The sequence below is a fragment of the Pseudomonas sp. NFX224 genome (genome assembly GCF_048565165.1).
Lineage (GTDB): Bacteria > Pseudomonadota > Gammaproteobacteria > Pseudomonadales > Pseudomonadaceae > Aquipseudomonas.
Map to the genome: position 1 here is coordinate 3,605,580 of NZ_CP183416.1, position 56,509 is coordinate 3,662,088.

Sequence of the window (56,509 nt, forward strand, 5' to 3'; positions counted from 1 at the left end):
ACAGAACGCTAGGCACGACGCGAAACAGTCGCTTCAAGTGTTCTTCGCTGGTGGCGGTGCCCAGGGTCGCGACGGCATTGCGCAAGCCTTGCTGGGCGAGGGCGATGACGTCCATGTAGCCTTCGACGACGATGATTTCGTCGAGGTTGCGGTTGTTCTTGCGCGCTTCATACAGGCCGTAAAGTTCCTGGCCTTTATGGAATGCCGGGGTTTCCGGGGAGTTCAGGTATTTCGGCTTGTCATCACCCAGTACCCGGCCGCCGAACGCAATGATGCGCCCACGGCTGTCACGGATCGGGAACATCACCCGGTCGCGGAAGCGATCGTAGCGTTTGCCGGTTTCGGCGTTTTCGATCAGCAGGCCGGCATCGATCATGGCTTTTTGTTGCAGGGTATCGCTGCTCAAGTGCTTGAATAGGTTATCCCAGCCGGGTGGTGCAAAGCCGAGGCCGAAGTCCCGGGCGATTTCCCCGGTCAGGCCGCGACCTTTCAGGTAATCCACGGCGGCTTTGCGCGATGGATGGCTCTTCAGGGCCTGGCGATAAAAGTCGGCGGCGGCGGTGAGTAGCGGGTACAGCGGTGAATCGGTCGGCTGTCGCGGCTTGTGCGAACGACCGCCTTCTTCCCGTGGGACTTCCATGCCGGCCGCTTTGGCCAGGTCTTCGACAGCCTGGACGAAATCCAGGTTGTCGTGGTCCATGATGAAGCCCAGGGCATTGCCGCCAGCGCCGCAGCCGAAGCAGTAGTAGAACTGTTTGTCGGGACTGACGCTGAAGGACGGGGTTTTCTCTTTGTGAAACGGGCAGCAGGCGGTGTAGTTCTTGCCGGCTTTTTTCATTTGCAGGCGCGAGCTGACCACATCGACGATGTCGGTGCGGTTCAGAAGGTCGTCAATGAAGCTCTGGGGAATTAGCCCGGCCATGGCGTTCTCGTCATCTGCGCTGAAAAGGTCCGAAACGAAGGGCGGCCGGACGCGGGTCATCATTTGAGGCGCGCAAGCTGTGCGGCTCGACCAGTGTCGTCTGCGTAATCGCTATCGGGAAGTGTATCTGCCGAAAATCCACTGACGTTAATTCCAATCAGTATTCGACTATTTGAAAGTGTTGCGCTGAATCCGGCTGCGGCCCGTCAAGGGTCTCGGATAGCTCATCATGTGGCATGCAAGAGATGCCTTGGGCTGATCGTCGTGAGAGGAATCAGTGGGTGTGCTCGTCAGTAGCCTTGAAAGGCTCGTCAGAAAAGACGTGCACCGCTGGCAAAAGAGCCAGGTCTGACGCGATAAAGCAGATTTGTCTCGGTCGCGTCTGCGGCTTCGACGGTGAAGCATCAAGCGTTTTACGCAAATGCCATTAGCCCGGCTGAGGGCCGGGCTTGGCAGAAGCTTGCTACGATCGTCTGTGTATTAGTACAGACGAACGGCGCGGCGCTGTTCGCGCTGAACTTTCTTGGCGTGACGCTTAACAGCGGCTGCTGCTTTGCGCTTACGCTCAGAAGTTGGCTTCTCGTAAAATTCGCGGCTACGAACTTCAGCCAGTACACCGGCTTTTTCGCAGGAGCGCTTGAAACGACGCAGAGCTACGTCGAAGGGTTCGTTCTCTTTTACTTTGACGGCTGGCATCCAGAGCTACCTTCATTCATTACCGGGGTCAACATCCTCGCGGCAAAAGAGCACTTGAAGACGTCGGTTTTTAAGGGTTGCGGATGTTAACCCCTCATCGCACGGAATGCAAAGCCTCTGATCGAAAACCGCTGGTCGGGGCATCACGCGACGACTATTATGCGCGCCTTCGAATTCAGCCTAAACAAGGCGCAAACCCATGCTAGTACTGGGATTAGAAACCTCCTGCGACGAAACTGGTGTCGCATTATATGACAGTGAACGCGGCCTGCTCGCCGACGCGCTGTTCAGTCAGATCGACCTGCACCGTGCCTATGGCGGCGTGGTGCCGGAGCTGGCCTCGCGCGATCACGTCAAACGCATGCTGCCCTTGATTCGTCAGGTGTTGGCCGAAGCCGACTGCGTGCCGACCGAGATCGACGCGATCGCCTACACCGCGGGTCCCGGACTCGTCGGGGCATTGTTGGTGGGGGCTTCCTGTGCTCAGGCGCTGGCCTTTGCCTGGGGCATTCCGGCGCTGGGCGTGCATCACATGGAAGGTCACTTGCTGGCGCCGATGCTGGAGTCGCAACCGCCGGAATTTCCGTTCGTCGCTTTGTTGGTGTCGGGTGGACATACGCAGCTGGTTCAGGTCGATGGAATCGGTCAGTACGCGCTGCTGGGCGAGACACTCGACGACGCTGCGGGCGAAGCGTTCGACAAGACCGCGAAGATGATGGGGCTGCAATATCCGGGTGGCCCGGAAATCGCGCGTATGGCCGAGCAGGGCGTTGCGGGACGTTTCACCTTTCCGCGCCCAATGTGCGACCGCCCTGGCTTGGATTTCAGCTTCAGCGGCCTAAAAACCTTCGCGCTGAACACCTGGCAGCAGTGCGTGAGCGCCGGGGACGACGGTGAGCAAGCCCGTTGCGACATCGCGCTGGCGTTCCAGCAGGCCGTGGTGGAGACTTTGACCATCAAGTGCAAGCGAGCTCTCAAGGCGGCTGGCATGAAGCGTCTGGTGATCGCAGGGGGCGTGAGTGCCAACAAGGCGCTGCGTTCGTCGCTGGAAAAAATGCTCGGCGATATGAAGGGTGATGTTTTTTATGCCCGTCCGCAGTTTTGCACCGATAACGGCGCGATGATTGCGTTTGCCGGCTGCCAGCGTTTGCAGGCCGGTCAGCAGGAAAGCCTGGCGATCACTGTGCAGGCGCGCTGGCCGATGGAGCAGTTGTCGGCGTTGTGATCAGCCGGGCTCATCTCCGGTATCTAAAAATGCCGTTCGCGCCCGGCAAATAGGTCGCGTAGATTGCCGCGATGGCGCCAGACGATCAGCCCGGTGAGTGTGGTCATGGGCAGCAGCGCTGCCGGTTCTTGCCAGGCCAGCAGCGGCAGGGTCAGCGGTGTGGCGATCAGGGCGGCCAGTGAACTGGTACGGGTCAGGTAGAACGTCAGCAGCCAGGCACAAACTGCCAGCAGGGCTGCCGGCGGATACAGGCCCAGCAACATCCCGGCAGCGGTGGCGACACCCTTGCCACCGCGAAAGCGGAAGTACAGCGGGAACAGGTGACCGATGACGGCGCAGACGCCGATCCAGGCCTGATCTTGTAGCGAAAGGCCCGCAACAGCGGCGATCAGCACGGGCAATAAGCCTTTGCAGAGATCGCCGAGCAACGTCAGGATGGCGAGTTTTTTGCCGGCCAGGCGCAACATGTTGGTGGCACCGGCATTGCCCGAGCCACTCATTCGCGGATCGGGATTGCCGGTCAGGCGGCTGAGCAAAATGGCGAAGGACAGAGAGCCGAGCAGGTAGGCGAGGATCGCCAATAACCAAAACATGCTAACTATTCCGGGCGAGGACGCCCTGATTCTAACGGCGCAATGCGCCCTTGTCGTGTAGCGGAGAGAAGTGCTTGGACAGAGTGTTTATCGAGGGCCTGGAAGTCGACACCGTGATCGGTGCCTACGACTGGGAGCGAGGCATCCGACAGTGCTTGCGTCTTGATCTGAGTTTCGCCTGGGACAATCGTCCGGCAGCCGCCGGTGACGACCTGACCCTGGCCCTCGATTACGCGAGTGTTTCGTCGCGCATCCAGGCCTTTGCCGAGCAGGCGCAGTTCCAGCTGGTCGAAACCTTCGCCGAGCGTCTGGTTGAAGTGCTGATGAGCGAATTCAAGATCACCTGGATGCGCCTCAAGCTGACCAAGCCCGGTGCGGTTCCTGCCGCTAGCGGTGGCGTGGGTGTGGAGATCGAGCGCGGATGTCGCTGACTTACGTGTATCTCGGGCTCGGTAGCAATATCGAGCGCGAAACCCATTTGCAGGCCGGCCTGGATGCCTTGGCGGGTTTCCTGGTGGATATCCGTTGCTCGCCGGTCTTCGAAAGCCAACCGGTGGGGATCAAGAGCGGGCCGTTCTTCAATTTCGTGGTATCGGCCTATACGGATCTGCCGCTGGTGGAGCTGGATCGCCGGTTCAAATTCATCGAGGCCGACAATGGTCGCTACGCACCGGACCGCAAGGGTTTGCCGCTGGACATCGACGTGTTGTTGTTTGGTGATCTGGTGGGCAACTTCGATGGTTTGATCCTGCCGCGGGCGGAAATTCTGAAAAATGCCTTTGTGCTGTGGCCGTTGTCGCTGATTGCGCCGGATCGGGTGCATCCCGGTGTAGGTAAAAGTTTCGCCACGTTGTGGGCAGAATCCAAGATTGATCAGGTACTGGCGCCGGTGGCATTCGAATGGCGCGGTGAGCAGCTGACGCCCCCGAATATGTTGTGACTGTCATGACGCCATCGCGGGCAAGCCCTAATGACGATCAGTTAAGCCGAGACACTGAACCTGTGGCGAGGGAGCAAGTTCCCTCGCCGCAGGTTAATCCTCGGCATTAGGGCTTGCCCGTGATGCTTTTCAGTCAGGCGCCGCCTCTTTGTAAGCCTTCAACGCTTTAAGCCGTTCACGCTTGATCGCCTCACCCAACTCCGGTCCCTTGAATCCCTTCTCCAGCAATGGCTGAATCGCGACGCTGCGGGCCGCAGTTGCCGCGCCGCGCAAATAATCCGCCTGTGGATAATTTCGCTCCTCCAAACCTTTGCGCCCGCGCCCGTCCATTTCGCACGCCGCGATGAATTCTTCGAATCGTTGCGGCCGACGGTAAACGTCGAAGCTTTGCAGCAACTCCAGCAAGGTCGACGGCTTCAGTTCCCGCGCACGATGGCCGTGTGTGTGATATTCGCCCACCAACAATGCCAGCTCCTGACAGTCCCTCGGGGCCTTGAAGCGTGCGTTGACCGCCTTGATCAGCTTGAGTCCCTTGAACTCGTGGGCAATGTGTCGAGGCCACTCTTCTTTCGGTGTCAGCCCCTTGCCCAGGTCGTGCAGCAGACAGGCCCAGCGCACGGTCAGCGGTTGTTTGTGCAGGGCAGCTTGTTCCAGCACGCTCAGGGTGTGTACGCCAGTATCGATTTCCGGATGGTGGGCCTCCGGTTGTGGCACGCCGAACAGTGCATCGATCTCTGGCATCAGCACCTTGAGTGCGCCGCAAGCGCGCAGCACTTCAATGAATACCTGAGGCTGGTTTTCCATCAGGGCGCGGGAGATCTCTTTCCAGCTCCGCTCCGCCGTCAACGCTTCCAGTTCGCCGGACTCACTGAGTTGACGCATCAGTTCCAGCGTTTCGGGGGCAACGGTGAAACCGAGCGCTGCATACCGAGCGGCAAAGCGCGCAACGCGCAGGACTCTGAGGGGATCTTCGGCAAACGCGGGGGATACGTGGCGGAGAATGCGGGCTTCAAGGTCGCGCTGGCCGTGGTAGGGGTCGGTCAGGTTCTTTTGATCATCCTCGGCCATGGCATTGATCGTCAGGTCGCGGCGGATCAGGTCTTCTTCGAGGGTCACTTCAGGGCTGGCGTGGAACGTAAATCCGCCATACCCGCGCCCGCTTTTGCGTTCGGTTCGGGCGAGGGCATATTCCTCACCGGTTTTTGGATGAAGGAAAACCGGGAAATCCGCGCCTACCGGGCGATATCCCTTGGCAAGCATCTCTTCGGTAGTGGCGCCGACCACGACGCGATCGACGTCGGTGACCGGGATGCCCAGCAGGCGATCACGCACCGCACCGCCAACTTTATAAATCCGCATAAAAAACCTCCGTTAGCTCGACAGGATAACCGTTGCGTCGGGCTTTCGGAGGCGCAAACAGAATCAAAGATGGATGACGGCCAGGTCCAGCCGGCCGTAATCGCCTTCGCTGTGTTCGTTTCTGGGCGGAACATGGTGGGTTTTCATCACTTGATCCCCTTGCAGGGTTTCCAGATGAATGTCGAAGCCCCAGAGACGATGCAGATGCTTGAGCACTTCCTCGGTGGACTCTCCCAGTGGTTTGCGGTCATGTTGCTGGTGGCGCAGGGTCAGCGAACGGTCGCCGCGGCGGTCGATGCTGTAGATCTGCACGTTGGGTTCGCGGTTGCCCAGGTTGTACTGGGCGGCCAGGGTTTCACGGATGATCCGGTAGCCGCCCTCATCGTGAATCGCCGGGACCAGCAGGTCGTCCTTTTGATCGTCATCGAGAATGCTGAACAGCTTGAGGTCGCGGATCACCTTCGGTGACAGGTACTGCAGGATGAAGCTCTCATCCTTGAAGCTACTCATGGCGAACTTGATGGCTGCCAGCCAGTCGGTACCGGCAATGTCAGGGAACCAGCGGCGATCTTCTTCCGTAGGCTCTTCGCACATTCGGCGGATGTCGCGGTACATGGCAAAACCCAGTGCATACGGGTTGATGCCGCTGTAGTAGGGGCTGTCGAAACCGGGCTGGAATACCACGCTGGTGTGGGACGTCAGGAACTCCATCATGAAGCCGTCGGTGACCAGGCCTTCGTCGTACAGGTCGTTCATCAGGGTGTAGTGCCAGAACGTGGCCCAGCCCTCGTTCATCACTTGAGTCTGTCGTTGAGGGTAGAAATACTGGGCGATTTTGCGCACGATCCGCACGATTTCCCGCTGCCAAGGCTCCAGCAGTGGCGCGTGTTTTTCGATGAAATACAGAATGTTTTCCTGCGGCTCGGCAGGGAAGCGTGCGTTGTCCTTGTCGCTGTATTTGTCCGCGCCTTTTGGAATTGTGCGCCACAGGTCGTTGATCTGTTTCTGCAGGTGCTCTTCCCGGTCCTTTTGCCGGCGACGTTCTTCTTCGGCGGAAATCGGATAAGGGCGTTTGTAGCGGTCGACGCCGTAATTCATCAGGGCATGGCAGGAGTCGAGAAGATCCTCGACCGCGTCGATGCCGTGGCGCTCTTCGCACTGCATGATGTACTGCTTGGCGAACACCAGGTAATCGATGATTGAACTGGCGTCAGTCCACGTACGGAACAGGTAATTACCTTTGAAAAAGCTGTTATGGCCATAGCAGGCATGCGCCACGACCAGCGCCTGCATGCAGATGGTGTTCTCTTCCATCAGGTAGGCGATGCACGGGTCGGAGTTGATCACGATCTCGTAGGCCAGCCCCATCTGGCCGCGGGTGTAGGATTTTTCAGTGCTGAGGAAGTGTTTTCCGTAGGACCAGTGGTGGTATCCCAGCGGCATGCCGACGGAAGCGTAGGCGTCCATCATCTGTTCGGCGGTGATCACTTCGATCTGGTTAGGGTAGGTATCGAGCGCGTAGCCCGCCGCAATACGGCTGATTTCGCGGTCGTAGGCCTGGATCAGCTCGAACGTCCATTCGGAGCCGGTGGATATGGGTTGGCGCTTCTGCTCTTTGGCGGTCATGTCACTAACCTGCGCTGGAAGAGTTCACGGAAGACCGGATAGATATCACCGGCCGAGACCAGTTGTTGCTGGGCAAAAGTGTCAGAAAAGGCTTCGGCGATGCGTTCGTACTCGAACCACAGGGCCTGATGTTCGCGTGGGGTTATCTCAACGTAAGTGTAGTACTGCACGAACGGCATGATCTGGTTGATCAGGATGTCGCGGCAGATGGGCGAGTCGTCGTTCCAGTTGTCGCCGTCGGAGGCCTGGGCGGCGTAGATGTTCCATTCGTTGGCCGGGTAGCGCTCGGCCATGATCTCCTGCATCAGCTTCAGGGCGCTGGAGACGATGGTGCCGCCGGTTTCACGGGAGTAGAAAAACTCCTCCTCATCCACTTCACGGGCACTGGTGTGGTGACGGATGAACACAACGTCAATCTTGTCGTAGTTACGCTTGAGAAACAGGTACAGCAGGATAAAGAAGCGCTTGGCGACATCCTTGGTCGCCTGGGTCATGGAGCCGGACACGTCCATCAGGCAGAACATCACCGCTTTTGAACTGGGGTTGGGTTGCTTGATCAACAGGTTGTACTTGAGGTCAAAGGTGTCGAGAAACGGTACGCGATGAATACGCGCGCTGAGTTTTTCGATTTCTGCTTCGAGGGCCTGGATATCGCCGAAGTTATCTGGTTCTTCCTGCCTCAATCGCAGAAGTTCTTCCTTTGCTTCGCGCAATTTCGCCCGGCTGCTGCCGGACAGGGCGATTCGTCGCGCATGGGCTGAACGCAGGGTGCGGATGATGTTGATCCGCGACGGGTTGCCCTCGTTGCTGATCCCTGCACGCACGGTCTTGAAGGTGTCGGTGCCGGTCAGGTTGCGCTTGACCAGGTTCGGCAGTTCAAGGTCCTCGAACATGAACTCGAGGAATTCTTCCTGGGTGATCTGGAAGACGAACTCGTCCATCCCTTCGCCCGAGTTACCGGCCTTGCCAGGCCCTCTGCCACCGCCACCTCCCGGTGGGCGGGCAATGTGCTCGCCGCTGGTGAATTCCTTGTTGCCGGGGTGAACCACCGTCTGTTTGCCGCCGCGACCATGGTGAAGCACCGGCTCGTCGATGTCGCGACCGGGAATGCTGATTTGCTCGCCGTGCTCCATATCGGTAATGGAGCGCCGACTGACCGCCTCTTCGACAGCCTTCTTGATGTGATCACGGTAACGCCGCAGAAACCGCTGGCGGTTCACCGTGCTCTTGTTCTTGCCATTGAGACGTCGGTCGATCACATAGCTCATGACTGCTCCTTAGAAGCTGTCCTGAAAGGGGCGAGCGTTCAAGCAGTAGTCAACAGAGTGCCAAGGGGTACAGGCTCCCCCAAGCGCTGTAGACGCGACCTGAATCTCGCTACCGACTTTCGAACACCTCCAGAGGCCTGTGTAACAGAAAATCCGTAGACAGGCCTCGGGCTGACGACAACCGGTCTGGCCGGCAGCGGGTTATTGTGATTTTCTGACCCGCAGGTACCACTCGGACAGCAGTCGTACCTGTTTGTCGGTGTAGCCCCGTTCGACCATCCGTGTGACGAAGTCGTTGTGTTTCTGCTGGTCTTCTTTGCTGGCCTTGGCATTGAAGCTGATGACCGGCAGCAGGTCCTCGGTGTTGGAGAACATTTTCTTCTCGATGACCACCCGCAGTTTTTCGTAGCTGAGCCAGGTCGGGTTCTTGCCGTTATTGTTGGCCCGGGCGCGCAGTACGAAGTTGACGATTTCGTTGCGGAAATCCTTCGGATTGCTGATGCCGGCCGGTTTTTCGATTTTCTCCAGTTCCTCGTTCAGTGCCACGCGGTTGAGGATCTCGCCGGTTTCCGGATCGCGGTATTCCTGATCCTGGATCCAGAAGTCGGCGTACAGCACGTAGCGATCGAAGATGTTCTGGCCGTACTCGCTGTAAGACTCGAGGTAGGCAGTCTGGATTTCCTTGCCGATGAATTCGATATAACGCGGTGCCAGGTACTCCTTGAGGAAGCGCAGGTAGCGTTCGCGGGTCTCGGCCTGGAACTGTTCCTGTTCGATCTGTTGTTCCAGCACGTAGAGCAGATGCACCGGGTTGGCGGCGATTTCGTGCGGATCGAAGTTGAAGACTTTCGACAGGATCTTGAACGCGAAGCGGGTCGAAAGACCGTTCATGCCTTCGTCGACACCGGCGTTGTCGCGGTATTCCTGGATCGACTTGGCTTTCGGATCGGTGTCCTTCAGGTTCTCGCCGTCATACACGCGCATCTTGGAATAGATGTTGGAGTTTTCCGGCTCCTTCAGGCGCGAAAGCACAGTGAACTGCGCCAGCATCTTCAAGGTGTCGGGCGCGCAATGGGCCTTGGCGAGCGAGCTGTTGAACAGCAGTTTGTCGTAGATCTTCACTTCGTCGCTGACCCGCAGGCAGTACGGCACTTTGACGATGTAGATCCGGTCGATGAACGCTTCGTTGTTCTTGTTGTTGCGGAAGGTATGCCATTCCGATTCGTTGGAGTGGGCGAGCAGGATCCCGGTGAACGGAATCGCGCCCAGGCCTTCGGTACTGTTGTAGTTACCTTCCTGGGTGGCGGTCAGTAATGGGTGCAGCACCTTGATCGGCGCCTTGAACATTTCGACGAATTCCATCAGGCCCTGGTTGGCCCGGCACAGTGCGCCCGAATAGCTGTAGGCGTCGGCATCGTTCTGCGGGAACTCTTCCAGTTTGCGGATATCGACCTTGCCCACCAGTGCCGAGATGTCCTGGTTGTTTTCATCTCCCGGCTCGGTTTTGGCCACGGCGATCTGGTTGAGAATCGACGGGTACAGTTTCACCACGCGGAACTGGCTGATATCGCCGCCGAATTCGGCCAGGCGCTTGGTGGCCCATGGCGACATGATGGTGTTGAGGTAACGCCGTGGAATGCCGAAGTCTTCCTCGAGGATCGCGCCATCTTCGGTGGCGTTGAACAGACCCAGGGGCGACTCGAATACCGGCGAGCCCTTGATCGCGTAGAAGGGTACTTTCTCGATCAGCTGTTTCAGCTTCTCGGCCAGGGACGATTTACCGCCACCGACGGGACCGAGCAGATAGAGGATCTGCTTCTTCTCTTCCAGACCCTGAGCGGCATGGCGGAAATACGAAACGATCTGGTCGATGCATTCTTCCATCCCGTGGAAGTCTTCAAAGGCCGGATAGCGGCGGATCACCTTGTTGGAGAAGATTCGCGACAGTCTCGAATTGGTCGAGGTGTCGAGCAGCTCCGGTTCACCGATGGCCAGGAGCAGACGCTCGGCGGCGGAAACGTAGGCGCTACGGTCCTGTTTGCACAGTTCCAGATACTCTTGCAGCGAGAGTTCTTCCTGGCGTGTGGACTCGAAACGTTGTTGGAAGTGGCTAAAGATACTCATGACGTCACCTCGCTCGATACGTGGAGCCGACGCCGGATCACTCAGTCGATGCTGGCAGCAACCGAACAGGCAGTCGCTGTTTACCCCCCAGAAATCTTTCGCGGCTGACTACTGCGAAAGCTACTCCCGATGATCCGCGCGCCGGTGTACCGGCTCTCCCCTGTTTTGGATGGCCTGCGCTTAAGGATAGTTGGGAATTCGGGAGGTAAAGGCGAGATACGTAATTAGTTGTGGCAGACCGTTCGTCTGCCACCGCGCTAGCCCGCGGGAGCCGGGGGCTTGCGTGTTACAAAAAAATTATTCAGAGGTGCCTTGCGCTGTTTCTGAAGGATACGTCGTACGCCACAGCTCAAATCCGCCATCCATGCTGTAGACGTCAGAGAAGCCCTGGCTGATCAGGTAGGCGGCAGCGCCCTGGCTGGAATTGCCGTGGTAGCAGACCACGACAGTCGGTGCATCAAGGTCGGCACCCTGGATGAAAGCGTGCAGGGAATGATTGTCCAGATGCTTCGAGCCTGAGATGTGCAGGGCAGCGAAAGTGGCGGGATCACGAACATCGACCACCACTGCGCCTTGTTCGCGCAGGGTATGGGCCTGTTCCGGGGGAATGCGTTTGAATTCGCTCATGGCGGGCTCCTGTGGCTCGGCTGAATGGGCAGTTTAGCGCGGGGCGCCGACTGACGATGGTTGGGAAGTTTGTGAGGTGAGCGGCGGCGTCGCCACATGGCCGTGCTCGTCGCATTTGCAGGACAGGCGCTCAAAGGTGTCGACATTCAACAGCGTCAGGGCACCGCCCCAGACACAGCCAGTGTCGAGCGCCGAGATGCCGGGTTCGTCGACGTTGCCTTCCAGCGCGGCCCAATGACCGAAGATGATCTTCAGGTCCTTGGTCTTGCGTTCCTTGTGCTGGAACCAGGGCTTGTAGCCTGCCGGTGCGGTACCCAGACCTTCCTTGCTCTTGAGGTCGAGCTTGCCTTCGGCGGTACAGAAACGCATCCGGGTGAAGTAGTTGGTGATGACTCGCAGGCGTGTCACGCCTTTGAGGTCGCTGTCCCATTTCGCCGGGTCGTTGCCGTACATACCGTCGAGGTAGGGCGCAAGAAGGTTGTCGTCGCGCAGGGCGGTTTCGACTTCGCCAGCGTACTTCAGGGCTTTGCGCAGCGACCATTGCGGCGGAATGCCGGCATGCACCAGCGCAACGTTGCGTTGCTCGTCGTAGTGCAGGAGTTTTTGCTGACGCAGCCACTCCAGCAGCTCGGCGCAATCGGGGGCTTCGATTATCTCGCGCAGCGTGTCCGCCTTCTTCAGGCGTTCGATGTTTTTCCCGGCGGCCAGCAAATGCAGGTCGTGGTTGCCGAGTACGCAAACCAGCGATTCGCGGATGCTATAGAGAAAGCGCAGGGTGTCGAGCGATTGCGGGCCACGGTTGACCAGGTCGCCGACCAGCCACAAACGATCCTTTGCCGGATCGAACGCGACTTGCTTGAGCAGGCATTGCAGCGCTTCCAGGCAGCCCTGCAAATCGCCGACGGCGTACGTCGCCATCAGTGCAAAGCTCCGGGCACTGCCAGGCGGAATGGCGCAATGATGGCGTCGAAATGCTTACCGTCGTCGGCAATCATCTGATAAGTGCCTTGCATGGTGCCGACCTTGGTGGTCATGACCGTACCGCTGCTGTAGGTGTGGCTCTTGCCCGCGTCGATCAACGGCTGCTGGCCCACGACGCCTGCACCGCGAACCTCTTCGACATGTCCGTCGCCATCGGTGATCACCCAGTGCCGTGACAACAGTTTGGCCGGTATCAGGCCATTGTTTTGCACGGTGATGGTGTAGGCGAAGGCAAAGCGATCGTGTTCGGGTTGCGATTGTTCTGCCAGATAGCGGGTGACGACGCTGACGTCGACCTGATAACGAGGATCGGACATGCAAGAGGCCTTAAAAACGAAGCGGGACGCGGGGCGTAGCTGATTGGGATCAGTCTAGGCCAAGTACCGGGTAGTAAACCAGACATGGGCGCTGGTGTCCTACCCGATCACGCTTCAGTTCTGTCAGGCGTCCGCTGGCTTCTGTAGGGATTGTTCGCTGAGTTTGTCAGCCAGGCGCACGAAGGCAGCCAGGTCGAGTTGCTCGGGACGCAGGCCGCCATCGACGCCGGCGGCTTCGATTTCAGCGTTGCTCAGCAGCAACTTGAGGGTGTTGCGCAGGGTTTTGCGACGCTGGTTGAAGGCTTCGCGCACAACGCGTTCCAGCAGTTTGTGGTCTTTGGCGGGGTGCGGCAGTACGGCGTGAGGTACCAGGCGCACGATGGCCGAATCGACTTTCGGTGGCGGATTGAACGCACCCGGACCGACGTTGAACAGATGCTCAACCCGGCAGTGATACTGAACCATGATCGACAACCGGCCCCAGTCACCACCGCCAGGTCCTGCCGCCAGACGCTCGACCACTTCCTTTTGCAGCATGAAGTGCATGTCGCGAATCAGGTGGGAGTTATGCAGCAGGTGGAAAATCAGCGGCGTGGAGATGTTGTACGGCAGGTTGCCGACCACGCGCAGACTGCCGGGGGCTGCATTAAGACTATTGAAGTCGAATTTCAGCGCATCACCCTGATGCAGGTTGAAATTGCTCTTGCCGGCAAACTGCTGGTTGAGGATCGGGATCAGGTCCTTGTCCAGTTCCACCACATCGAGTTGCGCGCCGCTGCTCAGCAGGCCTTGGGTGAGCGCACCCTGGCCCGGGCCGATTTCCAGCAGGCGATCTTCAGCTTTTGCATGGATGGAGCGCAGGATGCGGTCGATAACGCCGGCATCGTGCAGGAAATTTTGGCCAAAGCGTTTGCGCGCCTTGTGTTGGTATTGCTCGGTCATAAACGGGTCTCGGCCATCTGGTAGGCGGTTTCCAGGGCGACTTGCAGGCTGCCGGTGTCGATCTTGCCGCTGCCGGCCAGATCCAGGGCGGTGCCGTGGTCGACCGAAGTGCGGATGATCGGCAAGCCGAGCGTCACGTTGACTGCTGCGCCGAAGCCTTTGTATTTCAGCACAGGCAGGCCCTGGTCGTGGTACATCGCCAGCACTGCGTCGCAGTGCTCCAGATATTTGGGGGTAAACAGAGTGTCGGCGGGCAGGGGGCCACGCAGGTCCATGCCTTCGCCGCGCAGGCGCTCTAATGTGGGTTCGATGATATCGATTTCTTCATGGCCCAGGTGTCCGCCTTCACCGGCATGGGGGTTGAGCCCGCACACCAGAATACGTGGCTGGGCGATGCCGAATTTTTCTTGCAGGTCGGCATGCAGGATTCGGGTAACCCGTTCCAGACGCTCCGGCGTAATCGCGTCGGCGATCTCGCGAAGCGGCAGGTGGGTGGTGACCAGCGCCACGCGCAGGCCACGCGTGGCCAGCATCATCACCACTTGTGCGGTATGGGTCAGGTCGGCGAGGAATTCCGTGTGCCCGGAAAAGGCGATCCCGGATTCGTTGATCACGCCCTTGTGCACGGGCGCGGTGATCATCCCGGCGAAATGCCCATCCAGACAACCTTGGCCAGCGCGAGTCAGGGTTTCCAGGACAAAAGCCGCGTTGGCCTTGTCCAGTTGCCCGGCGACGACCCTGGCGTTGAGTGGCGTATCCCAGACATACAGGCTGTTGGCTGGCGCGGGTACGTCCGGCCAACTGTCCGGTGTGATCGGCAGCAAGTCGACAGCCACGCCCAACTGCGCGGCCCGCTCAAGGAGCAGGTCGCGGCTGGTAATGGCAATCAGAGGGTGTGGCTGGGCTTGTGAGGCGAGCAGCAGGCACAGGTCGGGACCTATGCCGGCCGGTTCGCCGGGTGTCAGCGCGAAACGTTTGGGTTTCACTGCGCTGCCTGGTCGGCGCCAGGGAGTTTGATTTCTACGTATGCTTCGTCACGGATCTGACGCAGCCAGGTTTGCAGCTCTTCGTCGTATTTGCGGTTACGCAGTACGGTCATGGCTTGCTGCTCACGGGCCTGTTCGGTGCTGTCAGTGGCGCGACGACCGAGAACTTCCAGAACGTGCCAGCCGTATTGGGTTTGGAATGGCTTGGACAGTTGACCTTGTGGGGTCTTGGTCATCACTTCGCGGAACTCCGGAACCAGTGCGTTCGGGTCGATCCAGTTCAAGTCGCCGCCGTTGAGGGCTGAGCCCGGGTCTTCCGAGAAGCTTTTTGCCAGTTCGCCGAAATCTTCGCCAGCTTCGATACGGGCGTAGATCGATTCAGCCAGGGCCTTGGTCTTTGCTTCGTCGCGGATCGGGCTCGGTTTGACCAGGATGTGACGTACGTGCACTTCGTCACGCACCTGTGCTCCACCGCCACGCTTGTCAGTGATCTTCAGGATGATGAAGCCGCCCGGCGTGCGCATTGGCTGGGTGATGTCGCCAACCGTCATGGTGCTCAACAGGCGGTCGAACGGAGGTGGCAACTGAGCGGCTTTACGCCAGCCCATGTCGCCGCCTTCCAGTGCGGTTTCGCTGGCGGATTTGGCGATGGCCAGCTGACCGAAGTCAGCGCCTTGCTTGAGCTGCTGGTAAACCTCGTCGGCCTGTTTGGCTGCGTTCTGAATCGCGTCGGAGTTGGCGCTTTCCGGGGTAGGAATCAGGATGTTGGCCAGACGGAACTCTTCGGACAGCTGCATCTTGCCAAGGTCGGAAGCGAGGAAGTTCTTCACTTCCTGCTCGGAGACCTGGATGCGTTCGGCCACGCGGCGCTGACGCACACGGCTGATGACCATTTCGCGACGGATCTGGTCGCGGGCGTCGTCATAAGACAGGCCGTCGTGAGTCAGGGCAGCACGGAATTGATCGACCGTCATGTTGTTGCGCTGGGCGATGGTGCCGACAGCCTGGTTCAGTTCTTCATCGGTGATGCGGATGCCGGAACGTTCGCCGATCTGCAGTTGCAGGTTTTCGACGATCAGGCGCTCAAGCACCTGTTGCTCCAGCACGCTGGCCGGCGGCACGGCAGAGCCGCGCTTGGCGATGGTTTGCTGAACTTCATGAACGCGTTGGTCCAGTTGGCTCTGCATGACCACGTCGTTGTCGACGATGGCCACCACTTTATCGATGGACTGTACCGCGGCGTTGGCCGCGGTACCCAGGAACAGCGCGCCCAGCAACAGCGGGCGCAGACAATCAGAAAGCTTGGTCTTCACGTTCACGATAACCTTGAATGCCTTTGTCGAGGAAACTCTCTACCTTGGCGCCGGTGAGGCCGCCGAGTCCCTTCAGAACAATTTGGAGGAAGACGCCATGGTCGCCTTTTTCGTTTTGCGGAGCGTCTTGACTGGTTTCGTCATAGTCGACCCAGTAACGGTTGATCAGGCGCAGTTTCCAGCAGCAGTTGTCGTACTCGAAACCACCGAAGGCTTCCAGGGTACGGTTGCGGTTGTAGTCATACTGCCAGCGGCTGATGGCATTCCATTGCGGCACGACCGGCCAGATGACCGAGAAGTCGTGCTGTTGGATCTTGTAGTAGTCCTTCACGTAGCCAGGCTGGCCTGGGGTGCCGTAGTCACCGCCACCCACCGACCATGTACCGCTGTTCTGATCGTAGCGAACCTGGTCATTGCGATAGCGATAGCCTGCGTTGATGACTTTGTTCGGGTTGTCTTCGGGCTGGTAGTGGAACATCGCACTGCCCGAGCGAGGGCTGCGGCTGTCCGGGTCCCAGTTGTAATCGGCGGTGGTGCGCCAGTCGCGGTTCCAACGGTATTCGTATTCCAGCGCGTACGGCGAAACGCTCGATTGCGAGTCTTCGCGAGTGCGGGCATCGATGCCTGGCAGCTGGACTTTGCGGTCCTTGAAGTAAAACGCCTGGCCGACGCTAACGCGTTGACGCTCGAACCCGTCGTCTTCAATCCAGCGGTTGGTTACGCCCAGCGACAGTTTGTTCTCGTCGCCGACACGGTCGGAACCGGAGAAACGGTTGTCACGGAACAGAGAGGCATAGTTGAAGGTGTATTCGCTGGTGTCGAATACCGGAATATCTTCCTGGTCCTTCTCTGGTACGTAGAGGTAGAACAGGCGAGGCTCAAGGGTCTGGCGATAGTTTTTGCCGAACCATTGGGTGTTACGGTCGAAATACAGGCCACTGTCGATGCTGGCAATCGGCACACCACGATTCTGGTTGCTGTCGAACGTGCCGTTGAGTCGGTCCTGTTCTGCGGTCTGTGCGGCAACCTGGCTTTTACCGATACTGTCCAGATCAAGTTGGTACTGCGTGTACTGATACTTGAGCTTCGGAGTGATGTAGCCATAAGACGCCTGCATCGGCAGGCTCATCGCTGGTGCAAGGTTCAGGCGATCACCGTTGGCGCGAGCAAGACCTGCAACGTTGGTATCCAATCGTGGAGCTACATTGCCATCTTCGTCACTGAAGTTGCCGTTTTTCAGGTCCCGGTCAAATCGCACGAGCTCAGTGTCATAGCTGAAATTCAGACCGCCGGGATGTTCCGGGAGCGCACCGTTGAAGGTGATCTGTGGCAACCGGTCATACGGCGTGATGTTCGATACAGTCGCCAGCTGATAAGCCTGGGCATTCACGCGAGCGGTGTAGCTGTCGCCGCGATAGGTGACGGAACCCTGCTGGTTAACGTAGTCAGCACTTTTCACGCCAATCTGGTCAGTCTGCAGATCCTGGAAATAATAAGGATCGCTGATCTTGGTGTAGTCGACCTGGGTCAGGACGCGCGAATCAAGACCACCCTTGTGCTGCCAGTTGTACATGTAGCGGGTTTTTTCGTAATCGGTCTGCAGCTTGCGATCGTCGTTCTCGTCGTTCAGGTACGCAGCACCGAACTGGCCTTCGCTTGACTTGGTCAGGTAACGGAATTCGCCTTCCATCAATAGACCGCGATCGCTCATATACCGTGGATACAACGTGGCATCGTAGTTCGGTGCCAGGTTGAAGTAGTACGGCGTGACCAGCAGGAAGCCTGTATCGCTGCCGCTGCCGATGGTCGGCGGCAGGAAACCGGACTGGCGACGGTCATCGATCGGGAAATAGATGTACGGCGTGTACAGGACTGGAATGTCCTTGACCCGCAATGTCACGTTGGTCGCGGTACCGAAGCCGGTGGCCGGGTTCAGGGTGATGTTATTACCCTTGAGCTGCCAGGCGTTGCTGTTCGGTTCGCACGTGGTGTACGTACCATCCTTGAGACGGATGATGGCGTTCTCGGCACGCTTGGCGTACAGCGCGTTGCCGCGGATACGGGATTTGTGCATCACGTATTCGGCGTTGTCGACCTTGGCTTCACCGGTATCGAGCTGCACGTCGGCGTGATCGCCCACGATCAGCGCGCCGTTGTCGCGAATGCGTACGTTGCCGCTCAGCTCACCACGGCTCTCGGCCTGGTAAAGATTGGCTTCGTCGGCTTCGACCTGCATGCTGCCCTGGCGCATGACCACGTCACCGGCCAGGGTGGCGACTTGCTCATCCTGCTTATAGCGGGAGGCCTTGGCGCCGATAAAGGTAGGCGCGTCACTTTTACTCGTCTTGTCATTCATGCCAGGACGAGTCGGTTCGATATAGGAACCAGAGCAATAAGGACCGGTTTCGGCCAGTTGCGCTGCAGTGAGCTGCTCGCGGGGAACCCAGTCGAGGTGGCTGTAGTCTTCGCTACGCGACTTCAGGCCGCGGCCCTTGGACTCGGTTACCAGCACAGTCTTGGCGCCGGTGTCTTCGCTGGAGCCTTCCTCGGCCGGTGTTTCGCCGGTTGCGGAAACTGCGCTGCCGTCATGGACGGGACGCGGAGGCAATGCAGCCGCCGGCGCCTTCGGCGCACAATCCCAGGCACCCGAAGCAGAGACTGAGCAGTCATACTGTTCCGCAGCGACCACGAAGGAAGTGGCTAGAGGTTGCAAGGCCAGCAGACTGCCGGTTACCAACAACGGAAATTTTTTACGAAACGCGGGGGATTTCAATGCCATCTTATTAGTCCGGGCTTCCTGCGTGCCATCTGCCCGCGGTGTGGGCCGCACGCCTCTCGATGGTCTGAAAAAGATGCTGGATAATAAAGCATGACCCGCTTGACGGCTAGCGCCGTCGGAGACCCTTGCAATGCCTGACCAAGATGTACGTTTGCAACACCTGAAAGTTTGGCTCGATCAACAATTGGAGACCCTTTTTGCGGACCAGGGCTGGGGTTCCGTACCCCCGGCCACATTGACTGCGGCCAGCAGCGACGCGAGTTTCCGGCGTTATTTCCGTTGGGAAGGCGCGGGTAGAAGTTTCATCGTGATGGATGCTCCGCCGCCCCAGGAAAACTGCAAACCCTTCGTGGATATCGCTTTTTTGCTGGCGAAATCCGGAATAAATGTGCCGAAAATTTATGCAGAAGACCTCGAGCGCGGATTTCTTTTGCTGAACGACCTCGGCAACAAGACCTATCTGGATGTGATCGACAGCGAAAATGCCGACGATTTGTTCAACGATGCCCTGCAAGCGCTGTTGGCTTTTCAACAATTGCCGATGGTTGCGCCGTTGCCGAGTTATGACGTGGCGTTGTTGCGTCGCGAACTCGAACTGTTCCCTGAGTGGTACGTGAAGCGTGAATTGGGTATCGAGTTTGACGCGGCGCAACAAGTGCTCTGGCAGCAAGTCAGCGATTTGTTGATCGACAGCGCCCTGGCCCAGCCCAAAGTCCTGGTCCATCGCGACTACATGCCGCGCAACCTGATGCTCAGCGAGCCGAACCCCGGTGTGCTGGATTTCCAGGATGCGGTTTATGGCCCGGTGACCTACGACGTGACCTGCCTGTTCAAGGATGCCTTCCTCAGCTGGCCCGAGGAACGCGTGCGCGGTTGGCTGGAAAGTTATTGGCAGCAGGCCACTGCGCTGGACATTCCGGTGCAGCCGGAGTTTGAAGATTTCCTGCGCGCCAGCGACTTGATGGGCGTACAGCGTCACCTGAAAGTGATCGGCATCTTTGCGCGCATCTGCCATCGCGATGGCAAGCCACGTTATCTGGGCGATGTGCCGCGTTTCTTCGCCTATATAGAAGCTGTGATCGCCCGCCGCCCTGAACTGGCTGAACTGGATGTGTTGCTGGCCAGTCTGCGCGCTGGAGTGAAGGCATGAAGGCGATGATTCTGGCGGCAGGCAAAGGCGAGCGCATGCGCCCGCTGACCCTGACCACGCCAAAACCGCTGGTTCGCGCCGGTGGGGTGCCCCTGATCGAGTATCACCTGCGTGCGCTGGCCACTGCCGGGTTTACCGAGATCGTGATCAACCATGCCTGGCTCGGGCAGCAGATAGAGGATTACCTGGACGACGGTTCGCGCTATGGCGTCGGCATCCAGTACTCGCCGGAAGGGGAGCCACTGGAAACCGGCGGCGGGATTTTTCGTGCATTACCGTTGCTGGGTGATGACGCCTTTGTCGTGGTCAATGGCGACATCTGGACCGATTACGACTTCAGTGTGCTGCATCAGCCGATTGTCGGCCTGGCTCATCTGGTGCTGGCGAACAACCCGGCTCATCACCCGAGCGGGGATTTCCAGTTGATCGACGGTCAGGTTCGCGACGGGCAACCGGGTGCGGCCACCCTGACCTACAGCGGCATTGCCGTGTTGCATCCGCAGTTGTTCGAAGGTTGCTCTGCCGGGGCGTTCAAACTGGCACCTTTACTGCGTGCCGCGATGGCGAACGGGCAGGTTTCCGGAGAACACCTGAGCGGGCAGTGGGTCGATGTCGGCACTCACGAACGTTTGGCTGAAGCGGAAAACCTGATCGAAGCGAGCCGCTGACATGCTATGGCCAGGGACTCTGATCGGAGCCGGAGCGGGCTTTGCCATTGCCAGCATTCCGGGGGCTCTGCTCGGTGCCTTGTTGGGACAGGCGCTGGATCGACGCCTGCACTTGCAAAGCTGGGCGCATCTGCGGGAAAAACTTGGTGGTCGTCCGGTACTGCGCAACGATGAACTGCTGTTCGTGTTGCTCGGCCGGCTGGCCAAGTGCGACGGGCGGGTGGTGGAGGGGCATATCCAGCAGGCGCGTCAGGAAATGCATTCGCTGGAAATGAACGAACCGGCCCGGCGTCGGGCGATTGCCGCGTTCAATCGCGGCAAGTCGGGCAACGATCGGTTGCGCGGTTATCTGCGTCGCTTGAGTGCTCAGCCCCATGCGACCGAAGGCGTGTTGCGCGCCTGTTGGCGGATGGTCTGGGCCGATGGTCGGGCTGGCAGCAGCGAGCGCGAGCTGATTGCCCAGTGGGGCAAGTGGCTGGGCTGGACGCCGCATCAGGTACAGGCTCTGGCCCACGACTATGAGCCGCACAAACGACCGCAGGTCAGCGGTGCGGTGACGTACCAGGACGCGTTGCGACTGTTGGGGGTGTCAGCGACCAGTGAGCCGGCGCAGATCAAGCGCGCCTATCGGCGCCTGCTCAGTCGGCATCACCCGGACAAGATCGCCGGCAGTGGAGCGACGGCGTCGCAGGTTCGTGAGGCTACCGAGAAAACCCGGGAGCTGCACAACGCCTACACGCTGATTCGTCAGCGGCGGGATTTTCGCTAGACATTGGTTTTGTGGTCTCTGTCAGGTCCCCATCGCGAGCAGGCTCGCTCCCACATTTGATCGGCGTTGTTTGGTCGAACGCGGACTGGTGTGTGAGCGAGCCTGCTCGCGATAGGGGCGACGCGGTCAATCAGTCCGCCGCATTCTGCGGATTCAACCAACCCCGCACCCGGCGAACCAGTTGCTCCTGTTGTGCCTTGCTGTCGCCCGGCAACGCCTTGAGCGAGACCTGGCTGAAGGCCGAAGTCTTCAAGCGTTTGCTGGTCTGCAACCGGGCCAGTGCCGCGTTGCGGTCCAGCGGTTTGTCCATGTAGAAGATGTCAGCGGTGGGCAATTTCAGGGTGGGCACGAGCTCGTCCAGTTCGGGTTTCGCTTGACCGGGCGTTTGCGCGGCGACCATGACGAACCGCTCGACTTGCGATGTCTGCTTCTCGCTCAGATACCGCGCGGCCCAATAAGCGCCGGTGCCATGACCCAGTACGACGATGCTGCGAGCGCTTTGCTGTTCGGCGAACGCGATCGCCGCGTCGATGCGAGCGAAGATTCGCTCGGCATCCGCTTTGGACTGTTCTTCACTGGTTTCGGCGACGGGCTTGTCCGCCACTTCCGCTTCACCGCCGGCTGCCTGTTCGATGGGGGCGGCGGTGGTCGAGTCCTTGCTGCCGGCGTCCGGCGTCTTGGGCGCTGGCGGCACTTCGGCAACGCGTGGCGCAATGGCATCGCTTTGCAAGTCCGGCAAGGTGATACTCAGGCTGCTCCATTCGGCGTTCGGCAATTGGCGGCGCAACGGACTGATTGCTTGCGGCCAGTCAACGGTTTCGCCAGCGCCCGGGACGATAATCACCGCGCCTTTGGGTTCGGCGGTATTGGCCGGTTTCCACAAGGCGAGGAAAGTGTCGCCGCCCGCTTGCAGTTGCTGCTGCTCCTGGGCCGGAATTTTTCGTTCGAGTGCTGACGCTTCTGCCTGGCTACGCTCAGGCAACGGCTGGCGTTCAATCGGTTTTTCTTGCGCGGGTTGTTCAGCGGCGGCAGGCGCCGGATCGGCAGCCTTGACGGAAAAAGCGCATGGCAGGATCAGCGACAGGCACAATGCTGGCAGTGCCAGGCGGTAGACAGGGGGCATCGGATATTCCAGGCCAGAAGTGATTCCGGCAGCCTAATGGGTTGGTCAGTATTTGTCAGTGTGTGAGAGTTCGATGATGCGTTTTCGCTGCCTGTGGGTTATCGGCTGGTTGTGGTTTCCCTTGATGGGCTGGGCGGCGGCCGCGCCACCAGCGCATGTCGCACCGTTGTCCGTGGGCCAGCAACAATGGCTGGCGCAACAGGGCGAGTTGCGCGTCGGTCTGGTGTTGCAGGCGCCCTATGCGCAATACGATCGTCGCTTGCAGCGCCTGTCCGGGGTCAATGTCGAACTGATGAAATGGTTGGCCAAGTCGCTCAAAGTCGAGCTGAGCTGGCGCAACTTTCCTGATCTGGAACAGCTGGAAGCCGCCGCACGCGCGGGTGAAATCGATATCGCCCCCGGGCTGAGCCAGACTCCCGCAGGGCTGCGGCTCTGGCAGTTTTCCGACCCGTACATGCGGGTGCCGCAACTGGTGGTCAGCGACCAGAAAAGCACCGGTGCGGTGGAGCTGGAGAAACTCGACAGCCAGACCCGCGTCGCCGTGCGCATGCCCAGCGCGACGGCCGCTTACCTGCGCGGCAACTATCCGCACCTGAACCTTCAGGGCGTGCCGGTAGAGCGTCAGGCGCTGCAATTGTTGTTGAGCCAGCAGGCCGGTTACGCCGTGGTCGATGAGGCGCAATTGGGGCGGCTGTCCGTCGAGCCGGAATTCGCCGGGCTGGTGGTGGTGGGGGACATCGGTTTGCCGCAGTTGCTGCGGGTGGCCACGCGGCGCGACAAGCCGGAACTGGCCGGAATCATCGAAAGCGCGCTGCGAGCGATCCCGGCCAAGGATCTGGAAACGCTGCACAACCAATGGCTGCAACCCAAGTACCCACGACTCACCGAGTCGCCGGGCTTCTGGCAAAACCTCTGCCTGTTGTTGTTGGTGCTGACGCTGAGCAGCATGGCGATCGTGTTCTGGCAGCGCCGCCAGCAGCACAGCCTGGAGCAACGACTGGCGGCTGCGCAGGCAGACATCGCCTTGCGGGCAGCCAGTGAAGAGGCGTTGAGGCTGACGCAATTTTCCATCGATCAGAGCACCGTCGGCATCCTTTGGGTGAATTGGGACAGTCACGTGCGTTATGCCAACCGTGCGGCGGAATCCATGCTGGGCTATCCACCGGGCGGGATCATCGACAGGCCCTTGATCGATTTCGAACCCGGCCTGCATATGGATCGCTGGTTGAACCTGTGGAAGCGCGCCAGGGCCAGCGACGAGTCGCCGCAAAGTTTCGAAACCAATTGCCTGCGGGCCGATGGCAGCATTCTGCCGACAGATGTCTCGCTGAGCTTCCTGCGTTTTCGCGATGGCGAATACCTGGTGGTTTACCTCACTGACGTCACCGAGCGTCGCCGTGCGCTGGCGGCATTGCAGGAAAGTGAGGCGCGGTTGCAAGGGATCGCGGCGAACGTTCCCGGATTGGTCTTTCGCCTGGAGCGTGCGCCGGTGACAGGGCAGATCGACTTTGCCTACATCAGCGAGGGCAGCGAAAGTCTGGTGGGGTACTCGCCGGCAACGTTGGCTCATCGTGACAAAGGCCTGCGCAGCCTGGTGCATCCGGACGACAAGGCCAGTTATCACCAGACCCAGGATCATGCGCTGGACACCGACAGCGACTGGTCGTGGCAAGGGCGAATTCTTACGCGTCAGGGCGAACAGCGCTGGGCCGAAATCAAGGCGATTACCCGTCAACTGGAAGACGGTGCCTACGTCTGGGACGGTATTGTCTGGGACATCAGCGAGAGCAAGCGCATTGAACTGGAACTGGCCAGCTCCCGCGAGCAACTGCGGGAATTGTCCGCGCACCTGGAAAGCGTACGGGAAGAGGAAAAGGCGCGCATCGCCCGTGAAGTTCACGACGAATTGGGCCAGATGCTCACTGTGTTAAAGCTGGAAACGTCCATGTGCGAACTGGCCTACGCGCAACTGGACCCTGGTCTGAACGAGCGCTTGAACAGCATGAAACGCTTGATCGCTCAGTTGTTCCAGTTGGTGCGGGATGTGGCGACGGCGTTGCGACCGCCGATTCTCGATGCCGGCATCGCCTCGGCGATCGAGTGGCAGGCCCGCCGCTTCGAGGCGCGCACGCAGATTCCGTGTCTGGTGCAGGTGCCGGATAATTTACCGCTGCTCAGTGATGCCAAGGCGATCGGTCTGTTTCGCATCCTTCAGGAAGCACTGACCAATGTCATGCGTCACGCCCAGGCGCATACTGTTGAACTGACGCTGGCCCTTGAAGGCGACGAGTTGTGTCTGACGGTCAGCGATGATGGCGTAGGATTTGTCGCAACGGCAGGTAGACCGACATCCTTTGGTGTGGTCGGCATGCGCGAGCGGGTGTTGATCATGGGCGGGCAGTTGTCGCTTGCTAGTGAGCCGGGAGAGGGCACGACCCTGATCGTGCGAGTGCCGTTGGATGAGGAGAAGTGAGTGATCCGTGTACTGGTAGCCGAAGACCACACCATCGTCCGCGAAGGCATCAAGCAATTGATCGGCCTAGCCAAGGATCTGCTGGTGGTGGGGGAGGCGAGCAATGGGGAGCAGTTGCTAGAAACCTTGCGGCATGTGCCCTGCGAAGTGGTGTTGCTGGATATCTCCATGCCGGGCGTTAACGGCCTGGAAGCGATTCCACGGATTCGTGCGCTGAACAATCCTCCGGTGATCCTGGTGCTGTCGATGCACGACGAAGCGCAGATGGCAGCCCGGGCGTTGAAGGTCGGTGCTGCGGGGTATGCGACCAAGGACAGTGATCCGGCGCTGTTGCTGACCGCTATCCGCCGGGTCGCGGCAGGGGGGCGTTATATCGATCCCGACCTCGCAGATCGCATGGTCTTCGAAGTCGGCCTGACCGATTCGCGGCCATTGCACTCGCTGCTGTCAGAGCGCGAATTCTCCGTGTTCGAACGCCTGGCTCAAGGCGCCAACGTCAACGACATCGCCCAGCAACTGGCCTTGAGCAGCAAGACTATCAGCACCCACAAGGCGCGGCTGATGCAGAAGCTCAACATCACCTCGCTGGCCGAGTTGGTGAAGTACGCGATGGAACACAAGCTCCTCTAAACCTGTGGACGCATATCCATTTACGACAGCTCAAAACACGGTTTTTTCCTTTACTTGCGGCTTGTCGCCGCAAGCTTGCCGCTGCATCTATCCAATCGCGTCATCCTTGTAGGGCAATCCCTACCCCCAACCTTCCATCCGACTGAGGCGATTCTCTCCTGCGCCCCGATTTGCGTGGCCCACAGCGTCCACTAGGCTTAGTCCACAGCAGTCATCAACAACAAAGGTGTGGGTATGAGCCAGGTCGATTCAAGTGCAGGGGCCAATGATGTTCTGGTCAGCTTTCGTGGAGTGCAGAAGAGCTACGATGGCGAGAACCTGATCGTCAAAGACCTCAACCTGGACATTCGCAAAGGCGAATTCCTCACCTTGCTCGGGCCGTCCGGCTCCGGCAAGACCACCAGCCTGATGATGCTCGCCGGTTTCGAAACACCGACCGCGGGTGAAATCCTGCTGGCCGGGCGCTCCATCAACAACGTGCCGCCGCACAAGCGTGACATCGGCATGGTGTTCCAGAATTACGCGCTGTTCCCGCACATGACGGTCGCCGAGAACCTGGCGTTTCCGTTGACCGTGCGCGGTTTGAACAAAAGCGACGTCAGCGACAAGGTCAAGCGTGTACTGAGCATGGTCCAGCTCGATGCCTTTGCGCAGCGTTACCCGGCGCAACTGTCCGGTGGTCAGCAGCAGCGCGTGGCACTGGCTCGCGCCTTGGTGTTCGAACCGCAACTGGTGCTGATGGACGAACCTCTCGGCGCACTCGACAAACAACTGCGTGAACACATGCAGATGGAAATCAAACACCTGCACCAGCGCTTGGGCGTGACCGTGGTCTACGTGACCCACGACCAGGGCGAAGCCCTGACCATGTCCGATCGGGTGGCAGTGTTCCATCAAGGCGAAATCCAGCAGATCGCGCCGCCGCGCACGCTCTACGAAGAGCCGAAAAACACCTTCGTCGCCAACTTCATCGGCGAAAACAACCGTCTCAATGGCCGTCTGCACAGCCAGACCGGCGACCGCTGCGTGGTCGAACTGGGGCGTGGTGAAAAAGTTGAAGCGCTGGCGGTGAATGTCGGCAAGACCGGCGAGCCGGTGACCTTGTCCATTCGCCCGGAACGCGTGAGCCTCAACGGCGCCACCGAGTCGTGCGTCAACCGCTTCTCGGGAAGGGTGGCGGAATTCATCTATCTGGGCGACCACGTCCGGGTTCGCCTGGAAGTCTGTGGCAAGACCGACTTCTTCGTGAAACAACCGATTGCCGAGCTCGATCCCGCGCTCGCCGTTGGTGACGTGGTACCGCTTGGCTGGCAGGTCGAACACGTTCGTGCGCTCGACCCACTTCTAGAGGCGAACTGATCGCCCTTCTGCTTCACCAACCCTGCACGTGGAGAACAATATCAATGTTGAAATCCCTGAAATTCACAGCTCTGGTCATGGGCATGATCGGCGCCTCGCACGCGATGGCAGCAGGCCCGGACCTGACCGTAGTGTCCTTTGGCGGGGCGAACAAGGCGGCGCAGGTCAAAGCCTTCTACGCACCGTGGGAAGCGGCAGGCAACGGCAAGATCGTGGCGGGCGAGTACAACGGTGAAATGGCCAAGGTCAAAGCCATGGTCGACACCAAGAGCGTGTCCTGGGACCTGGTAGAAGTTGAGTCACCGGAACTGTCCCGTGGTTGCGACGAAGACATGTTCGAACAACTGGACCCGGCCCTGTTCGGCAAGACCGAAGACTACGTCAAAGGCGCTATCCAGCCATGCGGCGTGGGCTTCTTCGTGTGGTCGACCGTGTTGGCCTACAACGCCGACAAACTGGCTTCCGCACCGACCAGTTGGGTCGATTTCTGGGACACCAAGAAATTCCCGGGCAAGCGCGGCCTGCGTAAAGGCGCCAAGTACACCCTGGAATTCGCACTGATGGCCGACGGCGTTGCGCCGAAAGACGTCTACAAAGTACTGGCCGGCAAAGACGGTCAGGACCGCGCATTCAAGAAACTCGATGAACTCAAGCCAAGCATCCAGTGGTGGGAAGCCGGCGCACAGCCGCCGCAATACCTCGCCTCCGGTGACGTGGTCATGAGCTCGGCCTACAACGGTCGCATCGCTGCCGTGCAGAAAGAAAGCAACCTGAAAGTGGTGTGGAACGGCGGTATCTATGACTTCGACGCATGGGCCATTCCAAAAGGTCTGGACGCCAAGCGCGCCGAAGCTGCGAAAAAATTCATCGCCTACTCGGTGATGCCGCAGCAGCAGAAGACCTACTCGGAAAACATCGCCTACGGCCCGGCCAACACCCAAGCCGTACCGCTGCTGGCCAAGGATGTCCTGAAAGACATGCCGACCACCCCGGAAAACATCGCCAACCAAGTGCAGATCGACGTCAGCTTCTGGGCTGACAACGGCGAGCAACTGGAACAGCGCTTCAATTCCTGGGCTGCGAAGTAATGCTTCGCCTGTAGGCGCGGGCCTGCTCGCGAAAGCGTCGGCACATTCAACATTGATAGTGACTGACACATCGCAATCGCGAGCAGGCTCGCTCCCACATTTATAAGTTCGAGGTGGTTCGCCACCTCTGTAACGATCAAAGATTTCCGGAGTACGCCATGGCTATCGCCGTTCCCGTGAACGCGGGCACCGACCCCACCTTGAAGCAGCGGCTCAAGCATGCCGAGCGGGTCAACCGCTGGAAGGCCCAGGCTCTGATCGCACCGCTGGTGCTGTTTCTGTTGCTGGTGTTCCTGGTGCCGATCGTGGCGCTGCTCTACAAAAGCGTGGGCAACCCGGAAGTGGTCGGCGGCATGCCGCGCACCGTGTCCGCCATTGCCAGTTGGGACGGCCGAGGACTGCCCGCTGAACCGGTTTACAAAGCGGCCGCCGAAGACCTCGCCGAAGCCCGCAAGAATCAAACCCTGGGCGATTTGTCCAAGCGCCTGAACATGGAACTGGCCGGCTACCGCAGCCTGCTGACCAAAACTGCCCGCGCCTTGCCGCTCGCCACGGAACCTGCCTCCTATAAAGAAGCGCTGGAAGGTCTCGATGAGCGTTGGGGCGACCCTGCCTACTGGCAAGCGGTACGCCGCAACACCAGCAGCATCACCCCGTATTACCTGCTGGCGGCTGTCGATCACCGTATCGACGACCTCGGCGAAATCGCCCCGGCCACCCCGGACCAGGCGATCTACCTCGACATTTTTGCCCGCACCTTCTGGATGGGCCTGGTCATCACCGTGATCTGCCTGGTGCTGGCGTATCCACTGGCTTACCTGCTGGCGAACCTGCCGTCGCGCCAAAGCAACCTGCTGATGATCCTGGTGCTGCTGCCGTTCTGGACGTCGATCCTGGTGCGGGTCGCCGCGTGGATCGTGTTGCTGCAATCGGGTGGCCTGATCAACAGCGGCCTGATGGCCATGGGCATCATCGATAAACCAATTGAACTGGTGTTCAACCGTGTCGGCGTTTACATATCGATGGTACACATCCTGCTGCCGTTCATGATCCTGCCGATCTACAGCGTGATGAAAGGCATCTCGCCGACCTACATGCGCGCCGCGATTTCCCTCGGCTGCCATCCGTTCGCCAGTTTCTGGCGGGTGTACTTCCCGCAGACCTATGCCGGTGTCGGCGCCGGTTGCCTGTTGGTGTTCATCCTCGCCATTGGTTACTACATCACCCCGGCACTGCTGGGCAGCCCGAACGATCAGATGGTCAGTTACTTCGTCGCCTTCTACACCAACACCAGCATCAACTGGGGCATGGCGACCGCACTCGGCGGGCTGCTGTTGCTCGCGACGGTCGTGCTTTATCTGATTTACAGCTGGCTGGTGGGCGCGAGCCGCCTGCGCCTGAGCTAAGGGGAGAACGAAATGCTGAGTCCTTACATGTCGCCCATCGAACGGGTGTGGTTCTACAGCTTGCGGATTCTCTGCGGCTTGATTCTGTTGTTCCTGATCCTGCCGGTGCTGGTGATCATTCCGCTGTCGTTCAACTCAGGCAGTTTCCTGGTGTACCCGCTGCAAGGTTTCTCGTTGCAGTGGTATCACGATTTCTTCGCCTCGGCGGAGTGGATGCGCGCCCTGAAGAACAGCATCATCGTCGCCCCGGCAGCGACGGTACTGGCGATGGTGTTCGGTACGCTGGCCGCCATCGGCCTGACCCGTGGCGACTTTCCCGGCAAGGCGCTGGTGATGGCGCTGGTCATTTCGCCGATGGTGGTGCCCGTGGTGATCATCGGTGTGGCCAGCTACCTGTTCTTCGCGCCGTTGGGACTGGGCAACAGCTTCTTCTCGTTGATCGTGGTGCATGCGGTGCTGGGTGTGCCGTTCGTGATCATCACGGTGTCGGCGACGTTGCAGGGCTTTAACCATAATCTGGTGCGCGCCGCTGCCAGCCTCGGCGCTTCGCCGCTGACGGCGTTCCGCCGGGTGACGTTGCCGCTGATTGCACCGGGCGTGATTTCCGGTGCGTTGTTCGCCTTCGCTACCTCTTTCGATGAAGTGGTGGTGACGCTGTTCCTCGCCGGCCCCGAGCAAGCGACGCTGCCTCGGCAGATGTTCAGCGGTATCCGCGAAAACCTCAGCCCGACCATCGCCGCCGCCGCAACGCTGCTGATCGCCTTCTCGGTGATCCTGCTGCTGACGCTGGAATGGCTACGTGGGCGTAGCGAGAAACTGCGTACCGCACAGGTTTAATGCTTTACGCCAATCCCCTGTAGGAGCGAGCCTGCTCGCGATGAACGTCAACGATAACGCGGGAAACCTGACACCCCGCGTCGCTCTCAGGTTCATCGCGAGCAGGCTCGCTCCTACAGGTGTTTTGGGTGGTTTTCGGGAGGTGCGGTCATTCACGACCTGAATAGAAGACAACCCGCAATCCCCAGCTACTATTGTGCCCAGCTCCCACATCTATAAGAGGCTGCGCACATGAGTCTTTCCTCTTTCAAAATCGCTCACAAACTGATCACCGGCGCAGGGGCCATCGAGCAACTGTCCGCTGAGCTGACACGTCTGGACATCGACAACCCGCTGATTGTCACCGACGCTGCTTTGGTGAAATCCGGCACGGTAGCGCTGGCGCTGGCGCAGCTGGGTGATCGAAGCTACGAGATCTTCGACCGAGTGCTGCCCGATCCGGAAATCGCCATCGTCGAAGACTGCATGCGGGTTTACCGCGAAGGCGGGCATGACGGCTTGATCGGTCTGGGCGGTGGCAGCGCCATCGATATCGCCAAGAGTGTCGCGGCCTATGCCGGCTACCACGGCGAGCTGGAGGATTTGTTCGGTGTCGACCAGGTGCCGCGCAAAGGACCGCCGCTGATTGCGATTCCAACCACTGCCGGCACCGGTTCGGAAGTGACCAACGTGGCGATCCTCTCCGACAAGGTCGCGCAACTCAAAAAGGGCATCGTCAGCGACTATCTATTGCCGGACGTGGCGCTGGTCAGTCCGCAGATGACCCTGACCTGCCCGCGCGGTGTCACGGCTGCCAGCGGCATCGACGCATTGGTGCATGCCATCGAATCCTATCTGTCGGTCAACGCTTCGCCGATTACCGATGCCCTGGCCATCGGTGCGATCAAGCTGATCGCCACGGCCCTGCCCAAGGCCTACGCCAACCCATCGAACCTGCAGGCACGGGAAGACATGGCCACCGCCAGCCTGATGGCCGGCATGGCATTCGGCAACGCCGGGGTCGGTGCGGTGCATGCGCTGGCGTATCCGCTGGGCGGGCGTTTCAACATCGCCCATGGCGTGAGCAACGCCTTGCTGCTGCCCTATGTCATGACCTGGAACAAGATGGCCTGCGTCGAACGCATGCAGGATGTCGCCGAAGCCATGGGGGTGAAGACCGCTCATCTGAGTGCCAATGAAGCAGCCGACAAAGCCGTGGAGGCCATGACCGAGTTGTGTGCGGCCGTGGAAATTCCCAAGGGTCTGCGCAGTTTCGGGGTTCCCGAAGACGCCATCCCCGCCATGGCAGTGGAAGCCGCGGGCATTGACCGCTTGATGCGCAACAATCCACGCAAATTGAGCGCCATTGATATCGAGAAGATCTACCGCGCAGCCTACTGATCATCGCGCTCACGGTGCGCGCGTCAAAGCATGAGGTATACAATGCGCGCCATCGTGATTTAGCTCAGAAAAGGTGCGTCATGCAGCCCTTCGTAATTGCTCCGTCGATTCTCTCCGCCGACTTCGCCCGCCTGGGTGAAGAAGTGGACAATGTCCTGGCCGCTGGCGCCGATTTTGTGCATTTCGATGTCATGGACAACCATTACGTGCCCAACCTGACCATCGGCCCGATGGTCTGCGCGGCCCTGCGCAAGTACGGCGTGACTGCGCCAATCGATGCGCATTTGATGGTCAGCCCGGTGGACCGCATCGTTGGCGACTTCATCGAAGCCGGTGCTACGTACATCACCTTTCACCCGGAAGCCACCCAACACGTCGACCGTTCCCTGCAACTGATCCGCGAGGGCGGCTGCAAGTCGGGCCTGGTGTTCAACCCGGCGACCCCGCTGGACGTACTCAAGTACGTGATGGACAAGGTCGACATGATCCTGCTGATGAGCGTCAACCCAGGCTTCGGCGGGCAGAAGTTCATCCCCGGCACCCTCGACAAACTCCGTGAAGCGCGGGCATTGATTGATGCTTCGGGTCGCGATATTCGTCTGGAAATCGACGGCGGCGTGAACGTGAACAACATTCGCGAAATCGCTGCGGCCGGTGCTGACACCTTCGTCGCCGGCTCAGCCATCTTCAATGCGCCGAACTACCAGGAAGTCATCGACAAGATGCGTTCTGAGCTGGCGCTGGCCCGCCCATGAGTGGCTTTGAGCAGCTGTTCCCGGGAAGTCTGCCAAGGCTGGTGATGTTCGATCTGGATGGCACGCTGATCGATTCGGTCCCGGACCTTGCGGCGGCTGTGGATAACATGCTGCTCAAACTCGGTCGCGCACCGGCCGGCATCGCTTCGGTACGCGAGTGGGTCGGCAATGGCGCCCCGGTGCTGGTGCGACGTGCGCTGGCTGGCGGTCTTGACCATTCGCAGGTCGATGACAGCGAAGCTGAGCATGCGCTGGAGATTTTCATGCAGGCTTATGGCGAAAGCCATGAGCTGACCGTGGTCTACCCCGGTGTGCGCGATACCCTGAAATGGCTGCACAAGCAGGGTGTCGAGATGGCGCTGATCACCAACAAGCCGGAGCGCTTCGTCGCGCCGCTGCTGGATCAGATGAAAATCGGTCGTTACTTCCGCCTGATCATCGGCGGCGACACCCTGCCACAGAAAAAGCCTGACCCGGCCGCGCTGTTTTTCGTCATGAAAATGACCAACATTCCGGCCTCGCAGTCCTTGTTCGTCGGCGATTCGCGCAGCGATGTGCTGGCGGCGAAAGCGGCCGGGGTCAAGTGCGTGGCATTGAGTTATGGCTATAACCATGGCCGGCCGATCGCCGAAGAGTCGCCGACGCTGGTGATCGACGATCTGCGCAAGTTAATTCCCGGTTGCCTGGATCCGGCCGCTGAGATAACGTTGCCCGACGCTGTTCAATCCCCTCCTGGAAATTCCATCGTGGTGGTCACTCGCAAACTCTGGATGAAAGTCATCAAGGCCCTGGCCCGCTGGCGTTGGCGCGCCTGACTTTTACCTGGCCGGTTACCCGGCGCGTTTGCATACCTGACTGTTAGACCCTCAAGCCACGAGGCACATCATGATCCGCGAAGAATTCCTGCGTTTGGCCGCTGCCGGCTACAACCGTATCCCGCTTGCCTGCGAAACCCTGGCCGACTTCGACACGCCGCTGTCGATCTACCTGAAACTGGCCGACGAGCCCAACTCCTACTTGCTGGAATCCGTACAGGGTGGCGAGAAGTGGGGCCGTTACTCGATCATCGGCCTGCCGTGCCGCACCGTGATGCGGGTTCATGACCATCACGTCAGCGTGACCATCGATGGCGTCGAGACCGAAAGCCATGACGTGGAAGATCCGCTGGCCTTCGTCGAAACCTTCAAGGCCCGCTACAACGTGCCGACCATCGCCGGCCTGCCGCGCTTCAATGGCGGTCTGGTGGGTTACTTCGGTTACGACTGTGTGCGTTATGTGGAGAAGCGTCTGGGCAAATGCCCGAACCCGGATCCGCTGGGCGTGCCGGACATCCTGCTGATGGTTTCTGACGCGGTCGTCGTGTTTGACAACCTCGCCGGCAAGATGCACGCGATCGTCCTGGCCGACCCGGCGCAGGAAGACGCTTTCGAGCAAGGTCGCGCACGCCTGGAAGAGTTGCTGGAAAAACTCCGTCAGCCGATCACCCCGCGCCGTGGCCTGGACTTCAGCCAGCAGCAAGCGGCCGATCCGGTGTTTCGCTCTAGTTTCACCCAGGACGATTACGAAAAAGCCGTCGACACCATCAAGGAATACATCCTGGCCGGTGACTGCATGCAAGTCGTGCCATCGCAGCGCATGTCGATCGACTTCAAGGCTGCGCCGATCGATCTTTATCGCGCGCTGCGCTGCTTCAACCCGACGCCTTATATGTACTTCTTCAACTTCGGCGACTTCCACGTTGTCGGCAGTTCGCCGGAAGTGCTGGTGCGGGTCGAAGACAACCTGATCACCGTACGCCCGATTGCCGGCACTCGTCCGCGTGGGGCCAACGAAGAGGCCGATCTGGCGCTGGAAAAAGACCTGCTGTCGGACGACAAGGAAATCGCCGAGCACTTGATGCTGATCGACCTTGGCCGTAACGACACCGGCCGGGTGTCGGAAATCGGTTCGGTGAAACTCACCGAGAAAATGGTCATCGAGCGTTATTCCAACGTGATGCATATCGTGTCCAACGTCACTGGCCAACTGAAGGCCGGCCTGACGGCGATGGATGCACTGCGGGCGATTCTGCCGGCGGGCACCTTGTCCGGTGCGCCGAAGATTCGCGCGATGGAAATCATCGACGAACTGGAGCCGGTCAAGCGGGGCGTCTACGGCGGCGCCGTCGGCTACTTCGCCTGGAACGGCAACATGGACACCGCCATTGCGATCCGCACGGCGGTGATCAAGAACGGCGAACTGCACGTGCAGGCCGGTGGCGGCATCGTCGCCGACTCGGTGCCGGCGCTGGAATGGGAAGAAACCCTGAACAAGCGCCGCGCGATGTTCCGTGCCGTGGCGCTGGCTGAACAAACTCCGCAAGGCTGACCGATGAACGTTGCCCGTCTGCCGGCCGCCTTGAGCGATCAAGCGCTGGACGCGGCGGGCCATTCATTCGAAGGCCGTATTAGTAGCCAGTGAATTCAAGAGGTTCTTAACGCCATGTTGCTGATGATCGATAACTACGACTCTTTTACCTACAACGTTGTGCAATACCTTGGTGAGCTGGGCTCCCAGGTCAAAGTGGTGCGCAACGATGAACTCACCGTTGCCGAAATCGAAGCCCTCAACCCAGAGCGCATCGTCGTCTCGCCTGGCCCTTGCACCCCGACCGAAGCGGGCGTCTCGATTGACGTCATCAAACACTTCGCCGGCAAGTTGCCGATTCTGGGCGTGTGCCTGGGCCATCAATCCATCGGCCAGGCGTTTGGCGGCGATGTGGTCCGCGCCCGCCAGGTCATGCACGGTAAGACCAGCCCGGTGTTCCACGAAGACAAAGGCGTCTTCGAAGGTCTGAATAACCCGCTGACGGTCACGCGCTATCATTCATTGATCGTCAAACGCGAATCCTTGCCGGATTGCCTCGAACTGACCGCATGGACTCAACTCGAAGACGGTTCGGTCGACGAGATCATGGGCCTGCGTCACAAGACCCTGAACATCGAAGGCGTGCAGTTTCACCCTGAGTCGATCCTGACCGAGCAGGGCCACGAACTGTTTGCCAACTTCCTCAAACAAACCGGCGGCACGCGCTAAGGACTACTCATGAATATCAAGACAGCCCTGGGCCGTATCGTCGATCACCTCGACCTCAGCACCGATGAAATGCGCGATGTGATGCGCGAAATCATGACCGGGCAATGCACGGACGCGCAGATCGGCGCCTTCATGATGGCCATGCGCATGAAGAGCGAAAGCATCGACGAAATCGTCGGCGCCGTGTCGGTCATGCGCGAGCTGGCGGACAAGGTCGAACTCAAGACCCTCGACGGCGTGGTCGATGTGGTGGGCACTGGCGGTGACGGAGCCAACATCTTCAATGTGTCGACCGCTTCCTCGTTCGTCGTGGCGGCGGCCGGTTGCACCGTGGCCAAGCATGGCAACCGTGCGGTCTCGGGCAAGAGCGGCAGCGCTGATTTGCTGGAAGCGGCGGGCATCTATTTGAACCTGACCCCGGTTCAAGTGGCGCGTTGCATTGACAACGTTGGTATTGGTTTCATGTTTGCCCAGACTCATCACTCCGCGATGAAATACGCCGCAGGCCCGCGCAAGGACCTGGGGTTGCGAACGCTGTTCAACATGCTTGGCCCGCTTACGAATCCGGCCGGTGTGAAACATCAGGTGGTGGGCGTGTTCACCCAGGCCCTGTGCCGTCCACTGGCGGAAGTGTTGCAGCGTCTGGGCAGCAAGCATGTGTTGGTAGTGCATTCAAAAGATGGCCTGGATGAATTCAGCCTGGCGGCACCGACCTTTGTCGCGGAGCTGAAAAACGATCAGATCACCGAGTATTGGGTCGAGCCGGAAGACCTGGGCATGAAGAGCCAGAGCCTGCACGGCCTGGCGGTGGAAAGCCCGGCGGCATCCCTTGAGCTGATTCGTGATGCCTTGGGCAAACGCAAGACCGAGAACGGCCAGAAAGCCGCCGAGATGATCATGCTCAATGCCGGCGCGGCGCTGTACGCTGCCGACCATGCCAGCAGTTTGAAAGAGGGCGTGGCCCTGGCGCACGATGCGCTGCACACTGGTCTCGCTCGGGAGAAGCTCGAGGAACTGGGTGCGTTTACCGCGGTATTCAAAGTGGAGAATGAGGGATGAGTGTACCGACAGTTCTGGAAAAGATTCTGGCGCGCAAGGTCGAGGAAGTTGCCGAGCGCAGTGCACGCGTAAGCCTCGCCGAGCTGGAAACCCTGGCCAAAGCGGCCGATGCACCCCGTGGTTTTGCCAAGGCGCTGATGGCTCAGGCCAAGCTGAAACAACCGGCGGTCATTGCTGAAATCAAGAAAGCCTCGCCGAGCAAAGGCGTGATCCGCGAGCACTTCGTTCCCGCCGACATCGCCAAAAGCTACGAGAAGGGCGGCGCGACCTGCCTGTCGGTACTCACTGACATCGACTACTTCCGGGGCGCCGATGCGTACCTGCAGCAGGCGCGTGCGGCGTGCAAGCTGCCGGTGATCCGCAAGGACTTCATGATCGATCCATATCAGATCATTGAAGCTCGTGCTTTGGGCGCCGACTGCGTTCTATTGATCGTCTCCGCACTGGATGACGTGAAAATGGCCGAGCTGGCAGCCGTGGCCAAAAGCGTCAACCTCGATGTGCTGGTGGAAGTCCACGATGGTGACGAGTTGGAGCGGGCCTTGAAAACCCTCGACACTCCGCTGGTTGGCGTGAACAACCGCAACCTGCACACCTTCGATGTCAGCCTGGAAACCACTCTCGACTTGTTGCCGCGTATCCCGCGCGATCGACTGGTGATCACCGAGAGCGGCATCCTCAACCGCGCCGATGTCGAGCTGATGGAAATCAGCGACGTCTACGCGTTCCTGGTCGGCGAGGCATTCATGCGCGCCGAAAGCCCGGGTACCGAGTTGCAGCGTCTGTTCTTCCCTGAGCGCGGCGTTCCGGTCAGTGGTTCTACACTCGACTGAATAAAGCATCGCGAGCGAGCTCCCATAGTGGATTTTTGGTGTAAACCAATCCCCTGCAGGAGCTGGCCTGCTCGCGATAGCGGCATAAGAAGCACCACAGACTCTATGTCCTACGGAATCCCTTATGACCTCACCTGTCTCCTTGACCATCGAAGCCGGCCTTCAAGCCGAACAGGATCTGCTGGCATCGATCTGTGCCGGCGACGCCGAGTTCGGCCTGTTGTTCTGGCAACCGAATGACCAGGCATTAGTGATGCCGCGTCGCTTGAATCGCCTGCCGGGCTTTGAGTCCGCTTGTGAAGTCTCGGCTGCGGCGGGTTGGCCTGTGCTGCTGCGGGATACCGGCGGCGAACCGGTGCCCCAATCAGCCACAACCATCAACATCGCACTGGTGTACGCACCGCCGCGCAGCGAAGGCGATTTGAATCGCATCGAGTCCGGTTATCGGCGTCTGTGCGATCCGATCTGCCAGTTGCTGGATGAGCTGGGCGGCGCTTCGTCCCTGGGCGAAATCGATGGTGCGTTCTGCGATGGCCGCTTCAACGTCAATCTCGACGGGCGCAAGATGGTTGGCACCGCCCAGCGCTGGCGCCAGAGCCAGGGTGGTTCGCGCCCGGTTGGCTTGGTGCACGGTGCAATGTTGATGGATGACGAGCGTGAGTCGATGGTCGCGGCGGTCAATCGCTTCAACGAAGCTTGCGGGCTGGGGCAACGAGTGCGTGCTGAAAGCCACATCGCCCTGCATGAGAAGTTCACGGCGCCACATGCGCTGGCGCGTCTTGATGAGCTCTATCGGCTGATGCTGGCGCAGATGTTCAGCGGCTAGGTGTTCGAGCTTACCGCGTTCCGAAAACCACCATGGTCTTGCCTTTGACGTTCACCAGGTTGCGTTCTTCCAGATCCTTGAGTACGCGACCGACCATCTCCCGCGAACACCCGACAATCCGCCCGATTTCCTGACGGGTCACCTTGATCTGCATGCCATCGGGGTGGGTCATTGCGTCGGGTTGCTTGCACAGTTCCAGCAGGCAGCGCGCGACGCGACCGGTCACGTCAAAGAATGCCAGGTCACCGACCTTGCGGGTGGTGTTGCGCAGACGCTGTGCGACTTGTCCGCTCAGCACGTAAAGAATGTCTGGATCTTGCTGCGACAACTCACGGAATTTCGCGTAGCTGATCTCAGCGACTTCGCATTCGATCTTCGCCCGCACCCAGGCGCTGCGTTCCTGTTCCAGGCCCGCCTGCTCGAAAAGCCCCAACTCGCCAAAGAAGTCCCCGGCATTTAGATAGGCGATGATCATTTCCCGACCGTCGTCATCTTCGATCAGGATCGTGACCGAACCTTTTATGATGAAGAACAATGTTTCCGAGCGGTCGCCGGCACAAATGATATTGCTCTTGGCCTGATAGCGACGGCGCTGGCAATGCATCAGCAACTTGTCGAGGTTCTTGATCTTGGGTGTGGGGGTAATAGCAACCATGGTTGTATCCCGAAAAGACTGCACGGTGTGTTTGGATTTTTTTATGAGTTTCGGAAGGTGCGGCAACGCTGGCTATGCGCCAGCGAATTGGCGTCAGCTTACCAGACACTTCCTGCAATATTCGAGAAATTACCTACAAGGCGGACGGTTATGTCCTAGGAAGGCAAACGCTGTCAATCAAGGGGCCTGTGCTAAGCTGGCGACCCTTTTTTATACAGTGGAGTCTTGGCGATGAAGGCACGCATCCAATGGGCTGGCGAAGCCATGTTCCTCGGCGAATCCGGCAGCGGTCATGTCGTGGTCATGGACGGTCCGCCCGATGCTGGTGGTCGTAACCTGGGTGTTCGTCCGATGGAGATGCTCCTGCTGGGTGTTGGCGGTTGCAGCAATTTCGACGTGGTCAGCATCCTCAAGAAGTCCCGTCAGGCGGTCGAGAGCTGCGAAGCCTTCCTCGAAGCCGAGCGCGCGACCGAAGATCCGAAGGTGTTCACCAAGATCCACATGCACTTCGTGGTCAAGGGCCGGGGCTTGAAAGAAGCCCAGGTCAAACGCGCCATCGAACTGTCCGCCGAAAAATACTGCTCGGCATCGATCATGCTCGGCGCGGCCGGGGTAGAGATTACCCACGACTACGAAATCATCGAGCTCGGTTGAATCGACATTCAACTATCATAAAAGCAGTGCAGACTCTGGCGATCCCAAGCTGACGTCTGCAAAATGCGCCACTTTTTCAGGGTAGTGGCCCGTCAGCCGACAGGCCGCGCTCTCGAACATACAACCAAAATCGTCATTGCGAAGAGGTGTTAACCGTCCTACGCAGCTGCGTCGTTCGCATCTGACGGGCATGCTTGATCACGCGGCTGTGCCGCAATACATAGAGAGTTTTAAACGGTGAAAAGCAAACTCAAGCTCCACGGGTTCAATAACCTGACAAAGACCTTGAGCTTCAACATCTATGACATCTGCTACGCGGAAACCCCGCAAGACCAACAGGCCTATGTCGAGTACATCAATAAAGAGTACAACGCCAAGCGCCTGACGCAGATCCTCACAGAGGTTGTCGATATCATTGGTGCCAACATCCTGAACATTGCCAGTCAGGACTATGAGCCACAGGGCGCCAGCGTCACGATTCTGATCTCGGAAGAGCCGGTGACCCCGACTGAAAGCCAGATCGAGGAATCCCCGGGCCCATTACCCGAAATCATCCTGGCCCACCTCGACAAGAGCCACATCACGGTGCACACCTACCCGGAAATCCATCCGGACGCTGGTATTGCGACCTTCCGTGTGGATATCGATGTGTCGACGTGCGGGGTCATTTCACCGCTTAAAGCGCTCAACTTCCTGATTCACCAGTTCGACTCGGACATCGTGACCGTGGATCACCGTGTGCGCGGCTTCACCCGTGACGTTGAAGGCAAGAAGCACTTCATCGACCACGAGATCAATTCGATCCAGAACTACCTCTCCGAAGACACCCGCGACGCGTACCAGATGACCGACGTGAACGTGTACCAGGAAAACCTGTTTCACACCAAAATGCTGCTGAAGAATTTCGAACTGGATAACTACCTGTTCGGCGACGCCACCAGCAACCTGTCGTCTGAGCAACGTGCCCAGGTGACAGAGCGTGTGAAACACGAAATGCTCGAAATCTTCTACGCACGCAACATGCCGAACTAAGATTTCTGCGCACAAAAAAAGGCGACCTCGCAGACTGTGTGAAAACCTAGCAATCTGCGCAGCGCTCAAAGAAAATGCTCCGTATCGAAAGATACGGAGCATTTTTCGTTATGGCCTACATCCAAGGCGAATCCCGCAGCCAGACCAGCCTGTTCCCGGTTTCGCTGGAAGAACTGATCCCCGAGGATCACCTCGTTCGAGTCATCGACCTCTACGTCGCCAAGCTGGATCTGTTGCAGTTGGGCTTCGATAAGGCGCTGCCCAAAGGCACCGGCCGCCCCTCTTATGACCCTGCCGATCAGCTAAAACTCTATCTCTACGGCTATTTTCAGCGGATTCGCTCATCGCGGCGTCTCGAAGCCGAGTGCCAGCGCAACATCGAAGTGATGTGGCTGATCAACCGGCTAAAACCCGACTTCAAGACCATCGCCGACTTTCGTAAAAACAACAAACTCGCTTTTGTGGCGACGTGCCGTGCCTTCGTCCGGTTTTGCCGCACTGCCGGCCTGATCGCCGGTGAATTGGTGGCCATCGATGGCAGCAAATTTCAGGCAGTGGCGTCCTCGCGGCGTCATATGAATTTGAAACAGCTCAAACGTCAGGAAGAGAAGCTGGATAAGCGCATTGCTCAGTATCTGGCCGAGCTGGATGAAGCCGACCAGGCCGAAACCACAGAGACGATTGATCGCAGCGCAATCAAAACAGCCCTGGCGCAGCTTGAAGTTCGCCAGCAGAACAATCAGAGCTGCCAGGCGCTGATGAGCTCGATGGGACTTGAGCAGTTCAACACCCACGAAAGTGATGCCCGCATGATGCGCACCGCCAAGGGCCCGCGGGTGGCCTACAACGTACAAACCGCCGTGGACGCCGCACATTGCCTGATTCTGCATCACGAAGTGACCCAGGACGGCGACGACCGAAAACAGCTTGAGCCAATGGCCAAGGCCGCCAAAGAACACCTGGAACAAGAGGCCCTCAGCGTGACGGCCGATGCCGGCTATTCAAACGGCCAGCAGTTTCAGGCCTGCGAGGAGGCTGCCATTACGGTCTATGTACCACCCAATCGTTCGGTCAATCCTGGCGGCGAGGCGCTCTTTGAGCGCAAAGATTTTACCTATGAAGACGAACACGACCGTTATCAGTGCCCGGCGGGCAACTGGCTGACGCTCAAGCAGCGCAACAAGGGGGATCGGATCTATCAGGCCGATGTCAGCGACTGCGCTGCCTGCCCGCTCAAATCCCAATGCACTGGCGCCCAACGCCGCTATGTCTCACGCCATGCCCACGAGGAAGCTTTTGAGCGAATGGAGCAGCGAATTCTGGCCCATCCGCAGATGATGGCCAGCCGAAGATCCATCGTCGAGCATCCTTTCGGCAACCTCAAGCAATGGCTGTTTGGGAATGGTCGGTTCCTGCTGCGCCAGTTGGAGGGAGCAAAAGCAGAAATGGCCTTGGCGGTGAACGCTTATAACCTCAAGCGAGCGATTAGCGTGCTCGGAGCCCGCCAGTTAATCGCGCTAATGGGCTGAAAGGCCTTTTTTCGTCTGTTGCTCACACAAAAAAAAACGCCCCGAACAAGTCGGGGCGTTTGTTGGGCTGGCCTTCAGTGCGTTTTCACACAGTCTGCTCGGTCGCCTTTTATCTTGTCTGCAGCATACCCCCTGCGAGAGCTGGTTGCCCGCGATGAGCCCCTGTCTGACTGCGCAAAAGTCAGATCCGATAAGTGCTCTTGGTCATCACCTTGGCCATCAAGCTCATCCCGAACTTCACCGGCGCCGGAAAACGGAAACCACCGGCATCCAGTGCGCTTTCGGCGTGCTGTTCTTCATCGATGCGCATCTGCTCAAGAATCGCCCGGGACTTCTCATCCTCGGCCGGCAGTTGTTCCAGGTGTTCGTTCAGGTGCTTGCAAACCTGATCTTCCGTCGCCGCAACAAAACCCAGGCTGACTTTATCGCTGATGAGCCCCGCAACCGCGCCAATCCCGAATGACATGCCGTAGAACAGCGGGTTGAGAATGCTGGTGTGGCTGCCCAATTGATGAATGCGTTGCTCGCACCAGACCAGATGGTCGATTTCTTCTTCGGCGGCGTGTTCCATGGCGGCGCGCACTTGCGGCAGCTTGGCGGTCAGGGCCTGCCCCTGATACAGCGCCTGGGCGCAGACTTCACCGGTATGGTTGATGCGCATCAGACCGGCGACGTGGCGGGTGTCTTCGTCGCTCATTTTTACCTCCGGCTGCACGATGGCGGGGGACGGACGGTACGGCTGGCCACTGGAGGGCAGCAAAGTACGCATCGCGGCATCGGCTTGCAGCAGAAGGCGGTCAATCGGCGAGTAGTGACGTTGGGTAGTCATGCTGACCTCCGGAGGAATCTCGGCGGCCAGTTTAACCGAATCGGCCGGGGAAGGTTTGCGCTGGGTCATTGTGTTGCATTTGTCATGACAGTGCTGTGATACCCCAATGGGAGCGACGCTGCGTCGTTCCCATCGGGTTTGCTGCAATCAGCCCGGCGGCCAGTGCATCTGGCGTTGACCCAGCACGTGCATATGAATGTGATAGACCGTCTGCCCACCTTCTTCATTGCAGTTCATGACAACGCGGAAACCTTTTTCGCAACCCAGTTCCAGGGCCAGGCGTTGGGCAGTGAACAGAATGTGCCCGGCCAATGCCTTGTCGTCCTCAGTGAGATCGTTGAGGGTGCGCACCGGTTTCTTTGGAATCACCAGGAAATGTACGGGTGCCTGTGGGGCGATATCGTGGAAGGCCAGTACCTGGTCGTCCTCGTAGATGATCTTCGCCGGGATCTCCCGGTTGATGATCTTGGTGAACAGAGTATCCACAGCTGTTTCTCCGTTGTTTGGGCTGGCCTGAGTGTACTCATGGGTTATTCCCGAGCCCAGCCTTTTACCTGTAAACGTTCAGCGCGGGCAGTGCGCCTTGATGACCATGCCAGTGATTGTCCGGATCAGCCAGCGCGAGCCGAACCGGGGCAGGGCGGCAAACCAGCGGTTGCGTCGTCCCGGAATAATGATCGCGCGATTCTTCTCCAAGGCCCGGACGGTATAGAGTGCAACTTCTTCCGGGCTCATCAGCAGTTTGCTGTTGGCCAGTTTGTCGTTGTTCAACTGCGCGGTGCGGAAAAACGCAGTGCGGGTCGGGCCAGGACAGAGCACTGAAACCTTGACCGCGCACTTTTTCAGCTCGACGCGCAGGCCTTCGGAAAAGTGCAGGACATACGCCTTGCTCGCGTAATACGTGCTCATCCACGGGCCAGGATGGAAAGCTGCGACCGAGGCAACGTTGAGAATCTGCCCGCCACCTTGCAGCGCCATGCTGTTACCGATTGCATGGCACAGGCGAGTAAGAGCCAGAATGTTCACTTCGATCAGGTCTTGTTCGGTCATCCAGTCCTGAGCCAGGAACGGGCCACAGGTGCCAATGCCGGCGCAGTTCACCAGTAGATCGATTTGCCGGTCGCCTTCTTCCAGCTCCAGCAGGAATCCGGACAGCCGCAGTGGCTCGCCCAGATCGCAGGCACGGAACAGCACTTCCACGCCAAACCGTTGAGTCAGTTCAATCGCAATACTTTCCAGCTGATCACGCTGTCGGGCCACCAATATCAGGCTGCGGCCACGGCGGGCCAGCGCTTCGGCCATGGCCAGGCCAATGCCGCTGGAAGCGCCGGTGATCAGAGCGTAACGGGTCATGCAGTTCTCCATCGCAACAGCTCCACACCGCGACGCAAGTGTCGCGGGCGGGGAGCGCTGTTCATTCTTGCGCAGAGTCTACAGGGGGCTGGGCGTCTTCGGCTGCATCGTCGGCGGAATTTGCCGGTGATTCGGTCTCTACGTCGATTTCATCGGTGGTCACCGAGCTGTTCTGGTAGCTGCTTTCCAGGGTGTTCTCGTATTCGTCCTGAATCGCCGAGATACCGCCCGCCAGTGCGCCGACAATCATCAGCGCGATCAACACCACCCACAACGACGACAACACCTTGACCGCCGTGCTATTGGGCGGCGGTGGCGCGCCGTAGCGGTTGGCGACGTTGGTGCCCGGCATGGCCAGCATCACCAGCGGAAAGAAACTGCCTACGAACGGCACCAGGTTCAGCAGCCACAGCCAGCCTGACCAGCCGATGTCATGCAAGCGCTGAACGCTGATCATGACGCTGACGATCAGGAACCCAAGGCACAGGAAGAAGGCCAGGAGGCCGCCGACGATCAGGCCGGCCGTCGAATCGCTACTGACCAGAGCCAGGCCGACGAGGGCAAATACGGCGACGACTGCAATCGTAATCAGGCTCAACACCATCGACCACGCGAGAAAACGCAGGCGCCCGATACGTCCTTCGACACCGAAGGGCTTGAGCGTGGCGAATTCGGGCAAGCTTTCACCGACGCGTGCTTGCGGTGGCGCGTAAGGGGATTCGGGGTCTGACGAGGTGGCCGCAGGAGCGTGATGCTGAATGTCGGTCAGGTTAAGTTCGATCGAGGGTTCGGATTCGATTCGTGCGTCGATGCCGGTGTTCTTCAGGGCTTGCAGATAGGTCTGTGCATCGGCATGTGACAGTTCGCGTTTGAGTGTGACTGGTTGGCCGCTGAACAGGCGCTCGACGGTGGTGACTTCACTCTTGTACAACGCGGCGAGATTGAGCTTGGCGGTGGCGAGATCAACACCCGGCAGTAGTGTGCCGTCGAATACGATCTTGAAACGGTTTTCGCTCATTGCCGAGGCATCCTTGTCGCGCGTGTATGAATTCGGAGTGTAAGGCCAGCCTGGCGTGGCTGGCCCGGTTTTTCAGCGTGGCCAGCGCTGATGCAGTTGTGTGGCCTGCTCGAGTGCCTTGCGGTATTCGGCGTCGAGGCGTGACACCAGTTGATCGACGCTCGGCAAATCGTCGATTTCGCCAACACCTTGGCCCGCAGACCAAACGGTTTTCCAAGCCTTGGCTTCATCGCTGATCGGCTTGAGCTTGGAGCCGAAATTGACCTCGCCCTTGTTTTGCAGTGAGGCCATGTCGAAACCGGCGGCCTCCAGGCTCTGGCGCATGAAACTCGCCGGTACGCCCGACACTGCTGGAGTATGGACGATGTCTGCGGCTCTGGCAGTCAGCAGCATCTCTTTATAGGCGTCAGGCGCATGACTTTCGGTGGTGCCGATAAATCGCGTGCCGAAGTAAGCCAAATCCGCACCGAGCAATTGCGCGGCAAGAATCTCGTGACCGTGGTTCAGGCACCCCGCCAGCAATAGGGTCTTGTCGAAGAACTGGCGGATTTCAGCAATCAGCGAGAACGGGCTCCAGGTCCCGGCGTGGCCGCCGGCGCCAGCAGCGACGGCGATCAAACCATCCACACCAGCCTCGGCGGCCTTCTCGGCATGGCGGCGAGTCGTCACGTCATGGAATACCAGGCCGCCGTAGCTGTGCACCGCATCGACCAGTTCCTTCACTGCGCCGAGGCTGGTGATCACGATCGGCACTTTATGCTCGATGCAGATCTCCAGGTCAGCTTGCAGTCGTGGGTTGCTGTTGTGGACGATCAGGTTCACCGCGTACGGTGCGGGGTTTTCCAGTGTTGCCAACCCGGCTTCGATCTCTTCCAGCCAGGCCTTGAAGCCGCTGCTCTCGCGTTGGTTCAGTGCGGGAAAACTGCCCACCACACCATTGCGGCAGCAGGCGAGCACCAGTTGCGGGTTGGAAATCAGGAACATCGGCGCCGCCACCACGGGCAGACGCAAACGTTGTTCGAGCAGAGCGGGCAGCGACATTGGAAGTACCCCGATGAGTTGTGTTTCCTGGAGTTAGAACGGTCGAACGACGACCAGAATTACGATTGCCAGCAATATCAGAACCGGCACTTCATTGAACCAGCGAAAAAAGACATGGCTGCGGGTGTTCTCGCCACAGGCAAAACGTTTCACCTGTGCGCCGCACATGTGGTGGTAGCCGATCAGCAATACGACCAGGGTCAGTTTGGCGTGTATCCAGCCCCCCTGGCTGAAGATGCCTGGATTGAGGTACACGAGCCAACCGCCGAAGATCAGCGTGGCGATCATCGCCGGGCCCATGATGCCCCGGTACAGCTTGCGCTCCATGACGCTGAAGCGCTCCTTGCTGATCGTGTCTTCACTTTGTGCGTGATAAACGAACAGTCTCGGCAGGTAAAACAGACCGGCAAACCAGCACACGATGCTGACGATATGAAACGCTTTGAGCCACAGATAGAGCATTTTTGGTTATTCCCCAATTCACGGTAGCCCGAATAGTAGAGGCTTGACGCTCCGCACGTCACCTTGACGGTTGTCGCAGCCGCACGCGCACCCTATTATCGACGGCTTTCCAGTGGGTTCGTTGAGGGCAGGTTTATGGTCAAGGTCGGTATCGTCGGCGGCACGGGTTACACCGGTGTCGAACTGCTGCGTCTGTTGGCGCAACATCCGCAAGCTGAAGTGGTTGTCATCACTTCCCGATCCGAGGCCGGCCTCGCCGTCGCCGACATGTACCCGAACCTGCGAGGCCACTACGACGGCTTGACGTTCAGCGTTCCGGACATCAAGACCTTGGGCGCTTGCGACGTGGTGTTCTTCGCTACGCCGCACGGTGTTGCGCATGCCTTGGCTGGTGAGTTGCTGGCAGCCGGGACCAAGGTGATCGACCTGTCGGCCGACTTCCGCCTGCAGGATGCTGATGAGTGGGCCAAGTGGTACGGCCAGCCGCACGGTGCGCCGGAGTTGCTGGACGAAGCGGTCTACGGCCTGCCGGAAGTCAATCGCGAGCAGATCAAGAAAGCGCGCCTGATTGCTGTGCCAGGTTGCTATCCGACTGCGACGCAATTGGGTTTCCTGCCATTGCTCGAAGCGGGTTTGGCCGATGCTGCGCACCTGATCGCCGACTGCAAATCTGGCGTCAGTGGTGCCGGCCGTGGCGCTTCCGTAGGCTCGCTGTACTCCGAAACGTCGGAAAGCATGAAGGCCTATGCCGTCAAAGGGCACCGTCATTTACCGGAAATTCGCCAAGGGCTTCGTCGTGCGGCAGGCAAAGACGTTGGCCTGACCTTCGTTCCGCACCTGACGCCGATGATCCGCGGGATTCACTCGACGCTCTACGCGACTGTCGTGGATCGTTCGGTGGATTTGCAGGCGCTGTTCGAAAAGCGCTATGCCAACGAACCGTTCGTCGACGTCATGCCCGCCGGCAGCCATCCGGAAACCCGCAGCGTGCGAGGTGCCAACGTTTGCCGTATTGCGGTGCATCGTCCGCAGGATGGTGATCTGGTGGTCGTGTTGTCGGTAATCGACAACCTGGTCAAAGGCGCGTCCGGTCAGGCGGTACAGAACATGAACATCCTGTTCGGTCTGGACGAGCGCCTGGGCCTGTCCCACGCGGGCATGCTGCCGTAAGGTTTGATGGCGTACAGTAAAAAGGCCCGTTGAACGGGCCTTTTTGCATTCCGGGCTGGCGATTGGATTGGTTGATATACCATAACAATAGTTGACCGCTTTTCTAGGAGAAGCGGATAATGCGCGTCATCACGCAATATGACGGCGTAGCGCCGGGAGATAGTCAGCATGAGCGTCGAATCCTTCACCCCCACGGCTTTGCAATTCACCCACGGTGCCGCGCACAAGGTGAAGAGCCTGGTCGATGAAGAGGGGAATGATCGCTTGAAGCTGCGCGTATTCGTTACGGGCGGCGGTTGTTCAGGTTTTCAGTACGGCTTCACTTTCGATGAGGAAGTGGCCGATGACGACACCATCGTCGAGCGCGAAGGTGTCAGTCTGGTAGTCGACCCGATGAGCTTCCAATACCTGGCAGGTGCCGAGGTGGATTATCAGGAAGGTCTGGAAGGTTCGCGTTTCGTCATCAAGAACCCGAACGCGACCACTACGTGTGGCTGTGGCTCTTCGTTCTCGATCTGATCAGCGCACCAGTTTCATCAAAACGCCGCATGGCCTCACAGCCCTGCGGCGTTTTGCTGTCCGGGGTTTATGCGGGGTAGATGGCGCCCAATACGCGCAAACCGCGAGCGCCAGTGACACTTGGGCGATTGGCGGCGATGCCTTCGAGGCAGCAGTGGGCCAGCCACGCAAACGCCATGGCTTCGACCCAGTCCGGGTCTACTCCGTATGCGGAAGTACTGCTGACTTTTGCCTTCGGTAGCAGGCTGTCCAGGCGATTCATCAGCGTCGAGTTGTGCGCGCCACCGCCGCAGACCAGCATCTCTTGAGTGTCTGTCTGGGCATTTTGCAGTGATTCAACGATGGTCAGTGCGGTCAGCTCAAGCAGCGTTGCCTGTACATTCTCGGCGGGGAAGGCTGGCAATTGCGCGAGGTGCTGCATCAACCATGGCAGGTTGAACACTTCCCGGCCGGTGCTCTTCGGGCCTTGGGTCACGAAGAATGGGTCGCTGAGCAGCGCCTTCAATAGAATCGGCTCGACCTTGCCGCTGGCGGCCCATTGGCCGTCACGGTCGTAGTTGTCGCCGCGTTGCTGGTGAATCCAGGCGTCCAGCAATACATTTCCCGGGCCGCAGTCGAAGCCGGCGACTGACTTGCCTGGTTCGATCAGGCTGAGATTGCTGAACCCCCCGACGTTCAGGACGGAGCGGTTACCAGCACGCTCTTCAAACAGGGCTTCATGGAAGGCAGGAACCAGCGGCGCGCCTTGGCCGCCGGCAGCGACATCGCGGCTGCGGAAGTCGCTGACCACAGTGATGCCTGTGAGCTCGGTCAGCAGGGCCGGGTTGCCGATCTGTACCGTGAAACCGCGCGCCGGTTCATGGCGGATGGTCTGCCCATGGCTGCCTATCGCGCGAATGTCTTCAGGTTTGAGCTGCTGCTGAGCAAGGAGGGCGTGAACGCCTTGTGCGGCGAGCTTCACCCAGTTCTGCTGGGCGATAGCGGAGCGGGCAATCTCGTCCGGACCGCTGGCGCACAAGCCAAGCAGCTCGGCGCGCAGGGATTCAGGCATGGGGATGTAATGCGTGGCGATCAGCCTGATCGCCAGTGACTGCTCGATCAACGCAATGTCCAGGCCATCAAGGCTGGTCCCGGACATCACACCTATATAGAGCGCCATGGCTTAACGTTTGCTCGAAGCCAGTTTCGTGGTTTTCTCTTGATCCATGCGCGCCATCAGCGGCTGGCTCTGCGCGAGGAAGCGCGAGCGTTCGGCTTTGGAGATCGGATCGGCCATTGCCACTTTCTGACCCAGCGGATCCACATGCACGCCGTTGACCTGGAACTCATAGTGAAGGTGCGGTCCGGTCGACAGTCCGGTGGTGCCGATGTAGCCGATTACCTGACCCTGCTTGACCGAGCTGCCAGTCTGAATGCCTTTGGCAAAGCCCTGCATGTGGCCGTACAGCGTGCGGTAAGTGTTGCCGTGCTGGATGATCACGGTATTGCCGTAACCACCACGACGCCCGGCGAGCAATACTTTGCCATCGCCCGCTGCCTTGATCGGCGTACCGCGCGGGGCTGCGTAGTCGACGCCTTTGTGGGCGCGGATCTTGTTCAGGATCGGGTGCTTGCGACCCATGGAGAATTTCGAGCTGATGCGGGCGAAGTCCACCGGGGTACGGATGAACGCCTTGCGCATGCTGTTGCCGTCAGCGGTGTAGTAGCTGCTGTTGCCTTGTTTGTTGGTGTAACGCACGGCGGTGTAAGTCTTGCCGCGGTTGGTGAATCGTGCAGACAGGATCGGGCCATTGCCGACCGCTTTGCCGTTGACCACTTTCTGCTCGTAGATCACATCGAACTCGTCACCCTGGCGAATGTCCTGGGCGAAATCGACGTCATAACCAAATACGCTGGCCATGTCCATGGTCAGGCTGTGTGATAGCCCTGCACGTGCGGCGGACTGCGACAGCGAACTGTTGATCACGCCGTGGACATAGGCAGAGCGCACGGTTGGCTTGGCGGTAATGCGATTGAACGTATAACCCTTGTCATTCTTGCTCAGGGTGATGGTTTCGAGGTCGCTGACCTTGCTGTGCAGGCTGGTCAGTTGACCTTCGGGGCTTAATTCGAATTCAAGTTTCTGCCCGTGCTTGAGCTGGCTGAACTGCTTGGCTTGCTTATCGCTGGCCAGCACTTCATGCACCGCCGTTGCCGGCAGACCTACTTTCTCAAACAGTGTGGAGAGAGTGTCGCCCTTGGCGACTGTCACTTCCCTGTGGTTTGGCGCCTTCTTTTCTTCGGCGACCGGTGCTGGTTCGGTTTGAGCGGTTTCCTGGGTGTCTTCTGCGCTGTTATCGATCTGCGCGAAAGGAGAAGCTGCTGGCTCATTTGTGGCCTGGACGGCCTCAGCAGCGTCTTGTTCTTGTGTCAGTTGTTCAGCAGGGCTTTCCAGTTCAAGACTCAGGGTTGTCTTTTTGGCTTCAACATCACTGGAAGGGAATACCAGAAGCGCCAGGCTCAGGAGGGCGGCGATACCGCTTGCTGCGAGCAGGTGGGTCTTCGGGTAAAGCGGTGGCGCTTTAGACGATTCTTTGGTCATAAGTAGTGTTTTGACTTTGAAAAAGATGAATTGGAAAAGATGAATGACATGATGAAGATGAAATAACTGTATAAAATATAACCAAATCATCTCTGAAGCAAGTCTACGGATGTTATGTCCGTGGTTTGGCTTCCGTGCGCCGGGCAAACCTTGTATTTGACGTGCGATCTTGTATGGTTGGTCCCCTTTGAATCTGAGCCTTGCGGGTCTGTTATGAAGTCGGTTGAAGAGCAGCTAGCGCTGATCAAACGTGGTGCAGAAGAACTGTTGGTCGAGTCCGAGCTGGTTGAAAAGCTCAAGCGCGGCCAGCCGCTGCGTATTAAGGCAGGCTTCGATCCGACCGCGCCGGATTTGCACCTGGGTCATACCGTGCTTATTAATAAGCTGCGCCAGTTCCAGGAGCTGGGTCACCAGGTGATCTTCCTGATTGGTGACTTCACCGGGATGATCGGCGATCCGAGCGGCAAGAGCGCGACTCGTCCTCCGCTGACCCGTGAGCAGGTTCTGGAGAACGCCGAGACCTACAAGACTCAGGTCTTCAAGATTCTTGATCCGGCGAAAACCGAAGTGGCATTCAACTCCACCTGGATGGATCAGATGGGGCCGGCCGACTTCATTCGCCTGACTTCGCAGTACACCGTCGCACGCATGCTCGAGCGTGATGACTTCGACAAGCGCTACACGACTAATCAGCCGATCGCTATTCACGAGTTCCTCTATCCGCTGGTCCAGGGGTACGACTCTGTTGCCTTGCGTGCAGATGTCGAGCTGGGTGGTACCGATCAGAAATTCAACTTGCTGATGGGGCGTGAGCTGCAGCGCAGTTACGGCCAGGAAGCGCAGTGCATTTTGACCATGCCATTGCTCGAAGGTCTGGATGGCGTGAAGAAGATGTCCAAGTCCTTGGGCAACTACGTGGGTATCCAGGAAGCGCCGGGCGTGATGTACGGCAAGCTGGTTTCCATTCCTGATGCGCTGATGTGGCGTTACTTCGAGTTGCTCAGCTTCCGCTCCATGGACGAGATCAATGCCTTCCGTGCTGATGTAGAGGCGGGTGCCAATCCGCGTGACATCAAGATCAAGCTGGCTGAAGAGATTGTCGCGCGTTTCCATGGCGAGGAGGCTGCGGCCAATGCTCATCGTGCGGCGGGTAACCGTATGAAGGATGGCGAGCTGCCGGATGATCTGCCAGAGATCGAGTTGACTGCTGTCGAGGATATGCCTATCGCTGCTGTCCTTAATAAGGCGGGACTGGTGAAGAACTCTGCCGTGGCGCGGGATCTTCTTGGTTCCGGTGGTGTGCGTATAGATGGTGAGGTCGTCGATCGCACCTTTATATACGCACTGGGCGCGACCCATGTTTGCCAGGCCGGTAAGAAGGCATTTGCGCGTATTACGCTCAAATCCGAATAAACCTGAAATTAAGGGTTGACGGCGGATTTTAGAGGTCTATAATTCGCCCCACTTCCGGCGCAGTCGAAACGGAAAACTCCTTGGCAAACAACGAGTTACGAAGTTTTCGGCAGCAAGTTGCTTCAGTTCATCGAAGCCAAAAGGAAGTTGAAAAAGAGGTGTTGACAGCAGCGTGTAACGCTGTAGAATTCGCCTCCCGCTGATGAGAGATCTGAGGCGCAAGTGGTTGAAGTTGTTGAGGAATTCCTCGAAAGCTTCTGAAAATAATCACTTGACAGCAAATGAGGCTGCTGTAGAATGCGCGCCTCGGTTGAGACGAAAGATCTTAACCAACCGCTCTTTAACAACTGAATCAAGCAATTCGTGTGGGTGCTTGTGGAGTCAGACTGCTAGTCAACAGATTATCAGCATCACAAGTTACTCCGCGAGAAATCAAAGATGTAACCAACGATTGCTGAGCCAAGTTTAGGGTTTTCTCAAAACCCAAAGATGTTTGAACTGAAGAGTTTGATCATGGCTCAGATTGAACGCTGGCGGCAGGCCTAACACATGCAAGTCGAGCGGATGAAGAGAGCTTGCTCTCTGATTCAGCGGCGGACGGGTGAGTAATGCCTAGGAATCTGCCTGGTAGTGGGGGACAACGTTTCGAAAGGAACGCTAATACCGCATACGTCCTACGGGAGAAAGCAGGGGACCTTCGGGCCTTGCGCTATCAGATGAGCCTAGGTCGGATTAGCTAGTTGGTGAGGTAATGGCTCACCAAGGCGACGATCCGTAACTGGTCTGAGAGGATGATCAGTCACACTGGAACTGAGACACGGTCCAGACTCCTACGGGAGGCAGCAGTGGGGAATATTGGACAATGGGCGAAAGCCTGATCCAGCCATGCCGCGTGTGTGAAGAAGGTCTTCGGATTGTAAAGCACTTTAAGTTGGGAGGAAGGGTTGTAGATTAATACTCTGCAATTTTGACGTTACCGACAGAATAAGCACCGGCTAACTCTGTGCCAGCAGCCGCGGTAATACAGAGGGTGCAAGCGTTAATCGGAATTACTGGGCGTAAAGCGCGCGTAGGTGGTTCGTTAAGTTGGATGTGAAAGCCCCGGGCTCAACCTGGGAACTGCATTCAAAACTGACGAGCTAGAGTATGGTAGAGGGTGGTGGAATTTCCTGTGTAGCGGTGAAATGCGTAGATATAGGAAGGAACACCAGTGGCGAAGGCGACCACCTGGACTGATACTGACACTGAGGTGCGAAAGCGTGGGGAGCAAACAGGATTAGATACCCTGGTAGTCCACGCCGTAAACGATGTCAACTAGCCGTTGGGAGCCTTGAGCTCTTAGTGGCGCAGCTAACGCATTAAGTTGACCGCCTGGGGAGTACGGCCGCAAGGTTAAAACTCAAATGAATTGACGGGGGCCCGCACAAGCGGTGGAGCATGTGGTTTAATTCGAAGCAACGCGAAGAACCTTACCAGGCCTTGACATCCAATGAACTTTCCAGAGATGGATTGGTGCCTTCGGGAACATTGAGACAGGTGCTGCATGGCTGTCGTCAGCTCGTGTCGTGAGATGTTGGGTTAAGTCCCGTAACGAGCGCAACCCTTGTCCTTAGTTACCAGCACGTTATGGTGGGCACTCTAAGGAGACTGCCGGTGACAAACCGGAGGAAGGTGGGGATGACGTCAAGTCATCATGGCCCTTACGGCCTGGGCTACACACGTGCTACAATGGTCGGTACAGAGGGTTGCCAAGCCGCGAGGTGGAGCTAATCCCATAAAACCGATCGTAGTCCGGATCGCAGTCTGCAACTCGACTGCGTGAAGTCGGAATCGCTAGTAATCGCGAATCAGAATGTCGCGGTGAATACGTTCCCGGGCCTTGTACACACCGCCCGTCACACCATGGGAGTGGGTTGCACCAGAAGTAGCTAGTCTAACCTTCGGGAGGACGGTTACCACGGTGTGATTCATGACTGGGGTGAAGTCGTAACAAGGTAGCCGTAGGGGAACCTGCGGCTGGATCACCTCCTTAATCGACGACTCAGCTGCTCCATAAGCTCCCACACGAATTGCTTGATTCATTGAAGAAGACGAAAGAAGCAGCCCGAAATTGGGTCTGTAGCTCAGTTGGTTAGAGCGCACCCCTGATAAGGGTGAGGTCGGCAGTTCGAATCTGCCCAGACCCACCAATTTTGTGTGGGAAACGCCTGTAGAAATACGGGGCCATAGCTCAGCTGGGAGAGCGCCTGCCTTGCACGCAGGAGGTCAGCGGTTCGATCCCGCTTGGCTCCACCACTACTGCTTCTCTTGTATAAAGCTTAGAAATGAGCATTCCATCGGTAAGATGGTGAATGTTGATTTCTAGTCTTTGACTAGATCGTTCTTTAAAAATTTGGGTATGTGATAGAAAGATAGACTGAACGTTACTTTCACTGGTAACGGATCAGGCTAAGGTAAAATTTGTGAGTTCTCTTAGTTGAGAAATTCGAATTTTCGGCGAATGTCGTCTTCACAGTATAACCAGATTGCTTGGGGTTATATGGTCAAGTGAAGAAGCGCATACGGTGGATGCCTTGGCAGTCAGAGGCGATGAAAGACGTGGTAGCCTGCGAAAAGCTTCGGGGAGTCGGCAAACAGACTTTGATCCGGAGATGTCTGAATGGGGGAACCCAGCCATCATAAGATGGTTATCTTGTACTGAATACATAGGTGCAAGAGGCGAACCAGGGGAACTGAAACATCTAAGTACCCTGAGGAAAAGAAATCAACCGAGATTCCCTTAGTAGTGGCGAGCGAACGGGGACTAGCCCTTAAGTGGCTTTGAGATTAGCGGAACGCTCTGGAAAGTGCGGCCATAGTGGGTGATAGCCCTGTACGCGAAAATCTCTTGGTCATGAAATCGAGTAGGACGGAGCACGAGAAACTTTGTCTGAATATGGGGGGACCATCCTCCAAGGCTAAATACTACTGACTGACCGATAGTGAACTAGTACCGTGAGGGAAAGGCGAAAAGAACCCCGGAGAGGGGAGTGAAATAGATCCTGAAACCGTATGCGTACAAGCAGTGGGAGCCCACTTTGTTGGGTGACTGCGTACCTTTTGTATAATGGGTCAGCGACTTATTTTCAGTGGCGAGCTTAACCGAATAGGGGAGGCGTAGCGAAAGCGAGTCTTAATAGGGCGTCTAGTCGCTGGGAATAGACCCGAAACCGGGCGATCTATCCATGGGCAGGTTGAAGGTTAGGTAACACTGACTGGAGGACCGAACCGACTACCGTTGAAAAGTTAGCGGATGACCTGTGGATCGGAGTGAAAGGCTAATCAAGCTCGGAGATAGCTGGTTCTCCTCGAAAGCTATTTAGGTAGCGCCTCATGTATCACTGTAGGGGGTAGAGCACTGTTTCGGCTAGGGGGTCATCCCGACTTACCAAACCGATGCAAACTCCGAATACCTACAAGTGCCGAGCATGGGAGACACACGGCGGGTGCTAACGTCCGTCGTGAAAAGGGAAACAACCCAGACCGTCAGCTAAGGTCCCAAAGTTATGGTTAAGTGGGAAACGATGTGGGAAGGCTTAGACAGCTAGGAGGTTGGCTTAGAAGCAGCCACCCTTTAAAGAAAGCGTAATAGCTCACTAGTCGAGTCGGCCTGCGCGGAAGATGTAACGGGGCTCAAACCATACACCGAAGCTACGGGTATCACTTAGGTGATGCGGTAGAGGAGCGTTCTGTAAGCCTGTGAAGGTGAGTTGAGAAGCTTGCTGGAGGTATCAGAAGTGCGAATGCTGACATGAGTAACGACAATGGGTGTGAAAAACACCCACGCCGAAAGACCAAGGTTTCCTGCGCAACGTTAATCGACGCAGGGTTAGTCGGTCCCTAAGGCGAGGCTGAAAAGCGTAGTCGATGGAAAACAGGTTAATATTCCTGTACTTCTGGTTATTGCGATGGAGGGACGGAGAAGGCTAGGCCAGCTTGGCGTTGGTTGTCCAAGTTTAAGGTGGTAGGCTGGAATCTTAGGTAAATCCGGGATTCTAAGGCCGAGAGCTGATGACGAGTGTTCTTTTAGAACACGAAGTGGTTGATGCCATGCTTCCAAGAAAAGCTTCTAAGCTTCAGGTAAC

General features: G+C 58.5%; 50 protein-coding genes, 2 tRNA genes and 2 rRNA genes (2 of these 54 only partly in view). 30 read left to right on the plus strand and 24 right to left on the minus strand.

The window, feature by feature from the left end; translation table 11 throughout:
- Both dnaG and rpsU read right to left on the minus strand, forming a co-directional pair.
- On the minus strand, nt 1-922 hold the start of the coding sequence (gene dnaG / locus ACNYC6_RS16250; protein WP_419708295.1) for a DNA primase. The gene continues 1,049 nt to the left of window position 1, outside the view; 922 of the gene's 1,971 nt are visible here — the first part of the coding sequence; the start codon lies at nt 920-922; the stop codon falls past the left edge of the window.
- 480 nt (nt 923-1,402) lie between these two features.
- Nucleotides 1,403-1,618 carry a 30S ribosomal protein S21 gene (gene rpsU / locus ACNYC6_RS16255; protein WP_002551877.1) on the minus strand — a complete coding sequence of 72 codons (216 nt, stop codon included), beginning with the start codon at nt 1,616-1,618 and terminating at the stop codon, nt 1,403-1,405.
- Nucleotides 1,619-1,817: 199 nt separating this feature from the next.
- Here rpsU and tsaD point away from each other — a divergent pair, with 199 nt between their 5' ends.
- Nucleotides 1,818-2,843: a tRNA (adenosine(37)-N6)-threonylcarbamoyltransferase complex transferase subunit TsaD gene (gene tsaD / locus ACNYC6_RS16260; RefSeq protein ID WP_419708296.1), complete on the plus strand. Its 1,026-nt coding sequence runs from the start codon at nt 1,818-1,820 to the stop codon at nt 2,841-2,843.
- Between the two features lie 23 nt (nt 2,844-2,866).
- Here tsaD and plsY read toward each other — a convergent pair whose 3' ends face one another.
- Nucleotides 2,867-3,436, minus strand: coding sequence for a glycerol-3-phosphate 1-O-acyltransferase PlsY (gene plsY, locus ACNYC6_RS16265; protein WP_419708297.1), 570 nt, complete (start codon nt 3,434-3,436; stop codon nt 2,867-2,869).
- Nucleotides 3,437-3,510: 74 nt separating this feature from the next.
- On the opposite strand from plsY, the gene folB reads away from it, so the two are divergent.
- Both folB and folK read left to right on the plus strand, forming a co-directional pair.
- On the plus strand, nt 3,511-3,867 hold the full coding sequence (gene folB / locus ACNYC6_RS16270; RefSeq protein WP_419708298.1) for a dihydroneopterin aldolase: 357 nt from the start codon (nt 3,511-3,513) through the stop codon (nt 3,865-3,867).
- Entirely contained in the window at nt 3,858-4,376 is a 519-nt protein-coding gene (folK, locus tag ACNYC6_RS16275) for a 2-amino-4-hydroxy-6-hydroxymethyldihydropteridine diphosphokinase (protein WP_419708299.1), read from the plus strand. The genes folB and folK overlap by 10 nt, the downstream gene beginning before the upstream one ends.
- Nucleotides 4,377-4,505: 129 nt before the next feature.
- On the opposite strand, the gene ACNYC6_RS16280 is transcribed toward folK, so the two are convergent.
- From ACNYC6_RS16280 to ACNYC6_RS16330, 11 genes are all read right to left on the minus strand, one after another.
- Nucleotides 4,506-5,735 carry a multifunctional CCA addition/repair protein gene (locus tag ACNYC6_RS16280; protein WP_419708300.1) on the minus strand — a complete coding sequence of 410 codons (1,230 nt, stop codon included), beginning with the start codon at nt 5,733-5,735 and terminating at the stop codon, nt 4,506-4,508.
- A 63-nt stretch (nt 5,736-5,798) separates the two neighbouring features.
- Nucleotides 5,799-7,361: a SpoVR family protein gene (locus tag ACNYC6_RS16285; RefSeq protein WP_419708301.1), complete on the minus strand. Its 1,563-nt coding sequence runs from the start codon at nt 7,359-7,361 to the stop codon at nt 5,799-5,801.
- Entirely contained in the window at nt 7,358-8,629 is a 1,272-nt protein-coding gene (locus tag ACNYC6_RS16290) for a YeaH/YhbH family protein (protein ID WP_419708302.1), read from the minus strand. Before ACNYC6_RS16290 ends, ACNYC6_RS16285 begins: the two co-directional genes overlap by 4 nt.
- A gap of 201 nt (nt 8,630-8,830) precedes the next feature.
- Nucleotides 8,831-10,753, minus strand: a complete 1,923-nt coding sequence (locus tag ACNYC6_RS16295; RefSeq protein ID WP_045059965.1) for a PrkA family serine protein kinase — start codon at nt 10,751-10,753, stop codon at nt 8,831-8,833.
- 297 nt (nt 10,754-11,050) lie between these two features.
- The gene (gene glpE, locus ACNYC6_RS16300; RefSeq protein ID WP_419708303.1) at nt 11,051-11,380 is read right to left on the minus strand and encodes a thiosulfate sulfurtransferase GlpE; all 330 of its coding nucleotides are present in this window, start codon (nt 11,378-11,380) and stop codon (nt 11,051-11,053) included.
- A 33-nt stretch (nt 11,381-11,413) separates the two neighbouring features.
- On the minus strand, nt 11,414-12,298 hold the full coding sequence (locus ACNYC6_RS16305; RefSeq protein ID WP_419708304.1) for a symmetrical bis(5'-nucleosyl)-tetraphosphatase: 885 nt from the start codon (nt 12,296-12,298) through the stop codon (nt 11,414-11,416).
- Nucleotides 12,298-12,678, minus strand: coding sequence for a Co2+/Mg2+ efflux protein ApaG (gene apaG / locus ACNYC6_RS16310; RefSeq protein WP_419708305.1), 381 nt, complete (start codon nt 12,676-12,678; stop codon nt 12,298-12,300). Before apaG ends, ACNYC6_RS16305 begins: the two co-directional genes overlap by 1 nt.
- A 123-nt stretch (nt 12,679-12,801) precedes the next feature.
- Nucleotides 12,802-13,620, minus strand: coding sequence for a 16S rRNA (adenine(1518)-N(6)/adenine(1519)-N(6))-dimethyltransferase RsmA (gene rsmA / locus ACNYC6_RS16315; RefSeq protein ID WP_419708306.1), 819 nt, complete (start codon nt 13,618-13,620; stop codon nt 12,802-12,804).
- Nucleotides 13,617-14,606 carry a 4-hydroxythreonine-4-phosphate dehydrogenase PdxA gene (gene pdxA / locus ACNYC6_RS16320; RefSeq protein WP_419708307.1) on the minus strand — a complete coding sequence of 330 codons (990 nt, stop codon included), beginning with the start codon at nt 14,604-14,606 and terminating at the stop codon, nt 13,617-13,619. Before pdxA ends, rsmA begins: the two co-directional genes overlap by 4 nt.
- Complete coding sequence (gene surA / locus ACNYC6_RS16325; RefSeq protein WP_419708308.1) at nt 14,603-15,919, minus strand: peptidylprolyl isomerase SurA; 1,317 nt, start codon at nt 15,917-15,919, stop codon at nt 14,603-14,605. Before surA ends, pdxA begins: the two co-directional genes overlap by 4 nt.
- Nucleotides 15,900-18,698, minus strand: coding sequence for an LPS-assembly protein LptD (locus tag ACNYC6_RS16330; protein ID WP_419708309.1), 2,799 nt, complete (start codon nt 18,696-18,698; stop codon nt 15,900-15,902). The genes surA and ACNYC6_RS16330 overlap by 20 nt, the downstream gene beginning before the upstream one ends.
- Nucleotides 18,699-18,828: 130 nt before the next feature.
- Between ACNYC6_RS16330 and ACNYC6_RS16335 the strand changes: the two genes are divergently transcribed.
- From ACNYC6_RS16335 to ACNYC6_RS16345, 3 genes are read left to right on the plus strand one after another with little or no spacing between them, the layout of a single operon-like run.
- The gene (locus ACNYC6_RS16335) at nt 18,829-19,848 is read left to right on the plus strand and encodes an aminoglycoside phosphotransferase family protein (RefSeq protein ID WP_419708310.1); all 1,020 of its coding nucleotides are present in this window, start codon (nt 18,829-18,831) and stop codon (nt 19,846-19,848) included.
- Nucleotides 19,845-20,516, plus strand: coding sequence for an N-acetylmuramate alpha-1-phosphate uridylyltransferase MurU (murU, locus tag ACNYC6_RS16340; RefSeq protein WP_419708311.1), 672 nt, complete (start codon nt 19,845-19,847; stop codon nt 20,514-20,516). Before ACNYC6_RS16335 ends, murU begins: the two co-directional genes overlap by 4 nt.
- 1 nt (nt 20,517) lies before the next feature.
- Nucleotides 20,518-21,285: a TerB family tellurite resistance protein gene (locus ACNYC6_RS16345; RefSeq protein WP_419708312.1), complete on the plus strand. Its 768-nt coding sequence runs from the start codon at nt 20,518-20,520 to the stop codon at nt 21,283-21,285.
- Nucleotides 21,286-21,415: 130 nt separating this feature from the next.
- Here ACNYC6_RS16345 and ACNYC6_RS16350 read toward each other — a convergent pair whose 3' ends face one another.
- On the minus strand, nt 21,416-22,408 hold the full coding sequence (locus ACNYC6_RS16350; protein WP_419708313.1) for an alpha/beta hydrolase family protein: 993 nt from the start codon (nt 22,406-22,408) through the stop codon (nt 21,416-21,418).
- A gap of 73 nt (nt 22,409-22,481) precedes the next feature.
- Here ACNYC6_RS16350 and ACNYC6_RS16355 point away from each other — a divergent pair, with 73 nt between their 5' ends.
- The 14 genes from ACNYC6_RS16355 to ACNYC6_RS16420 all read left to right on the plus strand — a co-directional run bounded on the left by ACNYC6_RS16355 (nt 22,482) and on the right by ACNYC6_RS16420 (nt 38,129).
- Nucleotides 22,482-24,881, plus strand: coding sequence for a PAS domain-containing sensor histidine kinase (locus ACNYC6_RS16355; protein ID WP_419708314.1), 2,400 nt, complete (start codon nt 22,482-22,484; stop codon nt 24,879-24,881).
- A complete protein-coding gene (locus ACNYC6_RS16360) occupies nt 24,882-25,511 on the plus strand; it encodes a response regulator transcription factor (RefSeq protein ID WP_020798801.1) in 630 nt (209 codons plus the stop codon). It abuts the gene before it with no gap.
- 234 nt (nt 25,512-25,745) lie between these two features.
- The gene (locus tag ACNYC6_RS16365; protein WP_419708315.1) at nt 25,746-26,870 is read left to right on the plus strand and encodes an ABC transporter ATP-binding protein; all 1,125 of its coding nucleotides are present in this window, start codon (nt 25,746-25,748) and stop codon (nt 26,868-26,870) included.
- Nucleotides 26,871-26,914: 44 nt separating this feature from the next.
- A complete protein-coding gene (locus ACNYC6_RS16370) occupies nt 26,915-27,958 on the plus strand; it encodes an ABC transporter substrate-binding protein (protein ID WP_419708316.1) in 1,044 nt (347 codons plus the stop codon).
- A gap of 158 nt (nt 27,959-28,116) precedes the next feature.
- Nucleotides 28,117-29,364 carry an ABC transporter permease gene (locus ACNYC6_RS16375; RefSeq protein ID WP_150736141.1) on the plus strand — a complete coding sequence of 416 codons (1,248 nt, stop codon included), beginning with the start codon at nt 28,117-28,119 and terminating at the stop codon, nt 29,362-29,364.
- A 12-nt stretch (nt 29,365-29,376) separates the two neighbouring features.
- Entirely contained in the window at nt 29,377-30,201 is an 825-nt protein-coding gene (locus ACNYC6_RS16380; protein WP_007910157.1) for an ABC transporter permease, read from the plus strand.
- A gap of 231 nt (nt 30,202-30,432) precedes the next feature.
- Nucleotides 30,433-31,581, plus strand: a complete 1,149-nt coding sequence (locus ACNYC6_RS16385; RefSeq protein ID WP_419708317.1) for an iron-containing alcohol dehydrogenase — start codon at nt 30,433-30,435, stop codon at nt 31,579-31,581.
- Nucleotides 31,582-31,661: 80 nt separating this feature from the next.
- Entirely contained in the window at nt 31,662-32,336 is a 675-nt protein-coding gene (gene rpe, locus ACNYC6_RS16390) for a ribulose-phosphate 3-epimerase (RefSeq protein WP_053162900.1), read from the plus strand.
- Nucleotides 32,333-33,151, plus strand: coding sequence for a phosphoglycolate phosphatase (locus ACNYC6_RS16395; RefSeq protein ID WP_419708318.1), 819 nt, complete (start codon nt 32,333-32,335; stop codon nt 33,149-33,151). The genes rpe and ACNYC6_RS16395 overlap by 4 nt, the downstream gene beginning before the upstream one ends.
- Before the next feature lie 70 nt (nt 33,152-33,221).
- Entirely contained in the window at nt 33,222-34,703 is a 1,482-nt protein-coding gene (trpE, locus tag ACNYC6_RS16400) for an anthranilate synthase component I (protein WP_419708319.1), read from the plus strand.
- A gap of 114 nt (nt 34,704-34,817) precedes the next feature.
- The gene (locus tag ACNYC6_RS16405; protein ID WP_419708320.1) at nt 34,818-35,411 is read left to right on the plus strand and encodes an aminodeoxychorismate/anthranilate synthase component II; all 594 of its coding nucleotides are present in this window, start codon (nt 34,818-34,820) and stop codon (nt 35,409-35,411) included.
- Nucleotides 35,412-35,420: 9 nt separating this feature from the next.
- Complete coding sequence (trpD, locus tag ACNYC6_RS16410; RefSeq protein ID WP_419708321.1) at nt 35,421-36,470, plus strand: anthranilate phosphoribosyltransferase; 1,050 nt, start codon at nt 35,421-35,423, stop codon at nt 36,468-36,470.
- Complete coding sequence (gene trpC / locus ACNYC6_RS16415; RefSeq protein WP_419708322.1) at nt 36,467-37,303, plus strand: indole-3-glycerol phosphate synthase TrpC; 837 nt, start codon at nt 36,467-36,469, stop codon at nt 37,301-37,303. Before trpD ends, trpC begins: the two co-directional genes overlap by 4 nt.
- Before the next feature lie 124 nt (nt 37,304-37,427).
- Nucleotides 37,428-38,129 carry a lipoate--protein ligase family protein gene (locus ACNYC6_RS16420; protein ID WP_419708323.1) on the plus strand — a complete coding sequence of 234 codons (702 nt, stop codon included), beginning with the start codon at nt 37,428-37,430 and terminating at the stop codon, nt 38,127-38,129.
- 10 nt (nt 38,130-38,139) lie between these two features.
- Here ACNYC6_RS16420 and crp read toward each other — a convergent pair whose 3' ends face one another.
- Complete coding sequence (gene crp, locus ACNYC6_RS16425; protein ID WP_419708324.1) at nt 38,140-38,784, minus strand: cAMP-activated global transcriptional regulator CRP; 645 nt, start codon at nt 38,782-38,784, stop codon at nt 38,140-38,142.
- A gap of 231 nt (nt 38,785-39,015) precedes the next feature.
- On the opposite strand from crp, the gene ACNYC6_RS16430 reads away from it, so the two are divergent.
- From ACNYC6_RS16430 to ACNYC6_RS16440, 3 genes are all read left to right on the plus strand, one after another.
- Nucleotides 39,016-39,438 carry an OsmC family protein gene (locus tag ACNYC6_RS16430; protein ID WP_008061600.1) on the plus strand — a complete coding sequence of 141 codons (423 nt, stop codon included), beginning with the start codon at nt 39,016-39,018 and terminating at the stop codon, nt 39,436-39,438.
- Between the two features lie 237 nt (nt 39,439-39,675).
- Complete coding sequence (gene speD / locus ACNYC6_RS16435; protein WP_419708325.1) at nt 39,676-40,470, plus strand: adenosylmethionine decarboxylase; 795 nt, start codon at nt 39,676-39,678, stop codon at nt 40,468-40,470.
- 110 nt (nt 40,471-40,580) lie between these two features.
- Nucleotides 40,581-41,999: an IS1182 family transposase gene (locus ACNYC6_RS16440; protein WP_419708291.1), complete on the plus strand. Its 1,419-nt coding sequence runs from the start codon at nt 40,581-40,583 to the stop codon at nt 41,997-41,999.
- A 181-nt stretch (nt 42,000-42,180) separates the two neighbouring features.
- Here ACNYC6_RS16440 and coq7 read toward each other — a convergent pair whose 3' ends face one another.
- The 6 genes from coq7 to hemJ all read right to left on the minus strand — a co-directional run bounded on the left by coq7 (nt 42,181) and on the right by hemJ (nt 46,702).
- The gene (gene coq7 / locus ACNYC6_RS16445; RefSeq protein ID WP_419708326.1) at nt 42,181-42,828 is read right to left on the minus strand and encodes a 2-polyprenyl-3-methyl-6-methoxy-1,4-benzoquinone monooxygenase; all 648 of its coding nucleotides are present in this window, start codon (nt 42,826-42,828) and stop codon (nt 42,181-42,183) included.
- A 147-nt stretch (nt 42,829-42,975) separates the two neighbouring features.
- Nucleotides 42,976-43,314, minus strand: a complete 339-nt coding sequence (locus tag ACNYC6_RS16450; RefSeq protein WP_008027110.1) for a histidine triad nucleotide-binding protein — start codon at nt 43,312-43,314, stop codon at nt 42,976-42,978.
- 78 nt (nt 43,315-43,392) lie between these two features.
- Entirely contained in the window at nt 43,393-44,181 is a 789-nt protein-coding gene (locus ACNYC6_RS16455) for an SDR family NAD(P)-dependent oxidoreductase (protein ID WP_419708327.1), read from the minus strand.
- A 61-nt stretch (nt 44,182-44,242) separates the two neighbouring features.
- Nucleotides 44,243-45,199, minus strand: a complete 957-nt coding sequence (locus ACNYC6_RS16460; protein ID WP_419708328.1) for a DUF805 domain-containing protein — start codon at nt 45,197-45,199, stop codon at nt 44,243-44,245.
- Between the two features lie 72 nt (nt 45,200-45,271).
- Entirely contained in the window at nt 45,272-46,240 is a 969-nt protein-coding gene (locus ACNYC6_RS16465) for an NAD(P)H-dependent flavin oxidoreductase (protein ID WP_419708329.1), read from the minus strand.
- Nucleotides 46,241-46,273: 33 nt separating this feature from the next.
- Nucleotides 46,274-46,702 (minus strand): protoporphyrinogen oxidase HemJ, encoded by a 429-nt coding sequence (gene hemJ, locus ACNYC6_RS16470; RefSeq protein ID WP_419708330.1) that lies wholly within the window; start codon nt 46,700-46,702, stop codon nt 46,274-46,276.
- 135 nt (nt 46,703-46,837) lie between these two features.
- Here hemJ and argC point away from each other — a divergent pair, with 135 nt between their 5' ends.
- A complete protein-coding gene (gene argC / locus ACNYC6_RS16475; protein WP_419708331.1) occupies nt 46,838-47,872 on the plus strand; it encodes an N-acetyl-gamma-glutamyl-phosphate reductase in 1,035 nt (344 codons plus the stop codon).
- Nucleotides 47,873-48,040: 168 nt separating this feature from the next.
- Nucleotides 48,041-48,391 carry an iron-sulfur cluster insertion protein ErpA gene (gene erpA / locus ACNYC6_RS16480; protein WP_007906865.1) on the plus strand — a complete coding sequence of 117 codons (351 nt, stop codon included), beginning with the start codon at nt 48,041-48,043 and terminating at the stop codon, nt 48,389-48,391.
- Nucleotides 48,392-48,458: 67 nt separating this feature from the next.
- Here the strand turns inward: erpA and ACNYC6_RS16485 are convergent, their stop codons facing one another.
- Nucleotides 48,459-49,550, minus strand: a complete 1,092-nt coding sequence (locus ACNYC6_RS16485) for an anhydro-N-acetylmuramic acid kinase (protein ID WP_419708332.1) — start codon at nt 49,548-49,550, stop codon at nt 48,459-48,461.
- 3 nt (nt 49,551-49,553) lie between these two features.
- Nucleotides 49,554-50,972: a peptidoglycan DD-metalloendopeptidase family protein gene (locus ACNYC6_RS16490; protein ID WP_419708333.1), complete on the minus strand. Its 1,419-nt coding sequence runs from the start codon at nt 50,970-50,972 to the stop codon at nt 49,554-49,556.
- Nucleotides 50,973-51,185: 213 nt separating this feature from the next.
- Here ACNYC6_RS16490 and tyrS point away from each other — a divergent pair, with 213 nt between their 5' ends.
- The 5 genes from tyrS to ACNYC6_RS16515 form a co-directional block, all read left to right on the plus strand.
- Complete coding sequence (gene tyrS, locus ACNYC6_RS16495) at nt 51,186-52,385, plus strand: tyrosine--tRNA ligase (protein WP_419708334.1); 1,200 nt, start codon at nt 51,186-51,188, stop codon at nt 52,383-52,385.
- A gap of 495 nt (nt 52,386-52,880) precedes the next feature.
- A 16S ribosomal RNA gene (locus ACNYC6_RS16500) occupies nt 52,881-54,417 on the plus strand.
- 80 nt (nt 54,418-54,497) lie between these two features.
- Nucleotides 54,498-54,574: transfer RNA gene (locus ACNYC6_RS16505), tRNA-Ile, on the plus strand.
- Between the two features lie 30 nt (nt 54,575-54,604).
- A tRNA-Ala gene (locus ACNYC6_RS16510) sits at nt 54,605-54,680 on the plus strand.
- A 246-nt stretch (nt 54,681-54,926) separates the two neighbouring features.
- Nucleotides 54,927-56,509, plus strand: a 23S ribosomal RNA gene (locus tag ACNYC6_RS16515); it runs 1,309 nt beyond the window's last position.
- Together the 16S and 23S rRNA genes with 2 tRNA genes alongside form the textbook arrangement of a ribosomal RNA operon.

What these genes read in the sequence shown, in the direction of transcription:
- rpsU (WP_002551877.1), bottom strand. Translation starts at nt 1,618, where the DNA reads ATGCCAGCCGTCAAAGTAAAAGAGAACGAACCCTTCGACGTAGCTCTG.
- tsaD (WP_419708296.1), top strand. Translation starts at nt 1,818, where the DNA reads ATGCTAGTACTGGGATTAGAAACCTCCTGCGACGAAACTGGTGTCGCA.
- plsY (WP_419708297.1), bottom strand. Translation starts at nt 3,436, where the DNA reads ATGTTTTGGTTATTGGCGATCCTCGCCTACCTGCTCGGCTCTCTGTCC.
- folK (WP_419708299.1), top strand. Translation starts at nt 3,858, where the DNA reads ATGTCGCTGACTTACGTGTATCTCGGGCTCGGTAGCAATATCGAGCGC.
- ACNYC6_RS16280 (WP_419708300.1), bottom strand. Translation starts at nt 5,735, where the DNA reads ATGCGGATTTATAAAGTTGGCGGTGCGGTGCGTGATCGCCTGCTGGGC.
- ACNYC6_RS16285 (WP_419708301.1), bottom strand. Translation starts at nt 7,361, where the DNA reads ATGACCGCCAAAGAGCAGAAGCGCCAACCCATATCCACCGGCTCCGAA.
- ACNYC6_RS16290 (WP_419708302.1), bottom strand. Translation starts at nt 8,629, where the DNA reads ATGAGCTATGTGATCGACCGACGTCTCAATGGCAAGAACAAGAGCACG.
- ACNYC6_RS16295 (WP_045059965.1), bottom strand. Translation starts at nt 10,753, where the DNA reads ATGAGTATCTTTAGCCACTTCCAACAACGTTTCGAGTCCACACGCCAG.
- glpE (WP_419708303.1), bottom strand. Translation starts at nt 11,380, where the DNA reads ATGAGCGAATTCAAACGCATTCCCCCGGAACAGGCCCATACCCTGCGC.
- ACNYC6_RS16305 (WP_419708304.1), bottom strand. Translation starts at nt 12,298, where the DNA reads ATGGCGACGTACGCCGTCGGCGATTTGCAGGGCTGCCTGGAAGCGCTG.
- apaG (WP_419708305.1), bottom strand. Translation starts at nt 12,678, where the DNA reads ATGTCCGATCCTCGTTATCAGGTCGACGTCAGCGTCGTCACCCGCTAT.
- rsmA (WP_419708306.1), bottom strand. Translation starts at nt 13,620, where the DNA reads ATGACCGAGCAATACCAACACAAGGCGCGCAAACGCTTTGGCCAAAAT.
- ACNYC6_RS16330 (WP_419708309.1), bottom strand. Translation starts at nt 18,698, where the DNA reads ATGGCATTGAAATCCCCCGCGTTTCGTAAAAAATTTCCGTTGTTGGTA.
- ACNYC6_RS16335 (WP_419708310.1), top strand. Translation starts at nt 18,829, where the DNA reads ATGCCTGACCAAGATGTACGTTTGCAACACCTGAAAGTTTGGCTCGAT.
- murU (WP_419708311.1), top strand. Translation starts at nt 19,845, where the DNA reads ATGAAGGCGATGATTCTGGCGGCAGGCAAAGGCGAGCGCATGCGCCCG.
- ACNYC6_RS16345 (WP_419708312.1), top strand. Translation starts at nt 20,518, where the DNA reads ATGCTATGGCCAGGGACTCTGATCGGAGCCGGAGCGGGCTTTGCCATT.
- ACNYC6_RS16350 (WP_419708313.1), bottom strand. Translation starts at nt 22,408, where the DNA reads ATGCCCCCTGTCTACCGCCTGGCACTGCCAGCATTGTGCCTGTCGCTG.
- ACNYC6_RS16355 (WP_419708314.1), top strand. Translation starts at nt 22,482, where the DNA reads ATGATGCGTTTTCGCTGCCTGTGGGTTATCGGCTGGTTGTGGTTTCCC.
- ACNYC6_RS16365 (WP_419708315.1), top strand. Translation starts at nt 25,746, where the DNA reads ATGAGCCAGGTCGATTCAAGTGCAGGGGCCAATGATGTTCTGGTCAGC.
- ACNYC6_RS16370 (WP_419708316.1), top strand. Translation starts at nt 26,915, where the DNA reads ATGTTGAAATCCCTGAAATTCACAGCTCTGGTCATGGGCATGATCGGC.
- ACNYC6_RS16375 (WP_150736141.1), top strand. Translation starts at nt 28,117, where the DNA reads ATGGCTATCGCCGTTCCCGTGAACGCGGGCACCGACCCCACCTTGAAG.
- ACNYC6_RS16380 (WP_007910157.1), top strand. Translation starts at nt 29,377, where the DNA reads ATGCTGAGTCCTTACATGTCGCCCATCGAACGGGTGTGGTTCTACAGC.
- ACNYC6_RS16385 (WP_419708317.1), top strand. Translation starts at nt 30,433, where the DNA reads ATGAGTCTTTCCTCTTTCAAAATCGCTCACAAACTGATCACCGGCGCA.
- rpe (WP_053162900.1), top strand. Translation starts at nt 31,662, where the DNA reads ATGCAGCCCTTCGTAATTGCTCCGTCGATTCTCTCCGCCGACTTCGCC.
- ACNYC6_RS16395 (WP_419708318.1), top strand. Translation starts at nt 32,333, where the DNA reads ATGAGTGGCTTTGAGCAGCTGTTCCCGGGAAGTCTGCCAAGGCTGGTG.
- trpE (WP_419708319.1), top strand. Translation starts at nt 33,222, where the DNA reads ATGATCCGCGAAGAATTCCTGCGTTTGGCCGCTGCCGGCTACAACCGT.
- ACNYC6_RS16405 (WP_419708320.1), top strand. Translation starts at nt 34,818, where the DNA reads ATGTTGCTGATGATCGATAACTACGACTCTTTTACCTACAACGTTGTG.
- trpD (WP_419708321.1), top strand. Translation starts at nt 35,421, where the DNA reads ATGAATATCAAGACAGCCCTGGGCCGTATCGTCGATCACCTCGACCTC.
- trpC (WP_419708322.1), top strand. Translation starts at nt 36,467, where the DNA reads ATGAGTGTACCGACAGTTCTGGAAAAGATTCTGGCGCGCAAGGTCGAG.
- ACNYC6_RS16420 (WP_419708323.1), top strand. Translation starts at nt 37,428, where the DNA reads ATGACCTCACCTGTCTCCTTGACCATCGAAGCCGGCCTTCAAGCCGAA.
- crp (WP_419708324.1), bottom strand. Translation starts at nt 38,784, where the DNA reads ATGGTTGCTATTACCCCCACACCCAAGATCAAGAACCTCGACAAGTTG.
- ACNYC6_RS16430 (WP_008061600.1), top strand. Translation starts at nt 39,016, where the DNA reads ATGAAGGCACGCATCCAATGGGCTGGCGAAGCCATGTTCCTCGGCGAA.
- ACNYC6_RS16440 (WP_419708291.1), top strand. Translation starts at nt 40,581, where the DNA reads ATGGCCTACATCCAAGGCGAATCCCGCAGCCAGACCAGCCTGTTCCCG.
- coq7 (WP_419708326.1), bottom strand. Translation starts at nt 42,828, where the DNA reads ATGACTACCCAACGTCACTACTCGCCGATTGACCGCCTTCTGCTGCAA.
- ACNYC6_RS16455 (WP_419708327.1), bottom strand. Translation starts at nt 44,181, where the DNA reads ATGACCCGTTACGCTCTGATCACCGGCGCTTCCAGCGGCATTGGCCTG.
- ACNYC6_RS16460 (WP_419708328.1), bottom strand. Translation starts at nt 45,199, where the DNA reads ATGAGCGAAAACCGTTTCAAGATCGTATTCGACGGCACACTACTGCCG.
- ACNYC6_RS16465 (WP_419708329.1), bottom strand. Translation starts at nt 46,240, where the DNA reads ATGTCGCTGCCCGCTCTGCTCGAACAACGTTTGCGTCTGCCCGTGGTG.
- hemJ (WP_419708330.1), bottom strand. Translation starts at nt 46,702, where the DNA reads ATGCTCTATCTGTGGCTCAAAGCGTTTCATATCGTCAGCATCGTGTGC.
- argC (WP_419708331.1), top strand. Translation starts at nt 46,838, where the DNA reads ATGGTCAAGGTCGGTATCGTCGGCGGCACGGGTTACACCGGTGTCGAA.
- erpA (WP_007906865.1), top strand. Translation starts at nt 48,041, where the DNA reads ATGAGCGTCGAATCCTTCACCCCCACGGCTTTGCAATTCACCCACGGT.
- ACNYC6_RS16485 (WP_419708332.1), bottom strand. Translation starts at nt 49,550, where the DNA reads ATGGCGCTCTATATAGGTGTGATGTCCGGGACCAGCCTTGATGGCCTG.
- ACNYC6_RS16490 (WP_419708333.1), bottom strand. Translation starts at nt 50,972, where the DNA reads ATGACCAAAGAATCGTCTAAAGCGCCACCGCTTTACCCGAAGACCCAC.
- tyrS (WP_419708334.1), top strand. Translation starts at nt 51,186, where the DNA reads ATGAAGTCGGTTGAAGAGCAGCTAGCGCTGATCAAACGTGGTGCAGAA.